This window comes from Odoribacter laneus YIT 12061, assembly GCF_000243215.1.
GTDB lineage: Bacteria > Bacteroidota > Bacteroidia > Bacteroidales > Marinifilaceae > Culturomica > Culturomica lanea.
In genome coordinates, this window is record NZ_JH594596.1 from 2,893,105 (window position 1) to 2,950,775 (window position 57,671).

The 57,671-nt window shown below is 35.9% G+C and carries 50 protein-coding genes (2 of these 50 only partly in view); 25 read left to right on the top strand and 25 right to left on the bottom strand.

From position 1 onward, the window contains the following. From HMPREF9449_RS12015 to HMPREF9449_RS12040, 6 genes are all read right to left on the bottom strand, one after another. A protein-coding gene (locus HMPREF9449_RS12015; RefSeq protein ID WP_009137534.1) for a hypothetical protein crosses the window boundary here: on the bottom strand, positions 1-137 show its 5' portion. The gene continues 463 nt to the left of window position 1, outside the view; 137 of the gene's 600 nt are visible here — the first part of the coding sequence; the start codon lies at positions 135-137; the stop codon falls past the left edge of the window. A 13-nt stretch (positions 138-150) separates the two neighbouring features. Further along, complete coding sequence (rpoN, locus tag HMPREF9449_RS12020; protein WP_009137535.1) at positions 151-1,632, bottom strand: RNA polymerase factor sigma-54; 1,482 nt, start codon at positions 1,630-1,632, stop codon at positions 151-153. Between the two features lie 26 nt (positions 1,633-1,658). Then, positions 1,659-3,104: an asparagine--tRNA ligase gene (gene asnS / locus HMPREF9449_RS12025; RefSeq protein ID WP_009137536.1), complete on the bottom strand. Its 1,446-nt coding sequence runs from the start codon at positions 3,102-3,104 to the stop codon at positions 1,659-1,661. Between the two features lie 203 nt (positions 3,105-3,307). Further along, positions 3,308-4,432, bottom strand: a complete 1,125-nt coding sequence (gene hemW / locus HMPREF9449_RS12030; protein ID WP_009137537.1) for a radical SAM family heme chaperone HemW — start codon at positions 4,430-4,432, stop codon at positions 3,308-3,310. A gap of 30 nt (positions 4,433-4,462) precedes the next feature. Then, a complete protein-coding gene (locus HMPREF9449_RS12035; protein ID WP_009137538.1) occupies positions 4,463-5,071 on the bottom strand; it encodes a lipid-A-disaccharide synthase N-terminal domain-containing protein in 609 nt (202 codons plus the stop codon). 17 nt (positions 5,072-5,088) lie between these two features. Next, on the bottom strand, positions 5,089-5,829 hold the full coding sequence (locus tag HMPREF9449_RS12040) for a glycosyltransferase (protein WP_009137539.1): 741 nt from the start codon (positions 5,827-5,829) through the stop codon (positions 5,089-5,091). 145 nt (positions 5,830-5,974) lie between these two features. On the opposite strand from HMPREF9449_RS12040, the gene pyrH reads away from it, so the two are divergent. The 9 genes from pyrH (at position 5,975) to HMPREF9449_RS12085 (ending at position 14,450) form a co-directional block, all read left to right on the top strand. Then, complete coding sequence (gene pyrH / locus HMPREF9449_RS12045; RefSeq protein ID WP_009137540.1) at positions 5,975-6,685, top strand: UMP kinase; 711 nt, start codon at positions 5,975-5,977, stop codon at positions 6,683-6,685. A 100-nt stretch (positions 6,686-6,785) separates the two neighbouring features. Then, positions 6,786-8,666 carry a 1-deoxy-D-xylulose-5-phosphate synthase gene (gene dxs, locus HMPREF9449_RS12050; protein WP_009137541.1) on the top strand — a complete coding sequence of 627 codons (1,881 nt, stop codon included), beginning with the start codon at positions 6,786-6,788 and terminating at the stop codon, positions 8,664-8,666. 21 nt (positions 8,667-8,687) lie between these two features. Then, positions 8,688-9,389: a Crp/Fnr family transcriptional regulator gene (locus tag HMPREF9449_RS12055; protein ID WP_009137542.1), complete on the top strand. Its 702-nt coding sequence runs from the start codon at positions 8,688-8,690 to the stop codon at positions 9,387-9,389. 218 nt (positions 9,390-9,607) lie between these two features. Further along, positions 9,608-10,810: a pyridoxal phosphate-dependent aminotransferase gene (locus HMPREF9449_RS12060; RefSeq protein WP_009137543.1), complete on the top strand. Its 1,203-nt coding sequence runs from the start codon at positions 9,608-9,610 to the stop codon at positions 10,808-10,810. Between the two features lie 66 nt (positions 10,811-10,876). Further along, positions 10,877-12,022 (top strand): 1-acyl-sn-glycerol-3-phosphate acyltransferase, encoded by a 1,146-nt coding sequence (locus HMPREF9449_RS12065; protein WP_009137544.1) that lies wholly within the window; start codon positions 10,877-10,879, stop codon positions 12,020-12,022. A 52-nt stretch (positions 12,023-12,074) separates the two neighbouring features. After that, complete coding sequence (locus HMPREF9449_RS16270) at positions 12,075-12,257, top strand: hypothetical protein (protein WP_009137545.1); 183 nt, start codon at positions 12,075-12,077, stop codon at positions 12,255-12,257. A gap of 9 nt (positions 12,258-12,266) precedes the next feature. Beyond that, positions 12,267-12,542: a hypothetical protein gene (locus tag HMPREF9449_RS12075; RefSeq protein WP_009137546.1), complete on the top strand. Its 276-nt coding sequence runs from the start codon at positions 12,267-12,269 to the stop codon at positions 12,540-12,542. A 27-nt stretch (positions 12,543-12,569) separates the two neighbouring features. Next, a complete protein-coding gene (gene gltX, locus HMPREF9449_RS12080) occupies positions 12,570-14,093 on the top strand; it encodes a glutamate--tRNA ligase (protein ID WP_009137547.1) in 1,524 nt (507 codons plus the stop codon). Positions 14,094-14,099: 6 nt separating this feature from the next. Then, on the top strand, positions 14,100-14,450 hold the full coding sequence (locus HMPREF9449_RS12085) for a DUF4870 domain-containing protein (RefSeq protein ID WP_009137548.1): 351 nt from the start codon (positions 14,100-14,102) through the stop codon (positions 14,448-14,450). Between the two features lie 26 nt (positions 14,451-14,476). On the opposite strand, the gene HMPREF9449_RS12090 is transcribed toward HMPREF9449_RS12085, so the two are convergent. Continuing rightward, positions 14,477-14,974, bottom strand: a complete 498-nt coding sequence (locus HMPREF9449_RS12090) for a YdcF family protein (protein WP_232211419.1) — start codon at positions 14,972-14,974, stop codon at positions 14,477-14,479. 234 nt (positions 14,975-15,208) lie between these two features. Between HMPREF9449_RS12090 and HMPREF9449_RS12095 the strand changes: the two genes are divergently transcribed. Beyond that, positions 15,209-16,402, top strand: coding sequence for a hypothetical protein (locus tag HMPREF9449_RS12095; RefSeq protein ID WP_009137550.1), 1,194 nt, complete (start codon positions 15,209-15,211; stop codon positions 16,400-16,402). Here the strand turns inward: HMPREF9449_RS12095 and dusB are convergent. Next, positions 16,378-17,367, bottom strand: a complete 990-nt coding sequence (dusB, locus tag HMPREF9449_RS12100; protein WP_009137551.1) for a tRNA dihydrouridine synthase DusB — start codon at positions 17,365-17,367, stop codon at positions 16,378-16,380. The two genes, HMPREF9449_RS12095 and dusB, sit on opposite strands and share 25 nt — an antisense overlap. 186 nt (positions 17,368-17,553) lie before the next feature. Between dusB and HMPREF9449_RS12105 the strand changes: the two genes are divergently transcribed. The 4 genes from HMPREF9449_RS12105 (at position 17,554) to HMPREF9449_RS12120 (ending at position 20,619) form a co-directional block, all read left to right on the top strand. Further along, a complete protein-coding gene (locus HMPREF9449_RS12105; protein WP_009137552.1) occupies positions 17,554-18,066 on the top strand; it encodes a hypothetical protein in 513 nt (170 codons plus the stop codon). Positions 18,067-18,218: 152 nt separating this feature from the next. Next, positions 18,219-18,704, top strand: coding sequence for an RNA polymerase sigma factor (locus tag HMPREF9449_RS12110; RefSeq protein WP_009137553.1), 486 nt, complete (start codon positions 18,219-18,221; stop codon positions 18,702-18,704). A gap of 31 nt (positions 18,705-18,735) precedes the next feature. Next, positions 18,736-19,611 carry a hypothetical protein gene (locus HMPREF9449_RS12115; RefSeq protein WP_009137554.1) on the top strand — a complete coding sequence of 292 codons (876 nt, stop codon included), beginning with the start codon at positions 18,736-18,738 and terminating at the stop codon, positions 19,609-19,611. Positions 19,612-19,662: 51 nt separating this feature from the next. Continuing rightward, entirely contained in the window at positions 19,663-20,619 is a 957-nt protein-coding gene (locus HMPREF9449_RS12120) for an outer membrane beta-barrel protein (protein ID WP_009137555.1), read from the top strand. A gap of 113 nt (positions 20,620-20,732) precedes the next feature. Here the strand turns inward: HMPREF9449_RS12120 and HMPREF9449_RS12125 are convergent, their stop codons facing one another. From HMPREF9449_RS12125 to HMPREF9449_RS12140, 4 genes are all read right to left on the bottom strand, one after another. Continuing rightward, positions 20,733-21,827: a bifunctional 3-deoxy-7-phosphoheptulonate synthase/chorismate mutase type II gene (locus HMPREF9449_RS12125; RefSeq protein WP_009137556.1), complete on the bottom strand. Its 1,095-nt coding sequence runs from the start codon at positions 21,825-21,827 to the stop codon at positions 20,733-20,735. A gap of 113 nt (positions 21,828-21,940) precedes the next feature. After that, positions 21,941-22,780, bottom strand: a complete 840-nt coding sequence (locus HMPREF9449_RS12130; protein WP_009137557.1) for a prephenate dehydrogenase — start codon at positions 22,778-22,780, stop codon at positions 21,941-21,943. A gap of 42 nt (positions 22,781-22,822) precedes the next feature. Then, complete coding sequence (locus HMPREF9449_RS12135) at positions 22,823-24,016, bottom strand: pyridoxal phosphate-dependent aminotransferase (RefSeq protein WP_009137558.1); 1,194 nt, start codon at positions 24,014-24,016, stop codon at positions 22,823-22,825. Positions 24,017-24,053: 37 nt separating this feature from the next. Next, complete coding sequence (locus HMPREF9449_RS12140) at positions 24,054-24,878, bottom strand: prephenate dehydratase (RefSeq protein WP_009137559.1); 825 nt, start codon at positions 24,876-24,878, stop codon at positions 24,054-24,056. Between the two features lie 422 nt (positions 24,879-25,300). Here HMPREF9449_RS12140 and polA point away from each other — a divergent pair, with 422 nt between their 5' ends. From polA to HMPREF9449_RS15960, 9 genes are all read left to right on the top strand, one after another. Then, positions 25,301-27,988: a DNA polymerase I gene (polA, locus tag HMPREF9449_RS12150; protein WP_009137560.1), complete on the top strand. Its 2,688-nt coding sequence runs from the start codon at positions 25,301-25,303 to the stop codon at positions 27,986-27,988. Positions 27,989-28,020: 32 nt separating this feature from the next. After that, complete coding sequence (locus HMPREF9449_RS12155; RefSeq protein WP_009137561.1) at positions 28,021-28,785, top strand: DUF4271 domain-containing protein; 765 nt, start codon at positions 28,021-28,023, stop codon at positions 28,783-28,785. A gap of 32 nt (positions 28,786-28,817) precedes the next feature. Continuing rightward, positions 28,818-29,579 carry a uroporphyrinogen-III synthase gene (locus HMPREF9449_RS12160; RefSeq protein WP_009137562.1) on the top strand — a complete coding sequence of 254 codons (762 nt, stop codon included), beginning with the start codon at positions 28,818-28,820 and terminating at the stop codon, positions 29,577-29,579. Between the two features lie 234 nt (positions 29,580-29,813). Then, positions 29,814-30,200 carry a ribonuclease P protein component gene (gene rnpA / locus HMPREF9449_RS12165; protein ID WP_040611425.1) on the top strand — a complete coding sequence of 129 codons (387 nt, stop codon included), beginning with the start codon at positions 29,814-29,816 and terminating at the stop codon, positions 30,198-30,200. Positions 30,201-30,255: 55 nt separating this feature from the next. Further along, positions 30,256-30,456: a membrane protein insertion efficiency factor YidD gene (gene yidD, locus HMPREF9449_RS12170; RefSeq protein WP_009137564.1), complete on the top strand. Its 201-nt coding sequence runs from the start codon at positions 30,256-30,258 to the stop codon at positions 30,454-30,456. Positions 30,457-30,589: 133 nt separating this feature from the next. Next, a complete protein-coding gene (locus HMPREF9449_RS12175; protein WP_009137565.1) occupies positions 30,590-32,239 on the top strand; it encodes a S41 family peptidase in 1,650 nt (549 codons plus the stop codon). A gap of 229 nt (positions 32,240-32,468) precedes the next feature. Beyond that, on the top strand, positions 32,469-35,453 hold the full coding sequence (locus tag HMPREF9449_RS12180) for a glycoside hydrolase domain-containing protein (RefSeq protein ID WP_009137566.1): 2,985 nt from the start codon (positions 32,469-32,471) through the stop codon (positions 35,451-35,453). A 108-nt stretch (positions 35,454-35,561) separates the two neighbouring features. After that, positions 35,562-37,523 carry a DUF3857 domain-containing protein gene (locus HMPREF9449_RS12185; protein WP_009137567.1) on the top strand — a complete coding sequence of 654 codons (1,962 nt, stop codon included), beginning with the start codon at positions 35,562-35,564 and terminating at the stop codon, positions 37,521-37,523. 44 nt (positions 37,524-37,567) lie between these two features. Then, on the top strand, positions 37,568-39,361 hold the full coding sequence (locus HMPREF9449_RS15960; protein WP_009137568.1) for a DUF3857 domain-containing protein: 1,794 nt from the start codon (positions 37,568-37,570) through the stop codon (positions 39,359-39,361). Between the two features lie 54 nt (positions 39,362-39,415). Here HMPREF9449_RS15960 and uvrC read toward each other — a convergent pair whose 3' ends face one another. From uvrC to argR, 13 genes are all read right to left on the bottom strand, one after another. Further along, complete coding sequence (gene uvrC, locus HMPREF9449_RS12195; protein ID WP_009137569.1) at positions 39,416-41,221, bottom strand: excinuclease ABC subunit UvrC; 1,806 nt, start codon at positions 41,219-41,221, stop codon at positions 39,416-39,418. Between the two features lie 10 nt (positions 41,222-41,231). Continuing rightward, positions 41,232-42,887, bottom strand: a complete 1,656-nt coding sequence (gene ade, locus HMPREF9449_RS12200; protein WP_009137570.1) for an adenine deaminase — start codon at positions 42,885-42,887, stop codon at positions 41,232-41,234. Between the two features lie 85 nt (positions 42,888-42,972). Further along, positions 42,973-44,856 carry a tRNA uridine-5-carboxymethylaminomethyl(34) synthesis enzyme MnmG gene (gene mnmG / locus HMPREF9449_RS12205; RefSeq protein ID WP_009137571.1) on the bottom strand — a complete coding sequence of 628 codons (1,884 nt, stop codon included), beginning with the start codon at positions 44,854-44,856 and terminating at the stop codon, positions 42,973-42,975. Then, positions 44,831-45,286: an rRNA maturation RNase YbeY gene (gene ybeY / locus HMPREF9449_RS12210; protein ID WP_009137572.1), complete on the bottom strand. Its 456-nt coding sequence runs from the start codon at positions 45,284-45,286 to the stop codon at positions 44,831-44,833. The genes mnmG and ybeY overlap by 26 nt, the downstream gene beginning before the upstream one ends. A gap of 10 nt (positions 45,287-45,296) precedes the next feature. Then, positions 45,297-45,695, bottom strand: coding sequence for an ATP-binding protein (locus tag HMPREF9449_RS12215; protein ID WP_009137573.1), 399 nt, complete (start codon positions 45,693-45,695; stop codon positions 45,297-45,299). 966 nt (positions 45,696-46,661) lie between these two features. Further along, the gene (locus tag HMPREF9449_RS12220; RefSeq protein ID WP_009137574.1) at positions 46,662-47,852 is read right to left on the bottom strand and encodes a murein hydrolase activator EnvC family protein; all 1,191 of its coding nucleotides are present in this window, start codon (positions 47,850-47,852) and stop codon (positions 46,662-46,664) included. Between the two features lie 13 nt (positions 47,853-47,865). Further along, entirely contained in the window at positions 47,866-48,726 is an 861-nt protein-coding gene (locus HMPREF9449_RS12225) for a DUF4292 domain-containing protein (protein WP_009137575.1), read from the bottom strand. 22 nt (positions 48,727-48,748) lie between these two features. Continuing rightward, entirely contained in the window at positions 48,749-50,476 is a 1,728-nt protein-coding gene (locus HMPREF9449_RS12230) for a tetratricopeptide repeat protein (RefSeq protein WP_009137576.1), read from the bottom strand. A 32-nt stretch (positions 50,477-50,508) separates the two neighbouring features. Further along, on the bottom strand, positions 50,509-50,943 hold the full coding sequence (gene dut / locus HMPREF9449_RS12235) for a dUTP diphosphatase (RefSeq protein WP_009137577.1): 435 nt from the start codon (positions 50,941-50,943) through the stop codon (positions 50,509-50,511). A gap of 38 nt (positions 50,944-50,981) precedes the next feature. Next, complete coding sequence (locus tag HMPREF9449_RS12240; RefSeq protein WP_009137578.1) at positions 50,982-52,475, bottom strand: polysaccharide biosynthesis C-terminal domain-containing protein; 1,494 nt, start codon at positions 52,473-52,475, stop codon at positions 50,982-50,984. Positions 52,476-53,223: 748 nt separating this feature from the next. After that, positions 53,224-53,574 (bottom strand): aspartate 1-decarboxylase, encoded by a 351-nt coding sequence (gene panD, locus HMPREF9449_RS12245; RefSeq protein WP_009137579.1) that lies wholly within the window; start codon positions 53,572-53,574, stop codon positions 53,224-53,226. A gap of 15 nt (positions 53,575-53,589) precedes the next feature. Beyond that, on the bottom strand, positions 53,590-54,429 hold the full coding sequence (gene panC / locus HMPREF9449_RS12250; protein ID WP_009137580.1) for a pantoate--beta-alanine ligase: 840 nt from the start codon (positions 54,427-54,429) through the stop codon (positions 53,590-53,592). 155 nt (positions 54,430-54,584) lie between these two features. Next, on the bottom strand, positions 54,585-55,061 hold the full coding sequence (argR, locus tag HMPREF9449_RS12255; protein ID WP_040611428.1) for an arginine repressor: 477 nt from the start codon (positions 55,059-55,061) through the stop codon (positions 54,585-54,587). A gap of 192 nt (positions 55,062-55,253) precedes the next feature. Between argR and carA the strand changes: the two genes are divergently transcribed. Together carA and carB are read left to right on the top strand one after the other, a co-directional pair. After that, complete coding sequence (gene carA, locus HMPREF9449_RS12260) at positions 55,254-56,342, top strand: glutamine-hydrolyzing carbamoyl-phosphate synthase small subunit (protein WP_009137582.1); 1,089 nt, start codon at positions 55,254-55,256, stop codon at positions 56,340-56,342. A gap of 45 nt (positions 56,343-56,387) precedes the next feature. Beyond that, positions 56,388-57,671 carry the 5' portion of a carbamoyl-phosphate synthase (glutamine-hydrolyzing) large subunit gene (gene carB / locus HMPREF9449_RS12265; protein WP_009137583.1) on the top strand. 1,932 nt of this gene lie beyond the right edge of the window, so the window shows 1,284 of its 3,216 coding nt (coding positions 1-1,284); it begins with the start codon at positions 56,388-56,390; the stop codon falls past the right edge of the window.

Below are 57,671 nucleotides of genomic sequence, written 5' to 3' on the forward strand. Positions count from 1 at the left end.
ACAAAGTAACAATAGACTTGAGTCGAAAAGGGTATGAGAGAAAATACAGAAGCAGAATTAAAAATAAAGAACAATCCGTATAACGGAACCAATAAAGGATGAAACAGATAAGATACACCTTGTGCTATAAACTTCATATTTTCAGATTTGTTATATTTCCCGTCTTAAACGGGCGACAGGGATATCCAGCATTTGCCGGTATTTAGCAATAGTACGACGGGCAATTTGATATCCTTTTTGATTCATTAAGTCGACCAATTCATCGTCTGTTAAAGGCTTTTTCTTATCTTCCGCCTCAATAATATCTTTTAAAGTATTCTTTAACTCACCTGTACTAACTTCCTCGCCTGTATCCATTTGCATACTTCCTGTAAAGAAATCTTTTAAAGCATAAATACCAAACCAAGTCTGTACGTATTTGGAATTCGATACCCGGGAAATGGTAGAGACATCTAAACCTGTAATATCTGCTATATCTCTCAAAATCATGGGCCTTAACAAGCTTTCATCCCCCGTTAGAAAAAATTGTTTCTGAAACTGCACAATTGCCGTCATTGTCAACATTAAAGTATTATTTCGTTGTTCAACAGCATCTATAAATGATTTTGCAGAATTCAACTTATACTTTACAAAAGAAACTACATCTTTTTTATTCTTAATACTTTGTCCGTTTTTATAACCGTCCAGGATATTTAAATAAGCTTTATTGATCCTCAATTCCGGTAAATTTCCGGAATTCAAGGTCAACTGCAATTCTCCGTCTACTAAATCCAAAGTAAAATCGGGAATAACCTTTTCGGCATTTCTTTCAAAAGAAGAATCGCCTGCAGCACCTCCGGGCTTAGGATTAAGCTTTAAAATTTCCTCAATAGCCACTTTCAAATCAGCGTCGGAAATTCGCAATTTCCGAGCTATTTTTTCATAATGTTTTCGGGAAAATTCTTCAAAACAATCCGTCAAAACAGCCTGTGCTGTATGCAAACCCGGATAATTCGGATGTTCAGAAAGCTTATGGCGAATCTGTAATAACAGGCATTCTTTCAAATCTCTTGCACCCACTCCGGAAGGTTCAAACTCCTGAATAATTTTTAAAAGTCGTTCCACTTCTTGCTCAGAAATCTCAATACCGGCACCAAAAGCCAGGTCATCGACAATATTTTCAATATCCCGACGCAAATAACCGTCGTCATCGATATTTCCAATAATATATTCTGCTACTTTTTTCTCAAAATCCGATAAATTCCGCATCCCCAATTGATTCAGAAGATTTTCTCTGAAGGTAGCTCCCTGAGAAAAAATCAGATCTCTGGTTTCATCGTCTTTGGAAGCATTGGTAACAGATAGCTTATAATCCGGAATATCATCATCATCACTGATATAATCTTCCAGGGTAAAATCATCTTCGTTTCTTTCCGGTCCTTCCTCCTCCTCCCTCTCTTCAAACTCCTCTTCATTTTCAGTTGCGTATTCCGGTTCTTCCTCTCCTTCTTCTAAAAGGGGATTAGACTCCAATTCCTCCTTTATACGCTGTTCTAATTGATAAGTAGGCAACTCCAGCAATTTTATCAACTGTATCTGAAGTGGATTTATCTTCAACCCCAGTTTTTGTTGTAAATTTTGCTTTAGTGCCATAGGGATAAAATAAGATTTTTGAAAAATTAAAATTCTGCATTCTTAGGTGTACGAGGGAAAGGTATTACATCCCGAATATTTCCCATCCCTGTCACAAACAATAATAAACGTTCAAATCCCAAACCGAAACCACTATGTACAGCAGAACCAAAGCGACGGGTATCCAGATAATAAGACATACTTTCTGTAGAGATACCGACCTCTTTCATCCGGTTTACCAATTTATCATAATTTTCCTCCCTTTGAGATCCACCGATAATTTCTCCGATCTGAGGAAAAAGTACATCCATGGCTGCCACTGTTTTCCCGTCTGGATTCTGCTTCATATAAAAAGCCTTAATTTCTTTCGGATAACCTGTCAGAATAACGGGTTTCTTGAAATGTTTTTCCACCAGATAACGTTCGTGTTCACTCTGTAAATCAACCCCCCAACCACTAACCGGATATTGGAACTTACCATTCTTATTTTGTTTACTATTCATCAGTATTTCTACTGCTTCTGTATAAGAAACCCGCTCAAAAGAATGAGTGAGCACAAAATTTAATTTTTCGATCAGTTCCATTGAACGATCTTCTGCTTTCTTATTTTTCTCTTCTTCCTGTAAACGGGCACTCAGGAATTTCAAATCATCCATACAATGCTCCAATGCATACCGAATCAAATACTTCAGAAAATCTTCTGCCAAATCCATATTATCCTCCAGATCATAAAAAGCCATCTCTGGTTCTATCATCCAGAACTCAGATAAGTGCCGGGTCGTATTCGAATTTTCTGCTCTGAAGGTAGGTCCGAAAGTATAAATTTTTCCCAAAGCCATTGCTCCCAATTCTCCTTCCAATTGTCCGCTTACGGTTAAGTTGGTGGCTTTTCCAAAAAAATCCTGCTTAAAATCCACTTCTCCCTTTTCATCTAAAGGAGGATTTTTCGGATCTAAAGTCGTCACCCGGAACGTTTCCCCGGCTCCTTCACAATCGGAAGCCGTAATCAGGGGAGTATGCAAATAGTAAAAGCCATGATCGTTAAAATATTGATGAATAGCAAAAGCCATCGCATGGCGAATACGGAAAACAGCTCCAAAAATATTAGTTCTGAAACGCAAATGAGCGACATCCCGCAAAAATTCCAAGGAATGCTTTTTGGGCTGAATCGGATATTTTTCCGGATCAGCTTCTCCCAACACGACTAACTCTTTGGCCTGAATTTCATGAGATTGTCCACTACCCGCACTTTCCACCAACAGGCCCTTCACATATATCGCAGCACCAGTAGTAACTTTTTTCATCATCTCTTCCGGGAAATTAGTCATTTCTACAACGATCTGTATATTATTTATAGTAGAACCGTCATTTAAGGCAATAAAATTCACCTGTTTATTTCCTCGTTTTGTTCTTACCCAACCTCTAATTTCCACTTCTTGATTACAATCTCCCGATTGTAATAAGTCCTTTACTGTTGCTTTCTGTGTTTTCATTTCTCTTTAAGTTACAATTGTCAAAACAGTTACAAAAAAGCCGCTGTTTTCTAATTCATCAATTGTTCATACTATTTATAATCTGTGAATTTGCAAAAATAAAGAATAAACCTCAAAACGACAAAAAAACCTCTTATACCTTGAAATAATTTATACATTTTAAAGAACGTTTCTGCCCAAGAAAAATTAAAACGCCATCAACATCACGATATTACAAATAAATCACAAAAAATATAATCCGACACCAACCATCCCCGTTCGGTCAACACCAAATGATTCCCGTCCCTTTTCGCCCAGCCTTGTTGAATATACGCAGCAATACGGGATTCTACCGATGACCAATATTTTTTATAAGTAGACCGAAGAATATCCAGATTGATTCCCCACATGGTCCGCAAACCCGTCATTATATATTCATTATATTGATCAACCTCCGTTAATTCTTCGAAATCAAATTTTAAAATATCTTTATCTAAACTTTCACTATAAGTTTTTACATTAGCAACATTCCATTGCCGGGAATGTAAATTAAACGAATGGGCAGAAGGCCCTAATCCGATATAGGGTTTTTTACTCCAATAATTAGAATTATGGACAGAATATTTACCTGCCCGGGCAAAATTAGATATTTCATAATGTTCAAACCCCATTTCCCGCAATGCATCTGCTACAAAAAAATATTCCTCCGTCACCTTCTCTTCTGGTGGAGGAGCAAAAATTCCCTTTTCGATTTGCCGGGCAAATACGGAACCTTCTTCTATACTTAAAATATATACAGATACATGCGAAACAGGCAAATATTGGATTTGCTTCAAATCCGCTTTTATATTCTCCAGAGTATTTCCCGGCATACCAATGATAAAATCGATACCGATATTTTCAAAACCGGATTCAGCCGCACAAAAAATACCGTCTATCGCCTGACGAGCAGTATGGGTCCGGTTCATTTTTTTCAACCCCTTCTCATTAAAGGTTTGTACCCCTATACTCAAGCGATTGAAGCCTAAACGACGCAATTCATTCAATTTAGCCGGGACCAGATCCTCCGGATTCATCTCTATCGTCCTTTCCGCCGAAAGAGAAAGCGGATGGATTTCTTCCAATTTTTGTAAAATAATCTGAAGTTCATCAGGAGTAAGATAAGAAGGAGTCCCACCTCCCAAATACAAAGTCTCCGGTTTATAAGTTCCTAAATAATCTTTCCTCAATTCTATTTCCCTGCACAATGCGCGGATAAAAGCTTGTTTAAAAACGATGGAAGCGACAGAATAAAATCCGCAATAATAACATTTACTCCGACAAAAAGGTATATGTACATAGACTCCCATATTCTTTTCGAAAAATATAACTTTTTCCTCCTACTTATTCCGCTGAAGCAAATAAATATTACGGCTATATACCAACAAGCCCGTAGATTGTCCTAAAATTAACACAGGATCCCGCCGATAAAGAGCATAAGCGACAATAATCAGGGAACCCGTCAAACTGATCAGCCAAAAGCCCAATGGCAAAACAGATTCATTTTTTCTACGGGAATAAAGCCATTGATAAACGAATCTCAATGTAAATATGATTTGTCCCAGAGAGCCAAATACCAATAACCACAAAGGAATGTCTTCATTCTTAAAAAACTGATTGACGAAAGCAGGCAGGTCTTTAAACATATAGCCCATAACAGCCACTGGAGTCAATAATAAAACATAGCGGATAACGACCGGACATTTCCGCCAACTTTCTTTTTTATCTAAATTCCAGATATAAATATAATAAGAAATTAATTGTCCCAGAATAATTGCAAAATCATTCCGCAGCCAGCCATATATAAACAACAGATAAGAACCTAACAGACTCAGTTTCCAGAAAATAGAAGGAGAAACAACCTTTTTTGCCTTTTCGGACATAATCCATTGCAGCAGTAAGCGGGCAGAAAAGAGCAATTGCGCCAGGAAACCAATTACATAGATCATATATACATCTCTCAAAATTAATGGACTTTACCCAGATTGTTTGTTGCAACTTCATAATTAATATACCGCTTTTTCATCCATCGGTAAGCAAAACAATCCTTAAAAGGCCCTGCCAGACGATTCCATAAATGATATTTTGATTTTCCGGCAATCCGGGGAAAATGCCGGACAGGAACCTGTTTTACTTTTCCATGCTGTAACTGTATCAAAGCAGGTAAAAAACGGTGCATGCCGGTAAAAAAAGGGATTCTCTTGGCGTACGGAGTCCGAAGAATTTTCAAAGGACATCCTGTATCTTCTACCCCGTCGTGAGTCATTGCCCTACGAAATCCATTCGCAACCCGGGAAGACATATTTTTTACAAAACTATCTTTCCTTCCGGTCCGGATACCCATGACCATTTCATAATCATTTACATAGTCAGCTAAAAGATTGAAATCTTCCGGAGTTGTTTGCAAATCAGCATCGATATAACCGACATAGGCAGAAAAAATGTGGTCAATACCTGCTTTCATTGCAGCACTCAACCCTCCGTTTTGGGCTAGACTCAGGTAAAAAAAATCTTTATTTGCTTTACAAGCTTCTTGGATAAATTGTTCACTTTTATCTGTAGAGCCGTCATTTACAAAAAGAATACAAGAGGTGAGCTTAGAGATCTGCAAATAGTGGGATAATTCTGTTGTCAGGCGTTGAATATTACCTTCTTCGTTATAGACAGGAACAATAATCGTCAACTCATAATTTGCAGTTTTATTCATAACTTAAATTTTCATTCATTTCATTCAAGAATAACACAAAATTAATTAGCTTTGCTCTACTTTTAGAGTTCTTTTTCCAAGAGTAAATTTATTTTTTAATCTCCTGAAACGGAGTATTTGTCTTATTTAAATAAAGTACAAAGATATGAAATATAAACGGATTCTGTTAAAGCTAAGTGGTGAATCTTTAATGGGCAACCAAAAATACGGAATTGACGTAACTTGTGTTGAAAGTTATGCTCGTCAAATTAAAGAAATTGCAGACATGGGAATACAAATCGGCATTGTTATCGGCGGAGGCAATATTTTCCGGGGATTAAGCGGCTCCCATAAAGGTTTTGACCGGGTAAAAGGGGATAGCATGGGAATGCTGGCTACTGTCATTAACGCCCTGGCCCTCAGTTCGGCATTAGACAATGAGAAATGTAAAAATAAAGTTTTAACGGCTATCCGCATGGAACCTATCGGAGAATTCTATTCCAAAAGCAAAGCCATAGAATATTTAGAAAAGGGATATGTTTCTATTTTTAGTGCCGGTACCGGAAATCCGTATTTCACGACAGACACAGGCAGTAGTTTACGGGCCATTGAAATCGAAGCTGACGCTATGTTAAAAGGGACCCGGGTCGACGGGATTTACACAGCTGATCCGGAAAAAGATCCCACAGCTACGAAATTCGATAAGATTACCTATGACGAAATATATAACAAGGGATTAAAAATTATGGACCTGACAGCGACAACTATGTGTAAGGAAAATCATCTTCCCATTGTTGTATTCAATATGGATGTAGAAGGGAATTTGAAAAAATTAATGAGCGGAGAAAAAATAGGTACGCTGGTATACGAAAAATAAACAGTTCCAATCAGAATGAAGAGATAGAATCAGAAAAATCTATTCCTAGCGGAATAAAAATTGAAAATAATAGGCTATTTATTTTCCTCTCAGGAGCAATATGATATTAGACAAGATAAATACACCCGAAGATCTCAGACAACTACCGGAAGATTCCCTGATACAATTATGTGCGGATATCCGGCAAAAAATTATTGAAGATTGCGCGGAAAATCCTGGACATTTAGGGGCCAGCCTCGGCGTGATAGAACTCACCGTCGCCCTACATTATGTCCTCAATACGCCATACGACAATCTGATCTGGGACGTAGGTCATCAGTCTTACGCTCATAAAATCCTTACAGGACGAAAAGATCAATTTAAAATGAAACGTCAGTTCGGAGGCATCAGCGGCTTTCCGAAAATGTCGGAAAGCAAATATGATTCTTTTGGAACAGGACATTCTTCTACGTCTATTTCAGCAGCTTTAGGGATGGCAATTGCTGCCAAAATAAACGGAGAAACAGATCGTCAGTCCGTTGCAGTTATCGGTGACGGATCTATGACAGGGGGATTAGCTTTCGAAGCCCTAAATAATGCGGGTGTTCATAATAGCAACCTTCTGGTCATTTTGAACGACAACAATATGGCTATCGATCCCAATATCGGTGGTTTAAATGATTATCTTCTGGATGTGACCACCTCCAAAACTTACAACAAGCTGAAGGAAGACGTATGGCATATTCTGGGAAAGCTGAACCGTATCAGCCCAGGCATGAGAAGCTTTATACAAAATGTCGATAACAGTTTGAAATCTTTATTGCTGAAACGGAGCAATCTGTTCGAAGCAATGGGGCTTCGTTACTTTGGACCTGTTGATGGCCATGATGTCAATCATCTGGTAAAAATACTCCGGGATATGAAAAAAATCAACGGCCCTAAACTACTACACTGTATTACGGTAAAAGGCAAAGGACTGAAACAGGCGGAAGCAGATCAAACGACCTGGCATGCCCCCGGAAAATACAATAAGGACACGGGCGAACTGATTAAAGAACAAAATCCGTCGCCGACGCCTAAATTTCAGGATGTTTTTGGTTATACTCTTTTGGAACTTGCCCGCGCGAACGATAAAATCTTAGGTATTACGCCTGCTATGCCGACAGGCTGTTCGTTAAACATCATGATGAAAGAGATGCCTGAAAGATGCTTCGATGTAGGAATAGCGGAACAACATGCGGTGACCTTTTCCGCAGGTCTGGCAGCGAAAGGATTTATTCCTTATTGCAATATTTATTCTTCTTTTATGCAAAGGGCCTACGATCAAGTTATCCATGATACTGCACTTCAAAACTTACAAGTTGTATTTTGTCTGGACCGGGGAGGAATAGTTGGAGCAGATGGAGCTACTCATCATGGGGCTTATGATTTAGCTTATTTCAGATGTATTCCGAATCTCACGATCAGTGCTCCTTTAAATGAGGAAGAGCTGCGGAATTTGATGTATACGGGCCAATTGCCCCACCAACAAGGTCCCCTTGTCATCCGGTATCCCAGGGGAAACGGTTTTATGACAAATTGGAAAACCCCTTTTCAGGAATTACCTATTGGGAAAGGAAGATGCATGATAGAAGGAGAAGAAATCGCTCTGTTGTCTATAGGAGCTATCGGGAATCTTGCCCAAAAGGCTATAGCCAGAATTCCCCGACCTACAATCGGTTGGTATGATATGCGTTTTTTAAAACCGATAGACGAAGAACTTTTACATACTATATTTAGTAAATTCAAAAAAATTATCACATTGGAAGACGGGACTATTATAGGAGGATTAGGAAGTGCTGTAATCGAATTTATGAATAAATATCATTACAATGCTCAAGTGTCCCGATTGGGTATACCTGATAAATTCATTGAACACGGTAGCCAACAACAACTTTACAAACTATGTGGTTATGACGAAGAGGCCATTTACAACCAAATTTGCAGCTTATTAAAAGAGTAAGATTTCTTTAGCTTCTGTGAGATGAAAGACGAAATAAAATTACCGAATAATGTAGAGTGTTACGAAAAATTTAAAAAGACATTTAAAAATCTTTCGGCAAAAGAGCTTAATTTGTTAGTTAGTAACGATTCTGTCAAATATTATAAAAAAGGAAGCCTTGTCTATTCCGAAGGGACTCGCATGAAGGGATGTTATTTTGTATACAGCGGCGTTGTCAAAATTTTTCAGACCGGGCACGAAGGAAAAGAGCAGATCATAAAATTTGAGAAAGAAGGTGACTTTTTCGGCTTCCGTTCTGTCATTTTAAAAGAAAAAGCCTGTACTTCCGTAGAGATATTAGTAGATGCCATCCTCTATTTTATTCCGGAAAAAACGCTCTTACTTTTGATAAAAAACAACCCGGATTTCGCCTACGAATTAATGCAAATTGCCTGCAAAGAATTAGGAGAATCCAATCGCTATATTCGGGATATTGCGCAGAAATCGGTAAAAGAGCGCCTAGCAGAAATATTATTGATGATGGCCCACGATTTCGGGGTCGAAAACGATGGCACCTTAAAATTAAACATCTCGCGGGAAGATTTGAGTAATTTTGTAGGTACCGCTACGGAAACTGTTATCCGTCTATTGTCTGAATATAAAACCGAAGGATTAGTCGAATCAAAAGGACGCAAAATCAAGCTTTTAAATATTGAAAAATTAAAAAACAGAGCCGGTTTATAAAAGGAACTTAAAAACTCAGCCTTTATTTATCACAATCATTCACTAAGATATTTAGTGTCTTTTCCTTCACCTCGATTATTTCAAGGTGAGATGCAAATATGTTTGCTTTGTATTCTTTTTTTAAAACTCAATATTTTTCTTTTTTTTATACCTTTATCTGAAAATTATTGTAATTTAACGCGTCTTTTTAAGTCTAACTATTAATAATTAATTAAAACATGCCACAAATTTCAGAAATGGGAAAAATAATACCGGCTTCTCCTATTCGCAAGCTGGTTCCCTATGCCGACCAAGCCAAAGAAAAAGGGATTAAAGTATATCATCTTAACATCGGACAACCAGATATAGAAACTCCTCCTATCGCCTTGGAAGCTGTCAGGAATATGAAATTGTCTGTCATCGAATACACCCCCTCCGGAGGAAATCATACGTTAAAAGTAAAATTAGCAGGATATTACCAGCATTTAGGAATTAATATTCATGAAGAAGATATTTTAATTACGACAGGAGGTTCCGAAGCGATTTTATTTGCTTTTATGAGCACATTAAATCCCGGAGATGAAATCATTATTCCGGAACCTTTTTACGCCAATTATACAGCTTTTGCTGTTATGACAGGCGTAAAAGTAAAGACAGTCACCTCCACTATTGAAAACAATTTTGCTTTACCTCCTATCAGTGAAATTGAAAAGCTGATCACTCCTGCAACAAAGGGTATTGTCATCATCAACCCCAACAATCCGACAGGTTACTTATACTCTAAAGAGGAATTAGAAGAGCTGGCTAAAATCATCAAAAAATACGATTTATATTTATACTCAGATGAAGTATACAGACGTTATTGTTACGATGGTCTGAAACATTTTTCTGTCATGAATTTACCGGGTATTGAACAGAATGTCGTTTTATTTGATTCGATGTCAAAAAGATACAGTGAATGTGGTATCCGTGTAGGAGCTATCATTACCCGTAACAGAGAGATTTTAGCGACAGCTTTAAAATTCGGCATGGCGCGTCTGTGTCCTCCCGCTTTAGGGCAAATAGCCGCAGAAGCTTCTTTAGATACAACCGACGAATATTTCGAAAACGTTTACAATGAGTATATCGAACGGAGAGATTTTATGGTGGAAGCCCTGAATAAAATGCCGGGAGTCATTTGCCCGAAACCGAAAGGAGCTTTTTATTCCATCGTAAAATTACCTGTAGACGATGCCGACCGTTTTGCGAAATGGTTATTGGAAGATTTTAGTTATAACGGTCAAACAGTCATGGTGGCTCCTGCCAGTGGATTTTATCATACATCGGGTCTCGGAAAAAATGAAGTAAGAATCGCTTATGTTTTAAAAATCAGCGAACTGAAAAAAGCGATGGAGACCTTGGCTCAGGCTTTGAAAGAATATCCTGGAGCACAGCAGGCATAACAGATAATTTTTCTATCTTTGCAGCTTAGATGAAGCTGTGATTAAGATTTTTTAGAAAAAACAGATATGATATCCGACTCGAAATTTGACAGTATTAGACCCTATGTAGGGAGTGAAGTTGTTGCAGCAGCACAAAGACTCAGCAATGCGGAGGCGTTTCTATCCGTTTTCTCACAGCTTACTCAGATTGATAAAAATGTAATCGCTGCGACGCTCAAGGACATCCATACCCGGGATGAATTCCAATGCAAATTTTTTGGTCCGGCGATTCAGTCGGTTATCGACCATACTTCAGACGGAGTTTCCATCAGCGGATTGGAAAATCTCAGACCGGATACTTCCTATCTGTTTATTTCTGATCACAGAGATATTATTCTGGATTCTGCTATATTGAATCTGTTGTTGAGAAAAAACGGTTTTAAATATACAGAAGCTGCTATCGGGAGTAATCTTCTGGTGAATGAATGGGTTACAGACCTGGTGAAATTGAATTCCTGTTTCATTATAGAAAGGGATATTCCCGTCAGAGAAATGATCGTCAGCTCTGCCCTTCGTTCTGAATACATACGTGCCACAATTGAAGCTGGAGTCAATTCTATATGGATTGCCCAAAAAGAAGGACGGACTAAAAACGGGGATGATAAAACACAACCCAGTTTACTGAAAATGTTCAAAATGAGCAGTTCTAAAGATTTCGCAGAAAATTTCCGACAGCTCAAAATCGTGCCTTTGTCTATCTCTTATGAATGGGAGCCTTGCGACGATCTGAAGACAAATGAATTATACACCAAAACGGTCAGCGAATACATAAAAACTCCGGAAGAAGATATGAAAAGTATGCAAACCGGTTTAGCCATGTATAAAGGCAGGATCAACTTTGTGGTAGACAAACCCATTGATGACGAACTGGATGCAATAGCCAGTTTGCCATCCAATGGAGAAAGACTGGAAGTCCTTGCCCAGCTCATTGATTCAAAAATTCATAAAAACTTTAAATTATGGCCGAATAATTATATTGCTTATGATCTTTTGCATTCTGTCAATAAATTTTCAAAATTTTATAACGATGAAGAAAAAGAAAAATTTATTTGCACAATGACTCAGAAAATCGACAAAATTGAGGGAAACCGTTCGCTATTGAATAACATTTATTTGGAGATTTATGCTAATCCTATTAAAAATTGTCTCCACCTAAAAGACACTGAGCAATAAAAATAAGCCTATTTTATTCCGTATCTGAAACTTAAACGAAAAACGAAAATTAATGAAAACAGTCCGCTTACTCATTATTCTTGGTGCTTTTTTAATTATGATTTCCAGCGTATTTAGTCTGATGACAACGACGGACCGAACACCAGTATACATCAACATCTGCGCTATGTTAAGTTTAGCTATTGCCGTTTCGGTCATGAATTTCCAAAAAAACAACCGAAAAGACCGAAGATAAAATCTCAAAATGTATAAAGTTAAACGCACGATATACCTGAAAGATCGCCATATAGACGTTTGGTTAGGGCTTGTAAGTAAAACCAAGAATGGGAAAAACGGGAAATATACCGTCTATTTACTTACGGATAACCCGGATAATCCTTTTAACCATGCAGAACCCATCTTAAGCGGCATTACCTCGAAAGAAACGGCCATCCGGAGAGGAATTGAATTTGTCAAAAATCTATTGCAAAATATTTCGGATCGCACAGTCACTTCAGAGGACAAAAAATCAGAATTCTAAATTGATTTTACATCAAAATTTGCCATAATGGAAAGAAAAGTCAGAGTCAGATTTGCTCCAAGTCCCACAGGAGCACTTCATTTAGGGGGAGTGAGAACAGCCCTTTTCAACTATTTATTTGCCCGTCATCATAAAGGAGATTTCCTTTTACGTATAGAAGATACCGACCAGACCAGATATGTACCCGGAGCAGAGGAATATATTATAAAATCTTTACAATGGTGCGGTTTAAAGGTGGATGAAGGAGTAGGAACAGGAGGAGAATACGGTCCCTACCGTCAAAGCGAAAGAAAAGACTTATATAAACAATACGCTTTACAATTAGTTGCATCCGGACACGCCTATTATTCTTTCGATACAGCTGAAGAATTGGACAATTACCGCAAATCCTGTGAAGCGCAAAAAGAAACGTTTATCTATAACGCTACCACACGGATAAAACTCCGGAACTCTCTTACAATGGATGCTGATCAGGTAAGGCAATTACTGGAAGCAGGAGAGCCCTATGTCATCCGCTTTAAAATGCCTGAAAATGAAGAACTCCATTTAAAAGATATTATCCGGGGAGAAGTTCGTTTCCATACCTCCTTATTGGACGACAAGGTTCTCTTCAAATCAGACGGTATGCCTACTTATCATTTAGCAAATGTAGTAGACGACTACCTGATGAAAATTACACACGTCATCCGGGGAGAGGAATGGCTTCCCTCTCTTCCCCTGCATGTACTTTTATACAGAAGTTTCGGCTGGACAGAAGTGATGCCTGAATTTGCGCATCTTCCCCTTATTCTGAAACCTGTAGGAAATGGGAAACTGAGCAAAAGGGATGGGAATAAGATGGGATTCCCCGTATTTCCAATGCAATGGACAGACCCTGAGACCAAAGAAATATGGCATGGTTATAAAGAAGACGGATATTTTCCCGAAGCTTTTATCAATATGCTTGCTTTACTAGGCTGGAATGACGGAACGGATAAGGAAATTTTCTCGCTGGAAGAGTTATGTCAAGCCTTTTCGCTGGAAAGAGTCCATAAAGCAGGATCCCGGTTTGATCCGGAAAAAGCAAAATGGTTCAATCACAAATACCTGATTCATAAACCGGATACGGAACTCGCAATTCCCTTAAAAGAAATACTGGAAAGTAACGGCATTCAGGCAGACCTATCTCAAATAGAAAAGGTATGCGGTTTAATGAAAGAACGGGCTAATTTCGTGAAAGATATTTATAACGACAGTTTATTCTTTTTCGTTACACCGGAAGAATACAATGAAAAAGACGTAAAAAAATACTGGAAAGAAGAATCCATACCCCTGATGCAGGAATTATATAATCTTCTCAGCAAAATCGAAGATTATTCTTTTGCCAACACTGAAAAAATTATTTCAGCATGGATTAACACCAAGGAAATCGGTTTTGGCAAAGTAATGAATCCTTTTAGAGTCGCCATCGTAGGAGCAGCCAAAGGACCACATATGTTCAATATTATTGAAATTATCGGGAAAACCGAAACATTAAAGCGGCTGGAAAAAGCATTAAACACACTAAAATAGAGATACATGGAAAATAGGATTTCTGATTCTGAAAAACAATATGCGATGTTTATTCACATCTCGCAATTTGCGGGAGTAATCATTCCCGGACTAGGATGGATTTTACCTTTGGTGTTGTGGTTAACAAAGAAGGACACCTCTTCCTATATTGACGCCAATGGAAAAATAGTAATGAACTGGATTATTTCCTGCTTCCTCTACGCCATAGGAGCTACGATCTTAACTTTTATCCTTATTGGGATTCCTCTTTTAATCGCTTTGGGAATATGCAGTCTTATATTTACAATTATTGGTGCAATACGGGCGAATGACGGTATATTGTGGCCTTATCCCCTAAGCATCAAATTTATAAACTAAAGCATTCTCCTGTAGGGCTGTAAACGTCAATACAGGATAAAGTTATTTGCCTGCAACTCCCGGATAGCTTGTTCTTCATGCAGCAAAAAGGGATTTAGTTCCTGAGTGGTCAGGCTAGAAGGAGCGGGTACAAAAATGGTATTCGGATATTGCATGATAATATCATGCAATATTCTTACCCGTTTCATGTGAAAATCGGAAGAAACAACCCACAAAATATCCGGCTGCTCTTTTTCAATGACAAGTTTCGACATCCTAAAATCTTCGACAGTATTGGAAGACAACACAAATTCCAGGAAGTCATTTTCTTTCACTCCTTTATGCAAAAGATATTGTTTACTGTAGTAAGCATGCGGTAAAGAGGTTGGATTAAACTGTTTCCCAAATCCTCCTGTACAAAGGAAACGGCTGTTTTTATTAAGCGAATAGAGCTCAAAGGCATAATTCAAACGATCTAAAGCAATTCTGCTCAAATTGCCCTTTTCATCGTTAGGCGCTCCCAATACCAGTAAAATATTTTTCATATTCTTCATTCCACTATTCAAAAGTTTCCCCAAATCAAACAAATATCCATACAAAAATAGATATAAAAAACAAACTGATTTAATCCTTTATTTAAATAACAAAAGACTTATCTTATACTCCCGTACAAAAATATCATTTTTAATCAGGAAAAAATCCTCTTTTGTGTCCCTACTGTGTATTTTATTTGTAACTTTTCTGCCCCTTTATACGTCATTTTGGAAAATATGTCTTCTATGAAAAATCTTTTATTTGGCTTTATTTGCCTGATTTCAGGTATGGCTTCTTCCGTATTTGCCCAAAACTGTAGTTATCGCATATATGGACATATTTCTACTGTAGACAATGAAAAATTCTCCGGCTACATTACCTGGGGAAAGAATCAATTATACTGGACAGATCTTTTTCAAGCTCTCAAACCGAAAAATCCTTATGCCCACTATTTTAAACCTGAGGACGGAGTACTTTTTAATCACTCAGGCAAAACATCGTCAGTCCCCCCCCAACATATATTTGCCTGCCGATTCGGAGATATAAAAACCATAGAATTGAGCGGCATAAACCAAATTAATCTTCACATTCAGAGTGGTTATCAAATCCTATTAAAAAAAGGCAGTTTTAAAGATATAAACACTCCCATCTCTCTTCAAATATCAGCACAAGAAGAAATAGAGATTCCCTGGGAAAAAATAGCTAAAATTGAATTCGACGCCTCGCCCGATTCTTTTTGTCCGCCTCATACTCTTCCGATTACCGGTATCGTTCAAACCAAACAAGGGATTTATAAAGGATTTATTAGCTGGAACAAGAAAAAAACAATCACAGATACGTTTAAAGCCAAAACAGCCCGAGGAGAAATCTATATAAGCTTTTCTCAAATCAAAAGAATCCTCAAAGCTCCGAACGGCTATCGGCTCATTTTAAAAAACGGAGAAGTAAAGGATTTAAAGACCATCGAAAATCTTCGGGAAATTACAGTAAATATGCCAAACATTGGTATTGTGACCATCCCGGCAAGCAAATTGGAATCTTTGAACATAGAAGAAATTCCACTGCCTTCCTATGCTGATTTCTCGGACCAAACGCCTCTTTATGGGGAGATTTTAACCCGCAAAGGAGAAAAAATAAAAGGAAGGCTAGCTTACGATTTAGATGAAGCGATGAATTTTGAACTCCTGGAAGGGGAAAATGATAATATCGAATATTCTATCCCTTTTAAATACCTCCAATCAATAGAACCGAAAAACTATAAATATTCTTATATCACTCTCACAAACGGAGCGGCTCTCAGCTTAGGAGATTCCGTAGATGTAGGCGCTGAAAACAGTGGCATTCTGATATTTCCGGAGGATAGCATACCCGTTTATGTTCCCTGGAAAGAAATCCGTTTGATTACTTTTGAAAATCAAGCCCGTTCTACTCCGGAATAACGTTCCCGGATAAGTTCGAAGATCCGCCAAAGTTCCTCTATAGACTCAGCTCTTAACATTTGTATCCGTAATTCCCGGAAATGAGGTAAGCCTTTAAACATAGCTGCCATATGCCGGCGCATATGAAGAATACCTCTTATTTCATCAATCCAGTCGACAGATAATAATATTTGTTCTTTTAAAATATCAATTTGTTCTGCAACAGATAAATCCGGTAACATTTCTCCGGTTTGAAAATAATGCTTGATTTGTTTAAAAATCCAAGGTCGCCCAATCGCCCCCCGTCCGATCATAACAGCATCTACTCCGTATTTATCAAAAGCCTCTTTAGCCTTTTGAGGAGACGTGATATCTCCGTTTCCAATAATCGGGATTTGGATTCTCGGATTATTTTTTACTCTTCCAATAGGTTCCCAATCCGCTTCCCCCGCATACATCTGAGAACGGGTACGCCCGTGTATAGCCAAAGCTTGTATCCCCACATCCTGCAAACGTTCGGCAATATCTTCGATAATAATATGTTCACAATCCCACCCCAAACGGGTTTTAGCTGTAACCGGAACCTTCACGGCCTTGACAATTCGTTCCGCCATCTCTATCATAAGAGGAATATCTTTTAACAACCCTGCACCAGCTCCTTTCTGGGCTACTCTTTTTACAGGACAACCAAAATTCAGATCGATGAAATCCGGCTGCACTTCCTCTACGATTTTAGCGGCCTCCGTCATAGAATCAATATAACGGCCATAAATCTGAATCGTTACAGGACGTTCAGATTCTTCTATCGTCAATTTTTTCAAAGATTTATGAACAGAGCGAACCAGGGCATCCGCAGAAACGAACTCTGAATATAACCAATCTGCTCCAAATTCTTTACAAAACTTTCGAAAAGGAGGATTGGTCACATCTTCCATAGGCGCCAACACCAAAGGATATTTTCCTAATTCTTTTCCTGCTATCTGCATAAACTTAAAAACTAAAGGATTTGATTAAATATTTTTTACAACTTCACAATAATGAGGGATTCTCCGGAATGCCAAATCTGTTAAAGCATCCTAAAACTTTTGATTTCTGTCCGAAGAATATTTGAATACATCTGATTATTAAATAAGTTTGCTGCAAAAATAACAAATTAAACCATTCTTAAAATCATGCTTGTACTAAAATTACTATTGTCCCTCCTGACCCTTTTACCTACTGACGCCCGTTGGCAACGAATCGAAACAGATCAACATATCTCCTTTTTATTCCCGAATAATGTACAAAAATTACAGAGAAAGACAAATGGAATCCCTTCTTATATTTACCAAACAAAAGATTTAACCTGTGTTTTCGGAGTGGTATGTTCCGATTTTTCAAATCAAAAAATATCTTTTTCCGATCCAAACCATGCATTAGCAATATACGAACAATTGAAAAAAGGTTCTGTAGATATGGAAACTGCTATCCTGAAAAATGAACAAACAGTTCCTTATGAAAACATGCTTATCAAAGAAATAGAATATTCTATTATTAAAGATAAATATGAAATGACCTACTTTAAACGGTTTATATTTAGAAATAATAAAGTTTATCAAGTTACAATTGGAGCTAAAACCAGACATTTTGATATTTTAAAAGAAGAAAGAGAAATTTTCTTCAATTCCTTCTTATTTACAGATTGATTGAAGTCTGAATGTATAACCTCTTTCAGGCTAATATGACTTTACTAAAAACTCAAAATATAAAACCTTCGGAAAGCCAGCTTAAAAGGAGGAATGCAAACATTTGAAATAATCTGTAACTTTTCATTATATTCGTTCGTCCCATACAAGATATGAATAGAAACGAATATAATTTAAGTGTAGACAAATTCTCTGACGATGTATTTCGTTTTATTTACAAGACCTGTCATAATAAGGAATTAGCGGAAGATATCATTCAAGACGCTTATATGGTACTTTGGGAACATGTCGGAGAAATCACGTTCGAAAAAGCAAAAGCTTTTCTCTTTACGACTTCTTATCACAAAATGATCGATATATTCCGGCGGGAAAAGAGAAATAAAGATATAGAAAATATAAATCCGGAATATTATTTATCTGGCACGCAATCACCTGATTTACAAGATATTTTAGAATTTGCACTAAACAAATTATCCCCTGTCCAAAAAACAGTTATTTTATTGAGAGATTATGAAAATTATTCTTACCAAGAAATAGCAGACATTACTCATTTATCCGAAAGTCAGGTAAAAGTATATATTTTTAGAGCCCGCAATTCTATGAAAGAATTTATCCGAAAACCTGATTTAATCGTGTAACTCTATAAGGAAGGGTTTAATTGATTTAAATATGATTACACAGAAAAATTACGAAATTTATTTTGCCGATTATCTCGATGGAACATTAGGAGAAGCGGAAACAGCAGAATTAAAAGCTTTTCTGTTGGTACATCCTGAATTATCCAAGCTTATAGAAGACACGGATAAGGTAAAACTTCAGAAACCCACTTTTACTTACTTACATAAAGAATCTCTAAAAAAAACAGAACTACAGGAATGTCCGGATTATTATGCTATTGCAGCCGCAGAAGAAATATTGACAGAAAGGGAAAAAAAGCAATTGAAGGAAAGATTTGCTGACCAGGAGTTTCAGGCCTCTGTGCAGCTCTATCAGCAATTAAGGCTTAAACCAAACCCGAATATTCATTTTAATAAGAAAAATAAACTTTACAAAAAGCAAGGTAAACGTATTCTTTTGATACAATTAACTGCTGTGGCAGCTGTTTTATCTCTCTTTCTGCTCATACGGTTGTTTACGCCCTCTATCGTAGAAAAAGATTCGATGTTCAGCGACAATCGGAAAACCATTCTTCCCCTTATCGTTTCACCACATTTCAGTACACCTCTGGAAACAAAAGGTTACAAACCCTCTTTTGAACTGGCGAAAGTAAAATCCATAAAACCTACAAAGCAAATTATTGCTCCCATTTCTTCCTCTATGGAAACAGTAATCCTCCTTACTTCTGATACAGAAATAAAACTTCAGGAAATAGCTATGAACGACACTCCGGAAATTATTCTTACTGAATCAGCTAAAACCTGGAGAGCTTCTTCCGATAATGTGGGAACAAAAAATATAATTACTTCTGTTATTCACGCTGGTAAAAACCTTACACAAAGAATGAAAAAAAACAATATAAATGCAAAAGTGTCTGTAACATATTAAAAACACTATCCGTCTTATGGGAAAATAATAGAATTTAAGAAAAATAATACTATGAAAACAACATTATCTCTCTTTGCAATTTTTTTGACATTAAACGGAATGGCTTCCAATTTCCAAGATACAGTAATGGTGGACGATCTGTGGCAAAAAGAAAAAAATATAAAATTCGTACCGAACTTACAGGATTCTCTTCTGTCAAACAGGGAAATGCAAATTACAGATACTCTCCCTACACAAAAAAAATCTAAAATACGTATTCTTTCTTCTTCATCCAGCGGCTTGACAATTATCGGTTCCGGAAATGATACAGAAATTGAAATTTTAGGAAACCATAAATATAAAAACAAAAAAAACAAAGGGTACCAAAATTTCAGTGGCCATTGGTGCGGTTTTAATTTCGGATTTGTAAACTTTACAAATACTGATTATTCTGATTATTCCGCCAGTGAACAGGATTTTATGGAACTAGATTATGCAAATTCTTTCGTCATGCAATTTAATATTTTGGAACAAAGCATCAATCTCGTACCCCGGAATAATTTTGGATTAATTGTAGGTTTAGGGCTCGAGTACCAACGCTTGCGTTTTGAAAATAAACACCAGTCCATCTGTTTGGATGAGAACAACAGAATTATGCCCTATACCCTCAATCCAGACTGGAAAGTAAAAAGGAATTCGTTCAAAACACTTTACCTCACGGTTCCTGTTTTAATGGAAGTACAATTTCCAGCAAGGCTCAGAAAAAAAGTATATATATCTGCCGGTTTTATGGGAGGTATCCGCCTTCATTCCAAAACAAAAATTGTATATAAGAACCTCGATGGAAATAAGAAAAAAGACAAAAATTCCGATAATTTCAATATGATACCTGTCAAAGCAGATGTAGTAGCACGTATCGGTTACCACAACCTGAATATCTGGGGAAGTTATACTTTAACCAATATGTTCAAATCAAACAAAGGGCCGGAATTGCATCCTTACAGCTTGGGGATAGGAGTAACATTTTAAAGATTACTGTGCCTATAAAATAATTTTTAATTGATTTATTTTTAAAGAAATATCCTGAAATATTGTCTTTTCGTGAGAATATTTTTAGGATATTTCTTTTCCTTACTATCAGCTTATTCATTCATGATTTCAGTCTGCCGATCGATAGAAGCCTGATGAATCGCTTTGAAAACTTTTTCTAAAAATTCTTCACTCAATCCATTCTGCTTTCCTTTCTGAAATACTTTTTCCAAAATCTTATCCCAACGTCCCGGTTGTAAAATCGTGATATTATTTTGTTTTTTATACTTCCCAATTTCTGCAGAGACCTTCATACGATCTGACAGGATCTGGAGTAATTCGTTATCCAATTCATCAATACGAGCCCGTAACTCATCAATATTTTCTTTATACTCTACATCCTCCGTCTCTACATTCCGGATGACCAGATGGGATAAAATTTCCGAGAGAGAAGAAGGAGTAACCTGCTGCGCTGCATCACTTAAAGCAATTTCAGGACAAATATGCGATTCCACAATCAAACCGTCAAAACCCAAATCCATAGCTTGCTGAGAGACCTCCTGTATATATTCTCTTTTACCGGAAATATGACTGGGATCACAAATCATGAGTATATCCTTATGACGACGTTTAATTTCTATGGGGATCTGCCATTGTGGAATATTTCTGTATTTTGCTTTTGTATAGGTAGAAAATCCTCTGTGTATAACCCCAATTTTCTTTAATCCAGCCATATTTAAACGTTCTAAAGCTCCGATCCAAAGCTCTACATCCGGATTTACCGGATTTTTAACTAAAACAGGAATATCCGTTCCTTTCAAAGCATCTGCAATTTCCTGCATAGCAAAAGGATTAGCCGTCGTCCGGGCTCCGATCCATAACAAATCCACTCCTGCTTTCAAAGCTTCGTATACATGTTTGACATTTGCTACTTCTGTAGAAGTTTTCATACCCAATTCCCGTTGTACACGACGCATCCAACCTAAACCATCTGCTCCGACACCTTCAAAACAATTCGGACGGGTACGAGGTTTCCAAATACCTGCCCGCAATACGTTCACCCCGTTACTTTTCAAAGCCCTCGCCGTTTCAAATAATTGCTGCTCGCTTTCCGCACTACAGGGACCCGCAATAATCAACGGTTTTTTCGTATCCGAAAAAATACCCCATTCACTTACTTTTAATAAATCTAATTGAATTGCTGCCATAAAATTTATCGTTATGTGTTTCTATTTAAAATTTTGCATTTTACCTTTTTAATTGACTTTGCAGGCGTTTTTAATATACACTGTGTATCTCGTTTTATAAACGTTTTTTATTCTCAACGAATAATTCTCTTTATCTTATTTGCCTTATAAATCAATTCTCTCACTCCTTGTTCATCGTAATCGGATATATGTTTTTTAAATTCCTGTAACTTTTCAATGTAAGTATCCAATACCGTCAACACATTTTCTTTGTTTTGAGAAAATATAGGAGCCCACATATCAGCATTACTTTTAGCTAAACGTACCGTAGAAGAAAAACCTCCCGAAGCCAAATCAAAAATATTCTTTTCATTTTTCTCTTTTTCCAAAACAGTTAAAGCCAAAGCAAAAGAAGAAATATGAGAAATATGAGAAACATAAGCAGTATGCACATCGTGATGAGCCGCCCGCATATATATCATTCTCATATTCAAACAATCATACATGCTTTTCACTAATTCTACCGCCCGTATATCCGAATCTTCTGCATTACAAATAATCCCGGCACGTCCATCAAAAAGTCCGGACAGAGCCGCCCAAGGTCCCGAATATTCCGTACCCGCCATAGGATGAGCAGCTACAAAATTTTTCCGGTTCGGATGATAATGGACCATTTCATTGATTTTTTCTTTGGTAGAACAAACGTCTGTGACAATCTGTTTATCCACCTTATCCAAAATCTGAGGAATTAAACGAATTGCAGCACTTACGGGAGTCGCCACCACAATAATATCACTTTCTGCAATACAGTCCTCTAAATTTACAAGGTCATCCACTAAACCCATCTCCTTAGCGGCGGCGGCATGCAACTGTTCGCTTTCCACACCGACCACCCGATCTGCAAACTTTCTCTTTTTTAAATCGATCGCCATTGAGCCGCCGATCAAACCAATTCCGATTACTCCTACTTGCATAATTTTTCTCTGTTACTTTCCTTATTTTTCTGCTTTCTGAACTTAACACCAAGAACCATGCTGCAATGCGGCAGGATACAAACGATTCTTTATCCGCTCGTAAGCTTCCTTCAAAACAGGACGTTTCGCACAAAGAGAAATACGAATATATCGGTTACCATTGCTTCCAAATATAAAGCCAGGAGTGATAAATACTCTAGCCTTTTGCAATATATAATCCGTCAACTTTTCTCCGTTTTCCCATTTTTCTCCTATTTTCCCCCACAAGAACATTCCACTGCTATTTTGATCATAAGTCGCTCCCAATAAATCTAAAATCTCTCCTGCCAATAATTTACGGGCTTTATATTCCTCATTCAAAGCCGTATACCAACCAGCATCCAACGATAAAGCTTTCACTGCTGCCAATTGCATAGGCCGGAACATACCGGAATCCATATTACTTTTTACTTTTAACACATTGGCAATAACTTCCGCTTCACCCGCAATCATGCCAATCCGCCAACCAGCCATATTATGGGCTTTACTCAAAGAATTCAACTCAATACAACATTCTTTCGCCCGAGAAACACTCAAAATACTGAGATGCTCTTCGTTGAGGATAAAACTGTAGGGATTATCATTACAAATCAAAATCTTATGCTTTAAACCAAATTCTACTAACCGACGATATAAGGCTTCCGTAGCCCGGGCTCCTGTTGGCATATTCGGATAATTAACCCACATCATTTTTACACCAGTCAAGTCCATTGCTTCTAAAGCTTCAAAATCAGGCATCCAATTGTTTTCTTCCTTCAAATCAAAGGGAATAATTTCAGCCTCCGTTAATAAGGAAGCAGAAGAATAAGTAGGATACCCTGGATTAGGCACCAATACTTTGTCCCCTTTGTCTAAAAAAGCCAGTGACAATAATAAAATTCCTTCTTTCGATCCGGCTAAAGGCTGTATTTCTTTTTCAGGGTCCAGTTCTACACCGTAATATTTTTGATACCATTCTGCAAAAGCCCTTCGCAATTCCGGGATACCTTTGTAACTCTGATAAGCATGATTCTCAGGATTTTCGGCTCCATGTATTAACGTGTGAATTACTTCATAAGCCGGTGCCATGTCAGGTGATCCTATCCCCAAACTGATCACTTTTTCTCCAAGCCGATTCATTTCATCTATTTCGCGGAGCTTACGTGAAAAATAGTATTCACTCACACTATTCGTTCTATTTGCTGGTTGAATAATCATATTTTTAAGTTATTATAATTTACAATTCTGATCTTTCTCATTCGTTATAACTTTTATATTCTCCCATAATTTTTACATCTTCCATCAAAGGCTGTACAGCATTCATGGCTTCTCGATAACGATTATATTCTTCAAATTTAAGGTCCACATAGAAAAAATACTGCCACTCCTTCCCCGGAATGGGTAAAGACTGAATTTTTGTCAGATTCAGATCATAAAAAGAAAAGATAGATAAAATCTGAGAAAGCCTTCCTTTGACATGAGGAATAGTAAAGCAAATCGATGATTTATCGATATCTCTTTTCTCTACATTCAACTTATCATCTAAAATTAAAAAACGGGTAAAATTCTGTTTATGAGTTTCTATACTTTCCTGAAGAATCTCCAGGCCAAACAACTCTGCCGCTAAACCGGAAGCGATGGCGCCAACATGCATTTGCCGCTTAGTTGCGATATCAGCAGCACTTTTAGCCGTATCTTCCGATTCGATCAAACGGATATGAGGATATTCCTGAAAAAAACTTCGTGTTTGGGCAATAGCCATATAATGGGAATGAACTTCACGAATATCTTCTATTTTCTGCCCCGGCAAAGCCATAAGATTTTGCTTAATGCGTAAAAATACCTCCCCTTTTATTTGTTTTCCGTATTTGTGTAAAAGTGAATAATTAGGTAACAGTCCCCCTGAAACCGTATTTTCAATAGCCATAACAGCTCCATCCGCCGTTTTCTGTTCCAAGCTGACAAACAAATCTTCAAAGCTCAGGCATTCTACCACCTCGATCTCTTCTCCGTAATATAAACGGGCAGCCTGTTCGTGAAAACATCCGTGTACCCCTTGAATCGCAATCTTCTTTTTCATTTATTTCTTGTTTAGTGTGTATCTAAAATAAAAACCCCCAGCTTAAGCCGGGGGTCATATTAAATCTTTTTATTCAAGTCCAAGACAAATATACGCCTACCGGCTACTTTTCATACAATAAAAGTAGAAATGAAAATAATAACCGTTGCTAAATCGAAATTGTCCCATCTTGTGTCAATAAAAAAGCCCTGATTTTTCAGGGCTCCGTTTTATCTTATTTATAAAATTTACATACCAAAGCCCTTTACTTCTTGCTAAAAAAGTAATAATAGTAAAAATAATAGGCAACAGAAAAAGGCTTCATCTTACAGTTTTTTGTATTGGTTGCAAAAGTAAAAACATTTTCTTTAACTCCAAAACATTCCCTCTTTTTTTCCGTTTTATTTTTACCTTTGTCGGAGTAAACACACAAAAATAATTTCATGTCAGAAAATAAAACTTTATATCTTTTAGATGCATATGCACTCATATACAGATCTTATTATGCCTTTATCCATAACCCTCGTATCACAACGACTGGCATAAATACATCAGCAACTTTTGGTTTTTGCAATTTTTTACTGGAATTACTGGAACTTGAAAAACCGACCCATATCGCAGTTGTATTCGATCCGGAAGGTCCGACGTTCCGTCACGAAATGTATGCCCCTTATAAAGCCCAACGTCCAAAGATGCCCGAAGATTTACGAAAATCCATTCCTTACATCAAAGACATTATTAAAGGTTTAGGTATAAAATGTATTGAAATTCCTGGATTCGAAGCCGACGATGTCATTGGAACCATTGCCCGCAAAGCAGAAAAATCCGGATATACCGTATACATGATCACTCCAGACAAAGACTATGCCCAATTAGTCAGTGAAAAAATATTTATGTACAAGCCCGGACGTTCCGGGAATAAATCGGAAGTATGGGGCATTCCGGAAGTATTGGATCATTTCGGAATTGAAAAGATCAGTCAGGTTGTCGATATTTTAGGATTAATGGGTGACGCAGCAGACAATGTTCCCGGCTGCTCAGGAATCGGTCCCAAAAGTGCAGCAACTCTGGTATACAAATATGGAGATATTGACGGTATATATGCCCATATTGACGAATTAAAAGGGAAACAGAAAGAAAACCTTCTCGCTTGCCAGCCGACCGTACACCTGTCCCGGACTTTAGTAACCATAAATGCGGATGTTCCCACCGAATATATGGCAGACGACTTAACCAAGGAGCATATTAATATAAAAACCCTGGAACCGATTTTCAAAGAATTGGAATTATTTTCCCTTTCCAGAAGATTAATAGAAACGGATAAGGAAGAAGAGAAAACAGAACATTTATGCGACGTAAAAGTAAAATATTCAGATCGTAGCAAAGACATTGAAAATTTAATCCAAGAATTGGAAAAAGTAAGGGAATACGTCTTTCATTCTGTTTTTATTTCTGGCACAATCTATAGTTCTTATCCTACCTGGATCTGTTTTTCCACAGAAAATCACCGGGTAGATTTTATCAAACTCCCGGACGCTAAAGAAGAAGCGGAAAAAACAATTCAGTTATTCCGGTCTCTTCTCGAAAATCCGGAAAAAACGTTGATTTCTCCAGATGTAAAAGACGATATCATCTGGCTGAAAAGGGCAGGTATTTCATTAAAAAATTCGATTTTTGATATAAAAATCGCCCATTATGTCTTACATCCGGATATGTCACATGAATTGACGCGTATTGCTTTACAATACCTCCATTACACTTTATCTGAACCTCAAAAAACAAATCGTCAGCTTTCTCTTTTTTTCGAGGATGAAGCTCAGGAAGATTATGACTTTGCTGAGAAAGCCGATGTGTTATTCCGATTAAAAGCAGCATTGAATGCAGCGCTTATGGAAACAGGATTAATCCGGCTTTTCAACGATATAGAAATGCCTTTGGTATTTGTACTGGCAGATATGGAATACGAAGGGGTTTCTATCGATACGGAAGAATTACAACGTATTTCGGAAGGATTAAAAATCCGGATAGAAGAGTTAGAAAGAGAAATCTATGCTATTGCCGGTCATCCCTTCAATATCGGTTCTCCGAAACAATTGGGAGAAGTACTTTTCGACGAAATGAATGTCGACGGCGGAAATAAAAAGACAAAAACCGGACAATACAGCACCTCTGAACAAGTATTGGCGAAACTGGAAAATGAACATCCGATTGTCAGCAAAATTCTCGATTACCGGGGATTAAAAAAATTATTAAGTACTTATGCAGAAGCTCTACCTACTTATATTGATGCTGATACCGGCAAAATTCATACCCACTTCAATCAGGCAGAAGCTGCCACTGGCAGACTTAGCAGTTTGAACCCGAACCTTCAAAATATTCCCATCCGGACAGAAGAAGGAAGGGAAATACGCAAAGCTTTTATTACAGGTGATGATCACTATCTGTTTTTCTCCGCCGATTACTCTCAAGTAGAATTGCGTCTCATGGCCCACCTCAGCCAAACCCCACAATTGATAGAGGCATTCCGGCATGGGGAAGATGTACATACAGCCACTGCGGCAAAGATATATCATATTCCCATGGGAGAAGTTACTTCAGAAATGAGACGAAGAGCCAAAACAGCAAATTTTGGAATTATATACGGAATTTCAGCTTGGGGACTGGCAGAAAGACTCCATATCAGCCGGAAAGAAGGGAAGGAACTCATAGAAGGTTATTTCGAACTTTATCCCGGAGTAAAAAAATATATGGAAGAATCTGTAGAAAAAGCCCGGAAAAAACAATACGTGGAAACAATTATGGGAAGACGGCGTTACCTTCGGGATATAAACTCCAGAAACGCGGTGATCCGGGGTATGGCAGAGAGAAATGCGATCAATGCTCCTATCCAAGGCTCCGCTGCTGACATCATTAAGATGGCAATGATTTGTATCCACAAACAATTAGAGGAAAGAAAAATGAAATCTAAAATGATTCTTCAGGTACATGATGAATTGAATTTTAAATGCCATAAAGAAGAGCAAGAAGCATTACGGCAATTGGTTACGGAATGCATGGAAAATGTAGTCAAACTTTCTGTACCTTTAACTGTCAGTACCGGATTTGGGGAAAATTGGTACGAAGCCCATTAAAGATAATGTCTATTTATTTATATTCAAGTTAAATGCAGGCCCCCGACACCAATTTTATTTATACAGAAACAACTGGAGACAAAAGTAATCCTTGCTTTATTGCTGGTGAGGAAAGGCAAGATTCGGTTATCTATATTCCGCTCAAGAGCTTCAATCCGATCCTGCCCTTGAATAAACCGGGACATATTGCAGGCAGCCTGATATATACGCTGGTTTTTCTCATTATTTTTGCTTTTTTACGCATACGAAGCAAAGGCCTGTTCTCGCTTATGCTGAGCGTTCTGATCAAAAGAAAAAAATATGAATTGATTTTAAATGAAGGTATTCCTTCTAACTTAGGATATTATATTCTGGCTTTATTCCTTTCTTTTTCTATACTCGCTACCGGAATCGCATATTTTTCTTTTCATGCTTTCTATCTCAAACCTATTATTTACATATTCTGTTTTTTAATACTTTATCATATCTGCACGCTCTGTACGGTCCGCTTATTGGCTTGGACATTCAATATCCGTAACGTAAAGGAAGAAGTAATTGTAAATATCTGGACTTATAATATTTTGATCGGGTTATTCCTTTCTCCACTCGTATTATCGCTTTTTTTCGTCAAGTTATTTGCTCTTCCCTTACTGGCAAAAATTATTACAATCTGTTTAGTAATGTTTTATCTTGTTAAATTAATACGGTGGTTTGAAATATTATTCACTTATAGAGTTTCAATTTTGTATATGATTTTGTACCTTTGTGCCCTCGAAGTAATACCCTTACTTATTTTATATAAGTATGTGGCATTGTAATAAGTGAGTATTAATATTTAAAACTTACAACGTTGAAGATCAAAAAGGTACTTGTTTCACAACCTAAGCCGGCAACAGAAAAATCTCCTTATTTTGATTTAGCAGAAAAATACAATCTGAAATTGGAATTCAGACCCTTTATAAAGGTAGAAGGGGTAACGGTTAAAGAGTTCAGGCAGGAGAAAGTCAATATTCTGGACCACACCGCTATCATTTTTACGAGTCGTACTGCTATTGATCATTTTTTCAGGATTTGTGGAGAATTAAGGGTTACGGTTCCAGACACAATGAAATATTTCTGTATATCTGAAGCGACAGCATTCTATTTACAAAAATATATTGTTTACCGGAAAAGGAAGATTTTTTACGGGGATAAGAAAGTCGATGATATGACGAAGATTCTGTTAAAGCATAAAACAGAAAATTTTTTAGTGCCTCTATCAGACATTCACAAAGAAAATATTCCCGCACTTTTGGATCAATTACACTTGAAATATACAAAAGCAATTTTGTATAAAACAGTGGCCAGCGATTTAAGCGATATCCAAAATCTGAAAGAATATGATATTATTGCTTTCTATACACCTTCCGGAATAAAGTCTCTTTTTCAAAATTTTCCGGATTTTGTACAGGATACCACTATTATTGCAGCTTTCGGTCCCGCAACAGCAGAAGCCGTAGAAGAAGCCGGATTACGGCTGGACATACAGGCTCCTACAGCGAAATGTCCTTCTATGACAATGGCTATAGAAGAATTCATTAAAAAGTATAATAAAGACAATAAAGTTAAATAGAGGTCTTTTTACGCAGATCGGATATAAATAATTTCCAATTAAAACAAAAGAGGTCGTCCAAAAATCAGTCTCTTTGTGAGAAAGTTCTTTTCGGAAACAGACGGGTAAGTAAGCAGAGAAACAAAGCTGAAGTTCCGGATCAATTTCAACTTATCCAACTGAAGTTTTACGCCTGAAACGAGAAAAGTTATTGTTTTTACACAAAAACCTTTTTTGGACCTCCTCTCTCCTATTATGAACACATTTTGTAAATCTGAACGTCTCTGTAACAAAAATTTATTTGAAGAATTAGTCCATTCAGATTTTAGTTTTGTCAAATTTCCTTTCCGGGTCCTTGTCAAGAAATCCTCTCTCCAAGGAGAATATCCAGCAAGGATGGGTATTAGCGTCAGCAAAAAAAAATTTAAGCGGGCTGTAAAAAGAAACCGGCTTAAGCGCTTGACCCGGGAAGCTTATCGCATGCATAAATCAGAACTTTACAAAGATAGTCAAGGTTATGAAACCTTAGATATTCTTTTCATTTATATAGATAACACCGTACTCGAATACAGCAAAATAGAAAAAGCCATTCAATCGGCAATACAAAAAATTATTATCCATTTTTATCGTGTCCCGGAATAACTATAAAATATCTCATCCTTCTTTTCTCGTTTTTCTTAAACGTTGTGTTATTTTTATGCTTTTATTACCTATCCGGTTCTATCAGTATTGCATTTCTCCTTTAAAACCTCCCACTTGCCGCTATACTCCTACCTGTTCGCAATATGCCATCGAAGCGATTCGGAAACACGGCCCACTGAAAGGATTAGGCTTAGCCTTGAAACGTATTCTTTCCTGTCATCCCTGGGGCGGCAGTGGATATGATCCCGTTCCTTAACCGTGAAAAGTGAAAAAAACTTCTTTAAAAGATTAAAAGACATCCATTATAATGAATAATAATTTTCAACTTTCCTGAGAAAAGTGTACTTTCGCTTAATTAATAGAGAATTTACAATTGTAATTTATTGGTAATGAAAACAAAAAAAATCCTAATTATTATTTTTGGGATACTCACCCTCGGGTTGGGAATTGTTGCTCTCAAAAGTGATGACCGTAACTTTGAAATCAGCAAGCAACTCAATATTTATGCAACGTTGTTCCGGGACATCAACATGCTTTATGTAGATGAAATTAAACCTGAGGATCTGGTCACTGAAAGTATCAATGCCATGCTTAATTCATTGGACCCCTATACGATCTATTATCCTGAGTCTCAAACAGAAGATGTAAAACTGATGACGACAGGGGAATATGCAGGAATTGGCGCTGTTATCAGCAAAAGAGGAGAGGGAATCATTATCCGGGAACCCTACAAAGATTCGCCCGCAGATAAAGCCGGGCTCCTGCCAGGGGATATTATTATATCGATAGATGGAAAAACGATAAAAGGCAAGACGAGTTCTGAAGTAAGTGAATTATTGAGAGGGCAACCGGGAAAAGAAATTTTAATCAAAGTGAAAAGAGAGGGATTTGAAAAACCGCTGGAGAAAAAAGCCATACGGGAAAAAATACAATTGCCAAGCGTCCCCTATTACGGATTAATAACCGACAGTATCGGTTATATTTATCTAAACAGTTTTACAGATAAAGCGGCAACAGACGTCCGTAAAGCCATTATCGATCTCAAAAATCAAGGTGCTCAATCTCTCGTTTTTGATTTAAGAGGAAATTCGGGCGGGTTATTAGAACAAGCCGTAGAAATTAGTAATTTTTTCCTACCTAAAGGATCCAAAATATTAGCTACAAAAGGGAAAGTAAAACAATGGGATAAAGAGTATATTGCCACAAAGAACCCCATCGTACCGGATATGCCTCTCGCAGTCTTAATCGACCGGGGCACTGCTTCTGCTGCAGAAATCGTTTCAGGAGCTTTTCAGGATTATGACCGGGGCGTCCTTATCGGAGAACGCTCTTTTGGAAAAGGTTTAGTACAAACCGTAAGAGATTTAGCTTACAACACCAAAGCAAAAATTACAACAGCCAAGTATTATATTCCGAGTGGACGTTGCATTCAAGCATTGGATTATTCTCATAGAAATCCTGACGGTAGTGTAGGCAAAGTACCGGATTCTTTGATCACAGCCTATTCGACAAAAGGAGGACGTACAGTTTATGATGGAGGAGGAATCAGTCCGGATATCCAAATCGAAGCCGAAAATTATGCACGTATCACCCAAGAGTTAGTCCTCAGAGATTTGTGTTTTGATTTTGTGAATTCTTACGCACTCCAAAATCCGGAAATTTCTTCTATTCCGAACTTCGTCATTACAGATGACATTTATTCTCAATTTAAAAACTATTTAAAAGAAAGAAATTTTTCTTATGAAACAGAATCTCAGCGGACATTAGAAAAATTGATTAAAATAGCAAAAGCTGAAAAATATTACGATACCGCTAAAAATCAATTGGATAGTCTTCAAAAGGATTTTACTCATTCCATCGATCGGGACATGGAAGTATTTAAAAAAGAGATCTCTTCCTTTCTGGCAGAACAATTTATGCAACGCTATTATTACTTAGGCGGAATCATTGAATACAAAGTGTTACACGATAAGGAAGTAAAAAAAGCAGTGGAAATTTTAGAAAATCCTGCGGAATACCAAAAATTGCTAAAGAAATAAAGCTAGGATTATAGCTAAAGTAAATAGCTTCACAAATTATTTTCCCGATAATCAAAGACTTAAAAGCTCAAAAGACAAATGATCTTTTGAGCTTTTACAATAATTTATCAAGGCCTTAGAAAAATACTTTTAGGATATTGATTTTTTATTAAAATATATTTATTTACGTTTGTTTTTGTGCTAATGAATCCCCAAATTCGTGGGTTCAGAATAATTTAACCCCTATTATATGAAAAAGTTTTTCCTCTTTTTAGCAATCTGTTTTAGTTTACCAACAGTTGCACAAGAAATTAAACCCGATGAATCTTTATATGGCACAGCTTTTTGGGAAGCCGATACTTTAGGAAATCACAGAGCTATAGTGCGCTTAGACAGCCCTACAGAGACAGCAAAAATTTATTTGCCCTGGAGACGAAGAGACAAAGATCCGGAACAAAAAGGATTAATTATTGTAGATGCGCAAACAGGCAAACAAATCGTAAATTTTTACAGAAAAGAGGTCAACCGTGAATTTGGTATTTTATTTTTCCAACCTCAAACTGTCCCGGGAAACTATTATATTTATTATTTACCGTATCATTCTTCCGGCGGACCTTATCCGAAAGTATTTTACACCCGTGAGCAAACGATTCCGGATGTTCGTTGGCTAGCACAAGCCCAGACACAAGAAACAACGGCTCCGGAAGCCAGCTTGATCGGATTTCAATCCCGAGGTTCATTTAATAGTTTCTATCCCATGGAAATTATTGCTACAGCAAAGGAAAAAGCCGCATTACTTCAAGACCATCCGGATAAAAAATACCTGCTATTTGCAGAAGACCGGCTGCATCCGATAAAAATGTTTCAGGATATACCATATCGTTGGGTTACAAAAGGCGCAGGACATCCTTTTTTCGCCGAAGCAGATCAAAATGAATACTTTGTATTTCAAATTGGCTTGTGGGCCGTAGGAGAAGACATAAAAAATATAAAAGTAGAATTCAATGACCTGGCCGGTACAAAAGATACCATTCCTTTAAGCGCTTTCACTTGTTTCAACACAGCAGGAAAAGACTGGTTGCAACGCCCCATGCAAATCGCTTATCACATTCCTCAACATCAAATCAGACCGCTATGGATTGGCATCCAAATACCTGCAGGCATTCAAATGGGATTATACAAAGGAGAGGTCACTGTTTCCGGCGATAATGTAGAACCTCAGACTTTGGATTTAAATCTTTCAATAAGCGACAGAATACTGACAGACAAAGGCGATAGCGATATTTATCGTTTATCACGCTTGCGCTGGTTAAATTCGGACATCGCTTTTGACGACGATATTGTAAAACCGTTTACACCACTTTCCCTTTCAGGAAATACCATCGCCTGTTTAGGACGATCAGTTTCTCTGAATTCATTTGGCTTACCGGCTTCTATCCAGAGCTATTTTACTGATGAAGTAACAGAAATCGGGGAATCCCCCACAGAAATAATCCAGGCTCCTTTCCGCTTTGTCATCGAACAAAACAAAAAAAATCTGCCTTGGGAAAATAAATCTTTTCAATTCACTCAAAAAGAAAAAGGGAAGATCAGTTGGGAATCAATCAATAAAGCAGGAAATTTCGATGTTCGCTGTGAAGCATCAATGGAATTTGACGGATTTATGGAGTATAAAATTACGCTTAAAGCCCTTGCCAATACAGCAGTAAATGATATTCGGCTGGAAATACCCATGAATGGTTCTGTTGCAACCTATTGGTTGGGAATGGGAGAAAAAGGCTCCCGTATACCTAAAGAATACAATTGGAAATGGAATATTCAAAAAAACCAGGAAGGATTTTGGATCGGTACAGTCAATGCAGGATTACATTGTGTATTCAGAGATGAAAATTACGTTCGTCCCCTGAACACTAATTTTTATCATTCTAAGCCTCTCATTATTCCGGAATGTTGGAATAATAAAGGAAAAGGAGGTATCAAATTCAGCCGGAAAGGCAAAGATATGCTTATTAAAACCTATAGTGGATCCCGCACACTAAAAGCCGGAGAAGAACTGACTTTTATTTTTAAGACCTCTGTCACTCCTTTTAAACCCATAGATACAGAAAAACAATGGACAGATCGTTATTTACATAGTTATGAACCGATTGACAACGTTGTTGCCCAAGGGGCAAATACGATAAATATTCATCACGGGACGCCCATCAATCCTCATATAAATTATCCATTTTTCCGGCCGGATTTCATGAAAGCGTATATAGACGAAGCCCATTCAAAAGGATGTAAAGTAAAAATTTATTATACAGTGCGGGAGTTAGCAAACCGGGCTCCGGAATTATGGGCGCTTCGCTCTTTGGGACATGAAATCTTCTCTGCAGGCAAAGGAAATGGATTTTCCTGGTTGCAAGAGCATTTGGAAGAAGATTATATAGCCGCCTGGTTTGTTGAAAAATACACCGATGCCGCGATTGTAAATTCAGGGGTTTCCCGTTGGCATAATTTTTATGTAGAAGGCTTGAATTGGTTAGTCCAGAACATCGGTATAGATGGTCTGTATATCGATGACCTGGCCTTCGATCGGACCACCATGAAGCGTATCCGGAAAGTTTTAAATGCCGGTTGTTCTGCTCCGCGTATCGATTTGCATTCTGCCAATCAATTTAACGAAAAAGACGGTTATATCAATAGTGCCTGCCTTTATATGGAACATATGCCTTATTTGGACCGCCTTTGGTTAGGCGAATATTTTGATTATAATGCGGGTCCCGATTACTGGTTAACAGAAGTTTCCGGAATTCCTTACGGACTGATGGGGGAAATGCTTCAGGACTGCGGAAATCCTTGGAGAGGAATGTTATATGGTATGACCTCCCGGCTTCACTGGGAAGGATGCGAGGTCGCCCAATACCTTTGGAAAGCATGGGATGAATTCGGCATAAAAGACAGTCGGATGATTGGTTACTGGTCTTCCCATACCCCCGTTAAAACCAATCATAAAGATGTCCTGACAACTTGTTACGTACGGAAGGCGAAAACGTTGATTGCTATCGCCAGCTGGGCTGAAAAAGATACAACTGTGAACTTGGATATAGATTGGGATCAACTCGGGCTTTCCCCGGAAAAAGTAAGGTTATACGCTCCGGAAATACCCCTATTTCAAGAAGCAAAAGAATTTGATCCCTTACAACCGATTAAAATAGAGAAAGGCAAAGGCTACCTTTTAATTTTAGAATAACTAAAACCTGAAAAGAGAGAACAAAATACGACATGCGAATTTTCAACATAGAAAATGTCTGTAAAGCCCGTTAGAAAGGTGAAATTCAAACTTTTAAAATAAAATCTTATGTACCGTTCATTTTTTCTTTTTATTTCCCTCTTTCTGATCCTACAAACACAAGGTCAGGAATGGAAAAAACTTTTAAAAATAGCTGATAATCAGCAAGATTTAGCAAAATACGATGTAGTCAACTTACTAGACAGCACGGGAGTATGTGTATCCGACCAAGGATCCGGCTCTTTTACGATCCACCGGATTGTAAAAATCCAAACTCCCGCCGGAGCTCTGAAACACAGGATTATCAAATATGATTACGATCCTCTTACGGCTTTTGCAGAATTTCAAAAAGTGAAAATATATAAAGCAAATGGAAGTACAAAAGACATCGATGTAAAAACAGCCTGTGATTATGCTGCTCCGGCACGAGCTATTTATTGGGGCGCCCGTCAAATTATGATAGAAATCGGACGTTTGGAACCGGGTGATGTGGTCGATTATGAAATTGCTAAAAAAGGGTTTACCTATGCTCTACTTGCTTCTGACGAAAATGAGGATCGCTTTGTTCCCCCTATGCGCGGGCAATTTTACGATATCGTTCCTTTCTGGAGTAACGATCCTACCCTAACCAAGATATACCAAGTATCCATTCCCAAAGAAAAAGATATGCAGTATCAATTCTATCAGGGGGAATGTGCTTCTTCTCTGCGTTTTGAAGGAAATAAAAAAGTTTATACCTTCTGCATGTACGACCTACGACCTTTTGAAAAAGAACCCAATATGGTCGATTTATTTGATGTTGCTCCTAAACTAATGATGTCGACAACCCCCAATTGGGAAGCTAAATCCAAATGGTTTTACCAAGTCAATGAAGACTACGGCAGCTTCGAACCAACTCCGGAGGCACAGAAAAAAGTAGACGAACTGATTAAAGGTTGTAAAACAGAAATGGAAAAAATTTCTGTATTGACACACTGGGTGGCAGACAATATGCGTTATTCTGGTATTTCCATGGGGAAAGGAGAAGGTTACACCCTGCATAATACAAAAATGAATTTTACAGACCGATGTGGAGTTTGCAAAGATAAAGCTGCTCTTTTAATTTCTATGCTCCGTATGGCAGGTTTTGAAGCTTATCCGGCGATGACAATGGCCGGTTCAAGAGTTGAATCTATTCCTGCCGATCATTTTAACCACAGTGTAGCGGTCGTAAAGTTATCCAATGGAAATTATATGCCCTTAGACCCCACTTGGGTTCCTTTTCTACGGGAATTATGGTCCAGTGCTGAACAACAACAGAATTACCTTCCCGGTATACCTGAGGGATCCGACCTACTTTTAACCCCCGTTTCCGCTCCCGAAAATCATTACTTTAAGATAAATGCTCAAACCAGTCTTAGCCCCGACGGTACTTTAAACGGGAAATTTATTGTAGAAGCAGAAGGACAATCTGACGGTAGCATAAGGCGTATTTTTACCAGCGGTTTCATGAACGATTGGAAAAATGCCCTGGAAAAAGAATTGTTAGCCGTTTCTCCACGGGCCCGCCTTTTAAGCGTTGATTACGGCAAAGACCCTAAAAATTATACGGCCGCTCCGATCAAAATCGAAATGAAATTCAGTATTCCAAATTATGCGATAAGCGGCAAAAATCTTTTAATATTCAAGCCACTGGTTATGAATAATTTATATAACAGAGCCCGTTCTTATCTCCGCATCAACACAACTATAAAAGAAAGGAAACAAGGATTTAAAGACGCCTGTTCCCGTTTAGTCTTGTTGGAAGAAACCATTCAGCTTCCGGCAGGTTACCGTATGAGTGGAGAAAACAGAAGGGATGAGTATAACAGTAAAGTAGCAGATTTCGCCGGTTCCCTCAAACAGGAAAACAACCGTCTTAAACTGAATCAAAAACTAACTCTAAAAAAGAGGGTTTATGAAGCTGAAGATTGGCAAGACTTTCGCACAGCTGTAAATTTACACAAATCTTACGGGACACAACTTATTGTTTTAGAAAAAAACCAGAAATAAATGTTCCCAAAAAGTATTAATGATTAAATGAAAATATAAAAACGATGAAACAGATTAAATATATCTTTTTCCTGCTAATCGGCACGCTCTACGCTATCAGTAACGGGTATGCACAATCGGAAGCAGATTTTATCAGATTGGTAAAAGAATTTACTTATAAACCCAATGGAGAATTCGAATTTCATTACAATAAAATTCTAAAACTGAAGACACATAAAGCATTCAACAGTCTTTATGGAGAAACTTTCGTTGTATACAATCCCGATTTTCAAGAATTAAAAATCAATGAAAGTTATACCCGACAAGCAGATGGGACCCTTATTCAAGCTCCCCAAAATGCTTTTAATGAGGTTTTACCTTCCACTGCAGCAGATGCACCGGCTTACAATCATATAAAAGAAATGGTTATTACTCATACCGGCTTGGAATTGGGGGCAACGATCTACCTAGATTATACTCTATCTAGTAAACCCAGCTTTTTAAGTACACCCGATATAGACGAAGTTTTACAAGAACTAAGTCCTGTAAAAGAATATGTTCTCATCGTCAATATTCCTGAAAACCAAGAATTGCATTATACTTTGTCTGCCAGTAAAGTAAAACCAGAAATTACCGTAAAAGAGGGTATGAAAAGCTATCGTTGGAAATTGAAAAATATTCCTGCTGCTATAAGTGAACCTTACCAAAGTTCGAATAAATATGATGTACCCCGTCTGACAGCTTGTACATATACTTCTGTTAATCAGGCTCTCTCCCTGTTTCAGAAAAATTTAGTCCTTCCCATTGATCCAAAAATCAAAGAATTTACCCGGCAACTGGTTCAAAACGCTGCTACGGAGAAAGATAAATTAATAGCTGTTTACGAATATATTACTAAAAATATTTCCACTATAGGACTCACTCCGGAAAATTTGGCCTATACTTCCCGTCCTCCTTTTGAAGTATTAGAAAGTGCATACGGTACAAAAACAGAAAAAGCAGACTTATTTATAGCTATGTTAAAGAGTATAGATTTAAAGCCTGCCTATGTAATTGTTTACCCGGAGACCCTGAAAGATAAAATAAAAGGAATAAAGCCTAGACAAGACATTTTTGTAAAAGTAGAAACGGATAGTCAACCTTATTTCTTATCCCCGGATCAACAGAATACAACTTCCTTAGAAGCCATTGCTTCACACAAAGAAGTGTGGGTTGTTCGTGAAGATCAAATCCAAAATATTACGCCCAGTAATCCGGCAAAAATGACTTTTAACTGCGATGCTGATATTCATTTTACCGACGAAGGTGTACATACCTCTGCCAGCATTACTACTTCAGGAAACACGCTGAACGATCTGATGCCCGCTTTTTCTAAACAGTATAAGTCGACGCTTACCCGTAATTTCGGAACATTAATTAACTCCGAAATCCTTCATTCAGATCCGAATCAGATGGAAATAAAATTCTCCTCCCAAAATACACTTCAGCAAGCGGGGGATTATCTTTTGTATAATTTACCTGTTCTTCCAACTGGTATACACTCTTGGCAATTAAATATGTTGAATAGCGACCGAAAAACTGCACTGGAATTACCATATCTCCTGGAAGAAAATTATGAATATACTATACATCTCCCTGAAAACAAGGATTTAAAAAATAAAAATATAGAAATTCACTTAAAAAATAAAGCCGGTTCGGTGGACATTTCTCTAAAGCAAGAAAATAAAACAGTAAAAATTAAAAAGAATCTTATACTCTCTAAAAGGGTTTATCAGCCTTCTTCACAAGAATACGGTCAACTGAGAGAATTAATTACCTCCTGGCTCTCGAATGGTACTGAGGATTTAATAATTCGTTAGATTTCTCTATATCAGATATTTCCGGAACATATTTTAAACAATATGTTCCGGTTTTTATTCAGCACTGGAATGAAAATAATCATAAACAATTCGGGCTTTAGCCATACCTATTGCTGCTATTAATTCCGCCAGACTTGCAGTTTTTATATTTTCAACTGATTTAAAATGTACTATTAACTGCCTTTCACTTTTAACACCTATACCTTTTATTTCATTTAATACACTTTTAGTAAGGGGTTTTTCCCGTAATTGCCGATGAAAAGTAATCCCAAAACGATGAGCTTCATCCCGAATATGCATTAACGTTTTCAAAGAAACAGAATTTTTAGCCAATAAATAAGGATCTTTATCTCCTGGATAAAATACCTCTTCCATTCGTTTGGCTAAACCAATTATAGGAATTTTTCCATATAGATTTAATTTTTTTAAACTATTCACAGCAGAATGCAACTGTCCTTTTCCTCCATCAATAATAATCAAATCCGGTAATTCTTTTCCTTCATCCAAAACCCGTGAATATCTCCTGAAAATTATTTCCTCCATGGAAGCAAAATCATCCGGTCCGGTAACTGTTTTCACGTGAAACTTTCTGTATTCCCGCTTCGCCGGTTTTCCATCGATAAAGACCACACAAGAAGCAACAGGATTTGTACCCTGTGTATTTGAATTATCAAAACATTCCATTCGATGCGGAAGAGTGGGTAATTTTAACTCGGTTTTTATCGTTTTTAATAAATTAAATTTTGAATCCTCCTTTACGATAGCTCTCTGTCTGTCTTTATCCAATTTAAAATAGGCTACGTTTCTTTCCGACAACTCCAACAATTGTTTTTTATCCCCAATTTTTGGAATAACGTATTGTATACCAGTTAATTGTACATCCGGATAAAAGGGTACAATTATTTCTTTGGAATGACTATTCACCAATTGTCGGATTTCTAAAATTGCAAAAGAAAGTAAAGCTTCTTTTTCCTCTTCTACTTTCTTTTCTAAAGCAATTGTATGAACTTGATTTACAGCTCCGTGAATAATTCTTAAATAATTAACATAAGCATAATGATCGTCTTCTAAATAAGAAAATACATCTATATTATTTAAAGTAGAACTTACAATAGTTGATTTTGCCTGATAATTTTTCAAAGCAACTAATGCCTCTTTCATTTCATTAGCTTTCTCAAACTGTAATTCTGTAGCAAATTCATTCATTTTATTCGTCATCATTTCGATGACTAAAGCCACATTTCCTTTTAAAATATTTCGGATATGTACTATATATTCATCATATTCCTTTTCCGGTATCCCTCCCACACAAGGACCTAAGCAATTGCCAATATGATATTCCAAACATACCCTGAATTTACGAGCTAAAATTGCAGAAGCTGTCAAGGGGAGGTTACAAGTACGCAATTTATATAAATTATTAATTAAAGTCATCAACGTATTGGCAAAGCGGGCCGATGTATAAGGTCCAAAATATTCTGAACCATCTCTTATTACTCGTCTTGTCGTGAAAACCTTTGGGAAAGGTTCTTTTTTTATGCAAATCCATGGATAGCTTTTGTCATCTTTTAAAAGGATATTATAGCGGGGCTTATATTTCTTGATTAAATTATTTTCTAATAGAAGTGCATCTTGTTCTGTCTCTACTACAATATATCGTAAATCAGCTATATTTCGGACCAGTAAACGGGTTTTATTGGATTGATTTGTTTGATTCAAATAAGATACTACTCTGTTTTTCAGATTTTTAGCCTTACCTATGTAAATAATATTACCCAATGAATCAAAATATTGATACACTCCAGGAAGATTTGGAAGTTTACTTATTTTTTCCCGTAAAATATCATCATATAAAGCCATAGACTTAACTTTATAAATTCCAATTTTCTTTTTCGCGGATAAATGAAAATTGACTGTAATCAAACAATCCCTGTTCTCCTATTTTCAACTCAGGAATGACAATTAAAGACATAAAAGCTAAAGTCATAAAAGGAGAGCTTAAAGTAACGCCGTTCTTTGACAGCTCCCGATTTAATTCTTTGTAATTCCTTATCACCTTATCCGCTGTCTGATCGCTCATGATACCTGCTACTGGCAATGGCAATGAAAATAAACCTCTCTCATTTTTCACCACCAAGCCTCCTTTCAATCTTATAATTTCGTTTATACATTCCATTAAATCCTCATCTGTGCATCCTATCGCCAGAATATTATGAGAATCATGAGAGATACTGCTCCCGAAAGCTCCTTCTTTCAATCCTACTCCCTTTATAAAAGCTATTTGTGGTTTCCCGTTTCGGTATCGGTTTATATACACTATTTTCAAAATATCATTTTGTGTATCCGCTTCAAAATTAATTTTATCATTTTGATTCTTTATAACTCTTTTTTCTGTCCATAAGCTTCCGTCTGATACTTGAATAACCGGCATATCTCCTTTATTCAACGTATACTGAATCTCTTTTTTTGACAGATACTCATGACAAAAACGATTCAGTACAAAATAATCCTGTTTTCTATTTTCTGTCCCTTTTAATTCAGAATTTTTAAAATTATATTTTTCTATTCCATTAATATATGTAGCTATAATCTGAAAATTTTTTAAATCCTTTACTATTACAAAATCAGCCGTATCATTTTCTTTTAAACTACCTATCGATAAATGATAATGTTTTATAGTATTTACAGAAGCTGCTTTTAAAACATCAAATAAATCATAGCCTTTTTCAATAGCCATTCGCACTATTCTATCAATATGTCCTTTCTCTTTTATTTCATCGGGATGTGCATCATCCGTACAAAACATTATTTGCTGAGGATATAATCTTATTAAAGGGTGTAAAGCTTCGAAATTTTTGGCCGCGCTTCCTTCCCGTATCATAATTTTCATTCCTCTTTCTATTTTTTCTACAGCTTCTTCTAAAGTAGTGCACTCATGATCGGTAGTAATGCCGGCAGCAATATAATTTTTTAAATCTTCTCCTCTCACTCCCGGAGCATGACCATCTATTTTCAAATGATTTTCTTTTGCAATTTCTAATTTTCTCTTTACTTCTTTATCTCCTTTTAATACTCCGGGAACATCCATCATTTCGGACAGGGCAACAAATGTCTTTGTTTTGACTAATTTTTCTACTCCTTCTGCACTTATAATTCCTCCTGCCGCATCAAACGGAGTGGCAGGGACACAAGAAGGAATACTAAAAAACATTTTGACATCCGCCTCTTCCGCATTTTTTCTCATGAACTCTATTCCTTCCTCTCCCAAAACATTTGCGATCTCATGGGGATCATTTACAATGCCTACTGTACCTTTTGTCACTATTAACCGTGAAAATTCTTTCGGCAATAACATAGAACTTTCAATATGTACATGCGCATCTATAAAAGGCGGACAAATATAACAATCGTATGTTTGTTTGTTCCGAACAATTTTCTCTATTTTTCCTTCTTCTGATATTAAAATTTCACCTGGATAAATTTCCCGATTATAAACGTCGACAATATTTCCTTCTACCTTTCTCATCTTTTTATTCTAATTTGTATATGGAGAAAACTGTATGTTCCACGTGAAACAATTAATTATTTACCTTCCTTTAATCCATTCAAAATTATCTTCCCATTAAAATCAAAAGTACATTAATATCTGCAGGAGAAACTCCACTTATACGGGAAGCCTGACCAATTGTACGAGGTTGAATTTTGGAAAGTTTTTGCCGGGCTTCAATAGACAAATTAGTCAATTCCTCATAATTAAATTTTTCACTAATTACTAAATTTTCAAGACGGGATAGTTTGTCCGCTATCATTCTTTCCCGATCAATATAGCCGGCATACTTTATCAAAATTTCTGCCGACTCGATTATTTCTGAACGAATTGAATGCTCTTCAATAAAAGCCTGAAGAGGAGAAAAAATTGCAACCAATTGTGTAAGAAATACTTGAGGCCTTCCAACGATATCAATCAGCTTTACACTTTGTTTTAAAGGAGCCGAACCGACAAAAAGAAGAAAATCATTAATATTTTCCGGTCTCACACTAAAATTACGAATAAAATCAACTAATTTATCCCGCTTTTCTATTTTATCTAAATAAATATTATGTCTGTTTTTATCTACCAATCCCAAAATAACTCCTTTAGGGGTCAAACGGGAATCTGCATTATCTTGACGCAACAAAATACGGAATTCGGCCCGGGAGGTAAACATTCGATAAGGTTCATCTACTCCTTTAGTCACCAAATCATCAATTAAAACTCCGATATAAGCTTCATCCCTTTGCAAAATAAAATCCTGCTGCGAGTGCAAAGACAGATGTGCATTAATTCCAGCTATCAAACCTTGGGCTGCAGCTTCTTCATAACCAGTCGTACCGTTAATTTGCCCGGCAAAATAAAGCCCATGAACACGTTTCGTCTCCAAACTATGATATAATTGAGTAGGAGGAAAATAATCGTATTCAATTGCATAACCAGGACGAAATATCCTGACATTTTCAAAACCTTCTACTAAACGAAGCCCTTTTAATTGAATATCCCAAGGCAAAGAAGAAGAAAAGCCATTTAAATAATATTCGATCGTAGACTCCCCTTCCGGTTCTAAAAATAAATGATGACTCGTACGATCAGCAAAAGTAAAAAGTTTGGTTTCTATACTGGGACAATAGCGAGGCCCAATACTCTGAATGGTCCCATTGAATAAAGGACTATCCGCAAAACCTTCTTTTAAAGCCTCATGTACTTTTTCATTAGTATAAGCAATATAACAGGATCGTTTTTGTAAAGAATTTTTATAATCTACATGTATATAAGAAAACCGATGAAAATCTTCCTCCCCTTTTTGTTCTGTCAATTTAGAAAAATCCACGCTACGACCATCAATTCGCACGGGAGTACCCGTCTTCATTCGCCCCACTTCAAACCCTAATTCTTTTAATTGAGCAGATAAACCGAAAGAAGCCGGTTCCCCAATTCTACCTCCAGAAAAACGAATCCTGCCAACATGCATCAATCCATTCAAAAAAGTCCCATTCGTCAATATAACGCGAGGAGCTCTAAATTCAACCCCCAAGGAAGTATATACTCCTTCTATTTTTCCATCTTTTAATAAAAGACGAACAACATCATCTTGCCATAAATCCAGTAAAGAAGTATTTTCTAAAGTAGAACGCCAATTAAAAGAAAATCTCATTCTATCACATTGTGCACGAGGACTCCACATAGCGGGACCTTTAGAACTGTTCAACATTCTAAACTGGATCGAACTCTGATCAGTAATCACACCCGTCTGACCTCCCAATGCATCTATTTCCCTAACTATCTGTCCTTTAGCGACACCACCTATGGCGGGATTACAAGACATTTGAGCAACTTTATTCATATCCAATGTGATAAGTAAAGTTCTCGATCCTAAATTTGCAGCTGCACAGGCAGCTTCACAACCTGCATGCCCTGCTCCGACAACTATAATATCATACTTGGGTAATAAATTTGTCATTTCGGATGGTTTTAAGTAATTCTAAGCAAAGATTTTCATTTTCCCGCATTTCGGTACTATCAAGTTCTGTTTTGTCCTTAAAACCGATCAAATGAAGTACAGAATGACAAAACACACGATGAAATTCGTCAATAAAAAGAGTATTAAATTGGAGAGAATTGGAGAGAACAGTATCCAAGCTTATAAAAATATCTCCGGAAAGAAACCCGTCTTGACAATAGTCAAAAGTAATCACATCTGTATAATAATCGTGATTTAAATATGTTTGATTAATATTTAAAATATAAGAATCATTACAAAAAATAAAAGACAAAGAACCTATTTTTCTGGAATAATACCGGGCAATACTATCTAACCATTCATTCAATAAATCCTCAGAAAAAAAATCAGGATATGCAATTCCTTCATTATAAAACAACACTTCTCTCATAAAAGTGAGTTTATAAATCAAATATCAAAGTCACTTTAGCCCCATTTTTTTCAAAAATGAGTTCATCAGATAAGGTTTTCATTATATAAAGGCCCCGACCTGCATCTTTCAATATATTATCAGGCAGTGTCGGATCCGGAATATGATTATAATCAAATCCTTGACCCTCATCTTCAATCGAAACATGAAATTTATTATTTTCCTCCCAAGCTTCCAAACAAACTTGTTTACTCGCATCCAATTTATTCCCAGATAAAATAGCATTATTTACCGCTTCAATAATAGACAAACTGATTTTGCCAAAAAGATCAGGAGGTAAACTGAAAGTCTCCGAAAAACTTTCAATAAAATTTTCCACTTTTATAATATTTCCAACTTCAGAGGAAATTGATAAAACTGCTTTATTCATCACCAAGCTTAATATAATAATTGTTATACATATTTTTAATCAGAAATTACACGCTATGACATATACTTTCATCTCTATTAGTTATCTATAAATAATCTATAGCCCATTCTACAGATTATTCCCCCATAAATACAAAACGAATTTTATACATTGATCTGTTATAAGAAATTCTCTTATTCTATTCGTATTATTCATGTAAATTGTTCTCAAACAAACACACAATATTCAAATAATTCTTTAAAAAATTACTGCATTCATTTACACAAATATTATCACTCATTTAAATATATAAAATATCTCTACACTATTAAAAACTTAAAATTTCTTTTCCAAAATGTTTTTATATAATATCCAATTCTTGATCCCTTAACAAAAATAAGAACGAAATTACTTTTCACAAATATACTTATTCTCTCCTATTTTTCCTAGATAGAAAAACTTACGAAAATGAAGCCAAGATTCAAGCGGAGCAACACAAATTATCTAAAATAGTCCTATTTCTTATGCTCAATTGTATTCGAATAAACTATTTCATTCTGTTTTTGAACCTCATTTTCTATCTAAAATCCATTCCTATTTTTATTTATTTATATCCATTAGAATCTTTAAAATAAAACATTTAAATAAGAATTTCTACAATAACGAAATTAGTAAATAATTTTGAATTACCAATTCTTAAAGTTTTACGGGAAATAATATTCATAAAAAGATATTTTCACTTTTCAATATTATTTCCCAAAATAAAGCTATTCATTAGTTCTTCTACTCCTATAAGGGATATCCAAAAAAAGAAATAATTATATAGTAATCTGATTGTTAAACAAATAAAATAAATTATTATTTGTTATGTAATTCTAGATTATTTCTATTCCTATTTCGAATTTATAGAATTATATAAATATTTTAAATCTTTCAAAACTTATTTTCAAAAATGTTTACTTAAAATCTAATTTCTTTGAACCCTATTTAACGGGCCAGCCAACTTTCAGGATCTAACTTATCCATATTTTTCCACACTTGGAAATTTAATACGCTTCCATTGTCTTGATCGTAAGCTATTTTTCCAATTATTTGTTTCGTAGTTACCTTTTGTCCTTTTTTCACTACTACATCTGCCAAATTAGAATACACAGTAAAATAATTTCCGTGTTGAACAATAATGACGTTATTAAAACCAGGCATAAATAAGATTTCCGAAACCACTCCATTGAAAACGGTACGGATATCCGCATTTTTCAAAGTAGAAATACTTATTCCATTATTTATCATTTCCACTCTCTTATAGATAGGATGCACATTTACACCAAATTTTTCAGAAATAACTCCTTGATTAACGGGCCAAGGTAATTTACCTTTATTCTTGGCAAAATCTTCCGACACCAATTTTTCTTCCGGGGTCATCTTATAAGCAGAGGTCAAACTACCTGATTTCTTGGCTTGAGAAGCAATCAGTTTATCTAGTTCTTTCGCTAAACGATTTCTGTTTTTCTGTTCGCTTTGAAGTTTACGGACAATATCCTTTTCTTTCTTTTGAAGTTCCTGAACAAGTTGTTTTTCATTTCGCTGCTGAGCTAATAAATCAGCATTTTTTATGTCGATTTCTTTCAAAGCTTCATTTTTTTGATTCACATATTCTTTTAATTGTATATTCTGTATATACAAAGAATCGTTAATCTGAGAAATTTGAATCAATTGCCGCTTGGAATAAGATTGAATTTGTTCAAAATATTTATATCGGTTATAGGCTTGATTAAAATCAGAAGAAGAAAAAATAAACATTAACTTATTTATGTTATCCTTTTTTTTCCAAAGTCCATAGATAAGCTTACTATATAAATCCAGCATCGACTCACGCTTATGGGTTAACTCTGTCAAGCGAATCTCATTTTCCTTAATTTGTTCTTCAAAATAAAAAACTTCTTGCTTGAGAGAAGTGATTATTTTCCTACTTTGAATTATCTTTTGCTGAATAATATTCAGGCGTCCCAAGGAAATATGTTTATTATTTTTAGCTTCGTTTAATAATTTATTTAAATAAGCTATTTCTTTTTCACTCCGTTCTTTTTCCTTTTGAATGGATTGAATGGATTGGGCACAGACTGAATTTGTTAAAGAAAATAAGAATAGTATCAATATGAAAATAGGTTGAATTTTCATTTTTCTCTGAATATTAATTCTCAGGCAAAATATTTTTATATTTGGACGGAATCCGTAGATTCGGAACGACATTTATATTAAATTCTAAACGAGTAAATTTCAATTCCAATTTTATTTCATTGTCTTCAAAAAACAATTCAAAAGCTAATTTCTCCGGAAAAATTTTATTTTCGTAGGTTTTAAAATGGCTGTAATTAGCGCTAACTCTCATATCTTCTTCCAAATCTTCCAATGTCAATTTATAGGGTCTGAAGTAATCAGGTTCAATATGAAGTTTTTGTAGTACCAAAGCAAAATCTTTATTTTTACGTTTTTTCTTGAAGAATTTCTTTAACTTCCGGTTCAAGGCTTTCTTTTGTACAGTGGAAAGGACATAATCTTTATCCGTTTTTTCAAATTTAAATTTTCCTGATTTTAAATTAATTTGATTGCAATCGTCTAAATTCAAATAAGCATTCGTAAGGATACGCTGTATGCATGTAAAACCTAACCGAATCCCGAATTCGTTATAAAAGAAATCGTAATCAGTCAGCAAATATTTTTTATTATAAGAATCTACAAATTTGACACTATCAGAAGTTAGCAATATTCTAGCTACTTCAATTCCTAAAGGAGCCGTTACAGACATCCAGATAAAGCTATCTCTTTCAATCTTCAATACCCCTTTCAGCTTATTCTCTTTTCCGTTAATTTGGATAGAAACGTCTACTTTTTTAGCATATAATGAACGATAATCGAGTTCATTTGCCTCTAAATTTTTATAAAGTTTTCCCTCCGATATATTTACTACCTCTTTCGGTACTACTGTTTCTTTTACAGAACGACAAGAAAAAAGCAAGACGATAAAAAAACTGAATAAAAAATATTTGAACATAAAACTGAAATTCAAAATTCCTTTAATTTTCAAATGTATACTCACCGGATATCTTCGATTTCAGATCCTTTGAAACTTCATCTCCAGCATCCAAAGCTTTTTTCCACATTTCCAAAGCTTTCTCTTTTTCATCATTTCTATACAAAATATCTCCATAATGTTCGTAGAGAACTCCGGATATTTCCGGGCTATATTGAATAGCCAATTTCATATAATAAAGTGCCTGAGAATAGTCCTTACGCATATATAATACCCAAGCATAAGTATCTAAATAAGTCCCGTTTTCAGGTTCCAGCAAGACAGCTTGAGAGCTCATTTGCTCCGCTTTGCTTAAATTCTCATTTCTTAAAGAAAGATAGTAAGCATAGTTATTCAGAACTAAAGCATTATTCGGATTAATTTTCAATACTTCGTCAAACATATCAAAAGCTCTCTCAATGCTATCCAAATTATAATAACAATCCCCCAAATAGGAATAAAACTGTGCTTTTAACTGCATCTGATCCTCCACCAATTTTAATCCGTCTTGGAAAAATTCCATAGCATTTTCATAGTTTTTTTTCAACATTTCTGATATCCCTGCTAAAGCATAAGGTAGAGGCTGTTCGGGAAAATACTTAATTGCTTCCACGCTTTTATTATACATACAAATTGTATCCATCGTCTCATTACACAACAAAAGCAATTCTTCCCAAATCATATAATTATCTTTGTCTTGGGAAAGAATATATTCCAACTCGTTTTTAGCCTCTTCAATTTTATTTTCTTTTTTCAAAAAGTCAGAATGTAACGCTCTTACTGTCAAATCATCACTGTATTTACTCATCAATAAGTCCATATATCCCTTTAGCTGTTGATCCGATACCCGGGTACTATCTTTACTTAAAATCAGTCTGAGAATATATTGCACTTTAAAGGAATTATCCAATTCATCACTTAATAGAGCTTTTCTGGTATGATTTTCAGCCTCTTCTTCTTTGTTTTTTTCTCTATAATAATCTGCCAGATAAAGATGAACATATCCGTTTTGGGGATCGGTATTCAAAAGCTTATTCAGTATTTTAAGACCTTTTTTATCCTCATTATAGTTAAAATAAAGTTCTGCCAATAAACTTAAATATTCACTCTTTTCCGGATATTTATTAATCAATTTTATGGCTTCTTCCGAAGCACCTTTTAAATCATTTAATTTAGTGTAAAGTTTAATTTTTTCAATAGAAGCAGGTTCTGTTATGCCATATTGTTTTTCGTAACGATCATATACATCAATAGCTTTTTCCCATTTTTCGACAGAAGTATAAAGATTTGCTTCCAACAAATAAAATTCTTCTTTATCCGGATATTTGGCAATGATATCTGCGTATACATTACAAGCTTCCTCTATCATGGACTTTTTCTGTAAAACATGTGCTAAAAGCAATTTATACCACATATTTGACGGATTAGCTGTTACTGCTTCTCTTGCTAATTGAAGAGCTCCGTTATAATCTTCGCTCATCATCAAAAGATTTCCTAATTCATATTTTACTACAGGGCTTCCCGGATATATTTGAAGACATCTGTCAAAATAAGCTACAGCCTGCTGAAAATCACCTGTAATTTTATACTTCACTCCTTCCATAAAGGAATAATCAAAGTCCATTTTAGACTTCTCATCTAAACTTTCGTACCCATCTATCTTCTTTTTTTCATCCCCAAAAGCATTTATAGCCAGAAAAAAAGCAAAAAATAAAACAATCCACCTTTTCATATTCCTTTTTATTACAGATGATATCTTATGATTTAATTCTTACCCGTATGTCCAAATCCACCTGCTCCTCTTTCTGTTTCAGCCAAATCTTCCACTTCTATCCATTCAGCCTGCTCAATTTTATTGATAACCATCTGACAGATACGTTCTCCATCCTTTATCGTTATAGGATAACGGGACAAGTTAACGACTATAATTCCTATTTCGCCTCTATAATCTGCGTCAATGGTTCCAGGACTGTTCAGTAAACCCAAACCTTCATTTAAAGCCAGACCGCTTCTAGGCCGTATTTGCACTTCATATCCTTCCGGTAATTCTATAAATAAACCGGTAGGAATTAATTTTCTTTCCAAAGACTGCAATACCACATCTTCATCCAGATTAGCACGGATATCCATACCGGCTGACATGCTGGTTTTATATTCGGGTAAAGCATGCTTGGACTTATTGACTATTCTCATTTTCATCGCGAGTTATTTTTTAGTCGTAATTAGAAACAAAGATACTACTTTTTATGAAACATCTTATGTATAAAATCTTTACTAAATAAAAACCTCATTTCTCTTATCAAAAATATACAGATAAATAAAATTAATAAAGGAGTTCTTACAATGGAAGTTATCCAAGGATTTTCAAACGTAATGCATTTACCCAGAAAATAAAAAACAATCGTTAATAAAAAGTAAAAAATAATCTTACGTAAATCGTATTTTATAGAGTAGAATTTTTTACCCCATATTAATGAAAGAATACACATAACTAAAAAACAAGTAAAGACAGCATAAGCAGATCCTAAATATCCGATTCTCGGCAGTAATATTATATTCATGGATAGGGTAATTATACACCCTATAATAGCCATATAAGCTCCATAAATAGTTTTATCTGTCAATTTATACCATAAAGAAAGCGAATAGTACATTCCTTGAAAAAGATTAGCCATGAGGACCCAAGGTACAATGACTATACCAGCAAAATATTCAGGGCGCCTTACAAATAATTTTATAATATCGATCCAATACATCATACCTAAAAAAATAATCAGTCCAAAACCTGTAAAATAAAGAAAAACATCCCTGTATATTTTTTTCGAATCTTCCTGTTTTGAATAGTTGAAAAAAAATGGTTCAAAAGCAAAACGAAAACCTTGAGTAAAAATATACATCACTAACGCTAATTTATAATTGGCACCATATATTCCTGTCATGGATAAAGCTTCTTCCTGGCTCATGACTTCTCCCAATATTTTCGGCATCATTATTTTATCGCCTTGTAAATTAATCATCCCCGCCAGACTAACAATAAGCAGAGGAAAAGAGTATTTAAGAATGCATTTTAAAAGTCCAAAAGAAAAATAAAAACGGAATTTTAACATGTAAGGGAGTAACATAATAAAAGTAAATACGGAAGCAATTAGATAAGAAATAAAGATATAAACAATACCGCCGTTTGGATTATAAAAAGGGACCGCAATACCTTTCTGTTGCAGGAAAGGACAAAGTAATAAGAAAAATAGATTAAGACCTATATTAATACCTATATTAAGCAATTTAATTATCCCAAAACGAATAGGACGACATTCCAGTCGTAATAAAGCAAAAGGAATAGAACTGATTACGTCTATACTGACAGTTATAATCAATAAAATAAGATATTCTTTATGTTCCGCTACATTTAAAAAATCAGCTATTTCTCTCAGAAATAATAAAGTTAAAACAATAAATAAGGAGGTGGTAACCGATAAAGAAGTCATTAAAGTAGAGAAGACATTATTCTTATTATCGGTAGTAGCAAAGCGGAAAAAGCCAGTCTCTGTTCCATAAGTAAGTAAAACCATTAACAATGCTGTATAGGACATTAAATTTATTACTATTCCATATTCTTGAGTAGCAAATATACCCGCGTAAAGCGGTACTAATAACCAATTTACAAAACGTCCTAAAATAGTAGTAAAACCATATATAACAGTTTCTCCGGCTAATTTCTTTATCGGATTCATAACAGCAATTTATATCAATAATGTATGCAAAGGTACACATTGGAGTTTTTAAACAAACAGATTATAATTATTTATATTTTTATTTTTAAAATAATATGAGTATGATAATAGCTTGTTAGCTTATAGAAGAAATGTTTTAAATAAAACTTGTTTTTTATTTTATTAAAATTGAAGAGAAAGTTATACACAGGTTATTTAGACTTATATGTTTGATTAATTGAATGTTATTTTTATTTTCAACAGTTGTTAGAAAAGAAAGAGGGGAATAAATATTTTTTAATTTACTCCTTGTATTTGTTAATAAAAGGTAGAAATGTTTTGAAGTAAAATTTGATTCTAAATTTGGAGAATAGAAAAAAAAACATATCCGGCTGCAGAATTTAAAAATCCAAAGAAAGTTATTATTTGCTTCTATTTTTTATCAACATTCCATTCACATTTACATGGGAGTTGCTAACACAAATCTGAGAAAAGAATGATTATAAAAAAAGGATATCTATGGTGAGATATCCCTTAATAAAATTAGATATTTGAATAAAATACAGATAAATCGAAGGTACTCATACTCTTTGGACACCTCATTAAGATTTTTGTAATAAATTGATTTTTACTTTATAGGTTGGAAGAATTATAAGCCGCTCCTTTAGTTTTGATTAAAACTAAAGGCTTGTCAATGGATTATGATAATTGTTTATCCATCAACTTTTATTTTTTGACATTTTTCGTTTAAAAGTAGACTGGAATAAAGTTAAATTAATTGATTGGTAAAGGTATCCGGAAAAACTAAAGTAGGAGTATGTTTTTTAGCTTCTTCGAAATCCATAGAAGCATAAGAAATAATAATAACGATATCGCCTACTGCACATTTCCGGGCAGCTGGACCATTTAAACATACGATACCTGAATTTCTTTCTCCTTTAATCACATAAGTTTCAATTCTTTCTCCGTTATTTACATTAACAATTTGCACTTTTTCATTTTCAATGATGTTAGCTGCCTCCATTAAAGCTACATCAATTGTTACACTTCCCACGTACTGAAGGTTTGCTTCAGTTACTGTTACCTTATGAATTTTTGATTTTACAACTTCAATAAACATAGCGGTAATTTAAAATTAAAGGACAATGTTATCAATTAACCGGATTTTACCAGCATGAACTGCCACACAAACTACTCTATCGTTTTTTTCGTTCCAATTTTGTATGATCTGCAAAGTAGTGTTGTCAACAATTTCAACATATTCTGTTTTTAAATAAGGATTACTGTCAATCTGATCTGTAATCCATTTTTTTAGGTCATCGACACTCATTTGGGCTACTAAGTTACGAGCTTTTTTTAATGTAGCGTATATATGAGGAGCATTTTTTTTATGTTCTTCATCCAGTAGCATATTTCTGGAACTTAAAGCTAATCCGCTTGCTTCACGAATGATCGGGCAAGAAACGATATCAATTTTATAGTTTAGTTGTTGTACCATATTTTTAATGATTGCAATTTGCTGAAAGTCTTTCATTCCAAAAAAGGCTTTATCAGGAGTTACAATATCAAAAAGACGGCTTACCACTTGACCGACTCCGTTAAAATGTCCAGGTCTGCGGGCTCCTTCCATGATATTTTCCAAATATCCGAAATTGAATTTGCGTATATCTTTTTCCGGATATATCTCTTCAACGGTAGGGAGAAAGACAAGATCGCAATCTACTGTGTTTAGCAGAGAAATATCCTGTTCCGGAGTGCGCGGATAACGCTTTAAATCTTCCGGATCGTTAAACTGAGTGGGATTCACAAATATACTGACAACGGTAATGTCGGTATTTTTTTTACATTCTCTTACTAATGACAGATGTCCTTCATGAAGAGCACCCATAGTAGGCACGAGTCCGATCGTTTTGCCTTTTTTCCTAAAATCATTGATATATGAAATCAATTCTTTTTTAGTAGTAACAACTTTCATGATACTTATTTAAAATCCGGGGTGCAAGTTTACAAACTATTTTTGATATAACATCCAATATTTTAAAAAAGATAAGCCATCGATTTTTTTATGGGAAAAAGAAGTTTTTTAGTGAAATGTATTTATAGGAAATTCTTTTTTATTTTATGGAATATTTATTTGTAGAGAGAACGGATATCTGGATGGACGGATGTCAATACTTCTACTAATTGACTTCGGCTAACGCCCTCCCGCATTACAATGAAGATAGTATCGTCGCCCGCTACGGTACCTAAAATTTCAAAATAGTTTTCACTGTCAATTAATACAGTTACGGCATTGGCATAACCGGGAAGTGTTTTGATAACTGCCATATTACCTGAAAAATCAACGCTTAGTATGGCATCAGTGATAATGGATGAAATCTTCTCTTCTCTTTGTTCGTTAGCATTTTCGGGTATAATGTAAATATAACCTTTTTCCTTGTGTGGAATTTTAGCTACTTTCATAAACTTAAGATCTCTTGAAAGTGTGCTTTGTGTGGCTTCTACTCCAAGTTCTTTCAAACGAAATAACAATTCTTCTTGGGAAGATATTAATTCGGACTCTATCAATTTTCGGATAGTTAGAAGTCTTTTAGTTTTATTTCTCATACTTGAAGGTAGTTTTCAGCAAAGATATAAAGAAAGTTGATAAATGCTAAAAGAAACGCGGAAATTGCGATAGGTATACTTCGGGATTTCATAATTGCATAAATATAGAATAACATTACATATTTATTCTTTGCAAAAGCGAAAAAAGATCGCTACTTTTGTCCTAATTTGGACATAAGGTATTTAATGAATATGCAGAATTTGAAAAAAGCGCGTTTGGTTCTGGAAGATGGAACCATTTTTGAAGGAACCTCTTTTGGGTACGAAAAATCAGTATCGGGAGAGGTTGTTTTTTATACAGCCATGACGGGTTATCCGGAGAGTTTGACAGATCCTTCTTACAAAGGACAAATTTTGGTACCTACTTATCCGATGATTGGGAATTACGGCGTGCCTAAAGATGCTTATCAGGAAGGTTTGTCTCAATTTTTTGAATCGGATAAAATACATTGTACGGCGCTTATCATTTCTGATTATTCGTCTGAATACAGTCATTGGAACTCTCAAAAAAGTCTCGGGGAATGGTTAAAAGATCAGAAAGTACCGGGGCTTTTTGGTATAGATACGCGGGCTTTGACAAAAAAATTGAGGGAACATGGAGCAATGTTGGGAAAAATTGTTTTTGCCGGTCAGGAGATAGATTTTTACGACCCTAATAAAGAAAATATTGTAGCGCAAGTTTCCACACCCGATATAAAAGAGTATGGAAAAGGGAAATATAAGGTAGTATTGGTAGATTGTGGGGTAAAATATAACATTATCCGATGTTTATTAAAAAGGGATATTACTGTAAAGAGGGTACCTTGGAATTATGATTTTAGTCAGGAGGATTGTGACGGTATTTTTCTGTCGAACGGGCCAGGCGATCCTGCGCAATGTAGGGAAACAATAGAAAATATCAGAAAAGTATTGGATACTGATACTCCGGTAATGGGTATTTGTTTGGGCAATCAGCTGATGGCCAGAGCTGCCGGAGCGGATACATATAAATTAAAATACGGGCACAGGAGTCACAATCAACCTGTAATGCAACCGGGTCAGTCCCGTTGTTATATTACTTCACAAAATCATGGATTTGCTATCGATGATAAGACGTTACCTGAAAATTGGGAACCACTTTTTGTAAATGTAAATGACGGAACAAATGAAGGGATTTGTCATAAGTATAAACCATTCTTTTCTGCTCAATTTCATCCGGAAGCTTCCAGTGGACCGGTAGATACGGAATATCTTTTCGATCTGTTTGTAGAGAAAATGAAAGCAAGACATATCAATAAATAACGGATTGAAAAAAGATTTTGTTTTATCCTTTAAAATTGAATAGAAATGAAAGAAATAAATAAAATATTATTATTGGGTTCTGGTGCATTGAAGATAGGAGAGGCGGGAGAGTTCGACTACTCTGGGTCACAAGCCTTGAAAGCAATAAGGGAGGAAGGTAAATACAGTGTATTGATAAATCCTAATATTGCCACTGTTCAAACTTCAGAAGGAATAGCTGATAAAATTTATTATTTACCGGTGACTCCTGAATTTGTAGAAAAAGTGATTGAAAAAGAGCGACCGGATGGAATTCTCTTATCGTTTGGAGGACAGACGGCTTTGAATTGCGGAGTGGCTTTGTATAAAAGCGGAATACTGGAAAAATATGGGGTAGAAGTGTTAGGAACTCCGGTACAAGCGATTATCGATACGGAAGACCGGGAAATATTTTCTGAAAAATTACATGAAATAGACGTAAAAACACCTCGCAGTATAGCTGCTAATAATATGGAAGAAGCTATTACAGCAGCTAAAGAATTAGGGTTTCCTTTGATTATCCGGGCTGCTTATACTCTGGGAGGTCTGGGATCTGGATTCTGCTCTGATATGGAAGAATTGAAAAAATTGGCCGGTAGTGCTTTTTCTTATTCTCCTCAAATATTGGTAGAAGAATCTTTGAAAGGTTGGAAAGAGATTGAATATGAAGTTGTAAGGGATCAATACGATAATTGTATCACTGTATGTAATATGGAAAATTTTGATCCTTTAGGTATACATACCGGAGAGAGTATTGTGGTAGCCCCTTCCCAGACATTAAGTAACAGCGAGTATCATAAACTTCGGCAAATCGCCATTAAAATTATCCGTCATATCGGTATTGTAGGAGAATGTAATGTACAGTATACATTGGATCCTAATTCTGAAGATTATAGAGTGATAGAAGTAAATGCTCGTTTATCCCGTTCCAGTGCTTTGGCTTCAAAGGCAACAGGATATCCATTGGCTTTTGTTGCAGCTAAATTGGCTATGGGATATGGATTACATGAGATAAAAAATTCAGTTACGAAAGTGACTACTGCTTGTTTTGAGCCTGCCTTGGATTATATTGTATGTAAAATTCCGCGTTGGGATTTAAATAAATTTGAAGGCGTATCGAAATTAATTGGTTCTTCTATGAAAAGCGTAGGAGAAATTATGGCTATTGGAAGGACTTTTGAAGAAGTAATTCAAAAGGGACTTCGTATGGTAGGGCAGGGGATGCATGGTTTTGTAGGGAATAATAAAGACGTAAAAAATATAGATGAAGAATTAACCCATCCTACGGATGTACGTATTTTCGCCATTGCT

Excerpts from the sequence above, each read along its gene's own strand:
- HMPREF9449_RS12240 (WP_009137578.1), bottom strand. The coding sequence starts at position 52,475 with ATGAATCCGATAAAGAAATTAGCCGGAGAAACTGTTATATATGGTTTT.
- polA (WP_009137560.1), top strand. The coding sequence starts at position 25,301 with ATGTCAGAAAATAAAACTTTATATCTTTTAGATGCATATGCACTCATA.
- pyrH (WP_009137540.1), top strand. The coding sequence starts at position 5,975 with ATGAAATATAAACGGATTCTGTTAAAGCTAAGTGGTGAATCTTTAATG.
- ade (WP_009137570.1), bottom strand. The coding sequence starts at position 42,887 with ATGAGAAAGGTAGAAGGAAATATTGTCGACGTTTATAATCGGGAAATT.
- dut (WP_009137577.1), bottom strand. The coding sequence starts at position 50,943 with ATGAAAATGAGAATAGTCAATAAGTCCAAGCATGCTTTACCCGAATAT.
- HMPREF9449_RS12110 (WP_009137553.1), top strand. The coding sequence starts at position 18,219 with ATGAATAGAAACGAATATAATTTAAGTGTAGACAAATTCTCTGACGAT.
- dusB (WP_009137551.1), bottom strand. The coding sequence starts at position 17,367 with ATGCAGATAGCAGGAAAAGAATTAGGAAAATATCCTTTGGTGTTGGCG.
- HMPREF9449_RS12225 (WP_009137575.1), bottom strand. The coding sequence starts at position 48,726 with ATGTTCAAATATTTTTTATTCAGTTTTTTTATCGTCTTGCTTTTTTCT.
- argR (WP_040611428.1), bottom strand. The coding sequence starts at position 55,061 with ATGAGAAATAAAACTAAAAGACTTCTAACTATCCGAAAATTGATAGAG.
- HMPREF9449_RS12055 (WP_009137542.1), top strand. The coding sequence starts at position 8,688 with ATGAAAGACGAAATAAAATTACCGAATAATGTAGAGTGTTACGAAAAA.
- HMPREF9449_RS12215 (WP_009137573.1), bottom strand. The coding sequence starts at position 45,695 with ATGAATAAAGCAGTTTTATCAATTTCCTCTGAAGTTGGAAATATTATA.
- HMPREF9449_RS12135 (WP_009137558.1), bottom strand. The coding sequence starts at position 24,016 with ATGATTATTCAACCAGCAAATAGAACGAATAGTGTGAGTGAATACTAT.
- HMPREF9449_RS12180 (WP_009137566.1), top strand. The coding sequence starts at position 32,469 with ATGAAAAAGTTTTTCCTCTTTTTAGCAATCTGTTTTAGTTTACCAACA.
- HMPREF9449_RS12155 (WP_009137561.1), top strand. The coding sequence starts at position 28,021 with ATGCAGGCCCCCGACACCAATTTTATTTATACAGAAACAACTGGAGAC.
- mnmG (WP_009137571.1), bottom strand. The coding sequence starts at position 44,856 with ATGACAAATTTATTACCCAAGTATGATATTATAGTTGTCGGAGCAGGG.
- HMPREF9449_RS12065 (WP_009137544.1), top strand. The coding sequence starts at position 10,877 with ATGATATCCGACTCGAAATTTGACAGTATTAGACCCTATGTAGGGAGT.
- HMPREF9449_RS16270 (WP_009137545.1), top strand. The coding sequence starts at position 12,075 with ATGAAAACAGTCCGCTTACTCATTATTCTTGGTGCTTTTTTAATTATG.
- HMPREF9449_RS12105 (WP_009137552.1), top strand. The coding sequence starts at position 17,554 with ATGCTTGTACTAAAATTACTATTGTCCCTCCTGACCCTTTTACCTACT.
- asnS (WP_009137536.1), bottom strand. The coding sequence starts at position 3,104 with ATGAAAACACAGAAAGCAACAGTAAAGGACTTATTACAATCGGGAGAT.
- HMPREF9449_RS12220 (WP_009137574.1), bottom strand. The coding sequence starts at position 47,852 with ATGAAAATTCAACCTATTTTCATATTGATACTATTCTTATTTTCTTTA.
- HMPREF9449_RS12125 (WP_009137556.1), bottom strand. The coding sequence starts at position 21,827 with ATGGCAGCAATTCAATTAGATTTATTAAAAGTAAGTGAATGGGGTATT.
- HMPREF9449_RS12130 (WP_009137557.1), bottom strand. The coding sequence starts at position 22,780 with ATGCAAGTAGGAGTAATCGGAATTGGTTTGATCGGCGGCTCAATGGCG.
- dxs (WP_009137541.1), top strand. The coding sequence starts at position 6,786 with ATGATATTAGACAAGATAAATACACCCGAAGATCTCAGACAACTACCG.
- HMPREF9449_RS12090 (WP_232211419.1), bottom strand. The coding sequence starts at position 14,974 with ATGAAAAATATTTTACTGGTATTGGGAGCGCCTAACGATGAAAAGGGC.
- HMPREF9449_RS12175 (WP_009137565.1), top strand. The coding sequence starts at position 30,590 with ATGAAAACAAAAAAAATCCTAATTATTATTTTTGGGATACTCACCCTC.
- HMPREF9449_RS12095 (WP_009137550.1), top strand. The coding sequence starts at position 15,209 with ATGAAAAATCTTTTATTTGGCTTTATTTGCCTGATTTCAGGTATGGCT.
- hemW (WP_009137537.1), bottom strand. The coding sequence starts at position 4,432 with ATGGGAGTCTATGTACATATACCTTTTTGTCGGAGTAAATGTTATTAT.
- HMPREF9449_RS12230 (WP_009137576.1), bottom strand. The coding sequence starts at position 50,476 with ATGAAAAGGTGGATTGTTTTATTTTTTGCTTTTTTTCTGGCTATAAAT.
- panD (WP_009137579.1), bottom strand. The coding sequence starts at position 53,574 with ATGTTTATTGAAGTTGTAAAATCAAAAATTCATAAGGTAACAGTAACT.
- HMPREF9449_RS12120 (WP_009137555.1), top strand. The coding sequence starts at position 19,663 with ATGAAAACAACATTATCTCTCTTTGCAATTTTTTTGACATTAAACGGA.
- HMPREF9449_RS12060 (WP_009137543.1), top strand. The coding sequence starts at position 9,608 with ATGCCACAAATTTCAGAAATGGGAAAAATAATACCGGCTTCTCCTATT.
- HMPREF9449_RS12040 (WP_009137539.1), bottom strand. The coding sequence starts at position 5,829 with ATGAATAAAACTGCAAATTATGAGTTGACGATTATTGTTCCTGTCTAT.
- HMPREF9449_RS12035 (WP_009137538.1), bottom strand. The coding sequence starts at position 5,071 with ATGATCTATGTAATTGGTTTCCTGGCGCAATTGCTCTTTTCTGCCCGC.
- HMPREF9449_RS12085 (WP_009137548.1), top strand. The coding sequence starts at position 14,100 with ATGGAAAATAGGATTTCTGATTCTGAAAAACAATATGCGATGTTTATT.
- ybeY (WP_009137572.1), bottom strand. The coding sequence starts at position 45,286 with ATGAGAGAAGTGTTGTTTTATAATGAAGGAATTGCATATCCTGATTTT.
- panC (WP_009137580.1), bottom strand. The coding sequence starts at position 54,429 with ATGAAAGTTGTTACTACTAAAAAAGAATTGATTTCATATATCAATGAT.
- uvrC (WP_009137569.1), bottom strand. The coding sequence starts at position 41,221 with ATGGCTTTATATGATGATATTTTACGGGAAAAAATAAGTAAACTTCCA.
- HMPREF9449_RS12075 (WP_009137546.1), top strand. The coding sequence starts at position 12,267 with ATGTATAAAGTTAAACGCACGATATACCTGAAAGATCGCCATATAGAC.
- HMPREF9449_RS12185 (WP_009137567.1), top strand. The coding sequence starts at position 35,562 with ATGTACCGTTCATTTTTTCTTTTTATTTCCCTCTTTCTGATCCTACAA.
- rnpA (WP_040611425.1), top strand. The coding sequence starts at position 29,814 with ATGAACACATTTTGTAAATCTGAACGTCTCTGTAACAAAAATTTATTT.
- carA (WP_009137582.1), top strand. The coding sequence starts at position 55,254 with ATGCAGAATTTGAAAAAAGCGCGTTTGGTTCTGGAAGATGGAACCATT.
- yidD (WP_009137564.1), top strand. The coding sequence starts at position 30,256 with ATGCTTTTATTACCTATCCGGTTCTATCAGTATTGCATTTCTCCTTTA.
- HMPREF9449_RS12140 (WP_009137559.1), bottom strand. The coding sequence starts at position 24,878 with ATGAAAAAGAAGATTGCGATTCAAGGGGTACACGGATGTTTTCACGAA.
- HMPREF9449_RS12115 (WP_009137554.1), top strand. The coding sequence starts at position 18,736 with ATGATTACACAGAAAAATTACGAAATTTATTTTGCCGATTATCTCGAT.
- gltX (WP_009137547.1), top strand. The coding sequence starts at position 12,570 with ATGGAAAGAAAAGTCAGAGTCAGATTTGCTCCAAGTCCCACAGGAGCA.
- HMPREF9449_RS15960 (WP_009137568.1), top strand. The coding sequence starts at position 37,568 with ATGAAACAGATTAAATATATCTTTTTCCTGCTAATCGGCACGCTCTAC.
- rpoN (WP_009137535.1), bottom strand. The coding sequence starts at position 1,632 with ATGGCACTAAAGCAAAATTTACAACAAAAACTGGGGTTGAAGATAAAT.